General features: G+C 37.1%; 48 protein-coding genes and 4 tRNA genes (1 of these 52 running past the window's edge). 24 read left to right on the plus strand and 28 right to left on the minus strand.

Going from position 1 to position 57,671, the window contains the following annotated elements; all coding sequences use genetic code 11:
• Positions 1-434 precede the first annotated feature (434 nt).
• Both VL047_RS08545 and VL047_RS08550 read left to right on the plus strand, forming a co-directional pair.
• Positions 435-1,370 carry a manganese catalase family protein gene (locus tag VL047_RS08545; RefSeq protein WP_325359705.1) on the plus strand — a complete coding sequence of 312 codons (936 nt, stop codon included), beginning with the start codon at positions 435-437 and terminating at the stop codon, positions 1,368-1,370.
• Positions 1,371-1,376: 6 nt separating this feature from the next.
• Positions 1,377-2,069 carry a DsbA family protein gene (locus tag VL047_RS08550; protein ID WP_325359706.1) on the plus strand — a complete coding sequence of 231 codons (693 nt, stop codon included), beginning with the start codon at positions 1,377-1,379 and terminating at the stop codon, positions 2,067-2,069.
• Between the two features lie 40 nt (positions 2,070-2,109).
• Here VL047_RS08550 and VL047_RS08555 read toward each other — a convergent pair whose 3' ends face one another.
• The 4 genes from VL047_RS08555 to VL047_RS08570 form a co-directional block, all read right to left on the minus strand.
• Complete coding sequence (locus tag VL047_RS08555; protein WP_325359707.1) at positions 2,110-2,946, minus strand: endonuclease/exonuclease/phosphatase family protein; 837 nt, start codon at positions 2,944-2,946, stop codon at positions 2,110-2,112.
• Between the two features lie 145 nt (positions 2,947-3,091).
• Positions 3,092-3,165, minus strand: a tRNA-Ala gene (locus VL047_RS08560).
• Positions 3,166-3,211: 46 nt separating this feature from the next.
• Positions 3,212-4,732 (minus strand): malate:quinone oxidoreductase, encoded by a 1,521-nt coding sequence (locus VL047_RS08565; RefSeq protein WP_325359708.1) that lies wholly within the window; start codon positions 4,730-4,732, stop codon positions 3,212-3,214.
• 92 nt (positions 4,733-4,824) lie between these two features.
• Positions 4,825-5,607 carry a TerC family protein gene (locus VL047_RS08570; protein ID WP_325359709.1) on the minus strand — a complete coding sequence of 261 codons (783 nt, stop codon included), beginning with the start codon at positions 5,605-5,607 and terminating at the stop codon, positions 4,825-4,827.
• A gap of 190 nt (positions 5,608-5,797) precedes the next feature.
• Between VL047_RS08570 and VL047_RS08575 the strand changes: the two genes are divergently transcribed.
• Positions 5,798-6,706, plus strand: a complete 909-nt coding sequence (locus tag VL047_RS08575) for a DUF6263 family protein (RefSeq protein WP_325359710.1) — start codon at positions 5,798-5,800, stop codon at positions 6,704-6,706.
• A 16-nt stretch (positions 6,707-6,722) separates the two neighbouring features.
• Here VL047_RS08575 and VL047_RS08580 read toward each other — a convergent pair whose 3' ends face one another.
• From VL047_RS08580 to VL047_RS08595, 4 genes are all read right to left on the minus strand, one after another.
• Positions 6,723-7,253 carry an adenine phosphoribosyltransferase gene (locus tag VL047_RS08580; protein WP_325359711.1) on the minus strand — a complete coding sequence of 177 codons (531 nt, stop codon included), beginning with the start codon at positions 7,251-7,253 and terminating at the stop codon, positions 6,723-6,725.
• Positions 7,246-8,127: a helix-hairpin-helix domain-containing protein gene (locus tag VL047_RS08585; protein WP_325359712.1), complete on the minus strand. Its 882-nt coding sequence runs from the start codon at positions 8,125-8,127 to the stop codon at positions 7,246-7,248. Before VL047_RS08585 ends, VL047_RS08580 begins: the two co-directional genes overlap by 8 nt.
• A 155-nt stretch (positions 8,128-8,282) precedes the next feature.
• Positions 8,283-9,605, minus strand: a complete 1,323-nt coding sequence (locus tag VL047_RS08590; protein WP_325359713.1) for a hypothetical protein — start codon at positions 9,603-9,605, stop codon at positions 8,283-8,285.
• 124 nt (positions 9,606-9,729) lie between these two features.
• A complete protein-coding gene (locus VL047_RS08595; RefSeq protein ID WP_325359714.1) occupies positions 9,730-12,522 on the minus strand; it encodes a TonB-dependent receptor in 2,793 nt (930 codons plus the stop codon).
• Positions 12,523-12,785: 263 nt separating this feature from the next.
• Between VL047_RS08595 and VL047_RS08600 the strand changes: the two genes are divergently transcribed.
• The 3 genes from VL047_RS08600 to VL047_RS08610 all read left to right on the plus strand — a co-directional run bounded on the left by VL047_RS08600 (position 12,786) and on the right by VL047_RS08610 (position 15,856).
• Positions 12,786-15,053 carry an aconitate hydratase gene (locus VL047_RS08600; protein ID WP_325359715.1) on the plus strand — a complete coding sequence of 756 codons (2,268 nt, stop codon included), beginning with the start codon at positions 12,786-12,788 and terminating at the stop codon, positions 15,051-15,053.
• A 134-nt stretch (positions 15,054-15,187) separates the two neighbouring features.
• Entirely contained in the window at positions 15,188-15,400 is a 213-nt protein-coding gene (locus tag VL047_RS08605; RefSeq protein WP_325359716.1) for a hypothetical protein, read from the plus strand.
• Positions 15,401-15,529: 129 nt separating this feature from the next.
• Complete coding sequence (locus tag VL047_RS08610; protein WP_325359717.1) at positions 15,530-15,856, plus strand: DUF3276 family protein; 327 nt, start codon at positions 15,530-15,532, stop codon at positions 15,854-15,856.
• 63 nt (positions 15,857-15,919) lie between these two features.
• On the opposite strand, the gene VL047_RS08615 is transcribed toward VL047_RS08610, so the two are convergent.
• Positions 15,920-16,099: a DUF5670 family protein gene (locus VL047_RS08615; RefSeq protein ID WP_325359718.1), complete on the minus strand. Its 180-nt coding sequence runs from the start codon at positions 16,097-16,099 to the stop codon at positions 15,920-15,922.
• 110 nt (positions 16,100-16,209) lie between these two features.
• Here VL047_RS08615 and pyrR point away from each other — a divergent pair, with 110 nt between their 5' ends.
• The 9 genes from pyrR (at position 16,210) to VL047_RS08660 (ending at position 27,034) form a co-directional block, all read left to right on the plus strand.
• Positions 16,210-16,761, plus strand: coding sequence for a bifunctional pyr operon transcriptional regulator/uracil phosphoribosyltransferase PyrR (pyrR, locus tag VL047_RS08620; protein WP_325359719.1), 552 nt, complete (start codon positions 16,210-16,212; stop codon positions 16,759-16,761).
• Positions 16,762-16,790: 29 nt separating this feature from the next.
• Positions 16,791-17,729, plus strand: coding sequence for an aspartate carbamoyltransferase catalytic subunit (locus VL047_RS08625; RefSeq protein WP_325359720.1), 939 nt, complete (start codon positions 16,791-16,793; stop codon positions 17,727-17,729).
• A gap of 136 nt (positions 17,730-17,865) precedes the next feature.
• Complete coding sequence (locus tag VL047_RS08630; protein ID WP_325359721.1) at positions 17,866-20,895, plus strand: tetratricopeptide repeat protein; 3,030 nt, start codon at positions 17,866-17,868, stop codon at positions 20,893-20,895.
• A gap of 9 nt (positions 20,896-20,904) precedes the next feature.
• On the plus strand, positions 20,905-22,617 hold the full coding sequence (locus tag VL047_RS08635) for a TonB-dependent receptor (RefSeq protein ID WP_325359722.1): 1,713 nt from the start codon (positions 20,905-20,907) through the stop codon (positions 22,615-22,617).
• A gap of 24 nt (positions 22,618-22,641) precedes the next feature.
• On the plus strand, positions 22,642-23,691 hold the full coding sequence (locus VL047_RS08640; protein ID WP_325359723.1) for an SPOR domain-containing protein: 1,050 nt from the start codon (positions 22,642-22,644) through the stop codon (positions 23,689-23,691).
• 14 nt (positions 23,692-23,705) lie between these two features.
• The gene (locus tag VL047_RS08645) at positions 23,706-24,401 is read left to right on the plus strand and encodes a MotA/TolQ/ExbB proton channel family protein (RefSeq protein WP_325359724.1); all 696 of its coding nucleotides are present in this window, start codon (positions 23,706-23,708) and stop codon (positions 24,399-24,401) included.
• A 46-nt stretch (positions 24,402-24,447) separates the two neighbouring features.
• On the plus strand, positions 24,448-24,852 hold the full coding sequence (locus VL047_RS08650) for a biopolymer transporter ExbD (RefSeq protein WP_325359725.1): 405 nt from the start codon (positions 24,448-24,450) through the stop codon (positions 24,850-24,852).
• Positions 24,853-24,863: 11 nt separating this feature from the next.
• Positions 24,864-25,682, plus strand: coding sequence for an energy transducer TonB (locus tag VL047_RS08655; protein ID WP_325359726.1), 819 nt, complete (start codon positions 24,864-24,866; stop codon positions 25,680-25,682).
• A 17-nt stretch (positions 25,683-25,699) separates the two neighbouring features.
• Positions 25,700-27,034, plus strand: a complete 1,335-nt coding sequence (locus tag VL047_RS08660; RefSeq protein WP_325359727.1) for a folylpolyglutamate synthase/dihydrofolate synthase family protein — start codon at positions 25,700-25,702, stop codon at positions 27,032-27,034.
• Positions 27,035-27,042: 8 nt separating this feature from the next.
• Here VL047_RS08660 and VL047_RS08665 read toward each other — a convergent pair whose 3' ends face one another.
• The 7 genes from VL047_RS08665 to VL047_RS08695 form a co-directional block, all read right to left on the minus strand.
• Entirely contained in the window at positions 27,043-27,756 is a 714-nt protein-coding gene (locus VL047_RS08665; RefSeq protein WP_325359728.1) for a hypothetical protein, read from the minus strand.
• 58 nt (positions 27,757-27,814) lie between these two features.
• Entirely contained in the window at positions 27,815-29,752 is a 1,938-nt protein-coding gene (locus VL047_RS08670) for a M1 family metallopeptidase (protein ID WP_325359729.1), read from the minus strand.
• A gap of 1 nt (position 29,753) precedes the next feature.
• Entirely contained in the window at positions 29,754-30,101 is a 348-nt protein-coding gene (locus VL047_RS08675) for an ArsC family reductase (RefSeq protein ID WP_325359730.1), read from the minus strand.
• An 8-nt stretch (positions 30,102-30,109) separates the two neighbouring features.
• Entirely contained in the window at positions 30,110-30,670 is a 561-nt protein-coding gene (gene pth, locus VL047_RS08680; protein WP_325359731.1) for an aminoacyl-tRNA hydrolase, read from the minus strand.
• Positions 30,671-30,777: 107 nt separating this feature from the next.
• Positions 30,778-31,362 carry a 50S ribosomal protein L25/general stress protein Ctc gene (locus VL047_RS08685; RefSeq protein WP_325359732.1) on the minus strand — a complete coding sequence of 195 codons (585 nt, stop codon included), beginning with the start codon at positions 31,360-31,362 and terminating at the stop codon, positions 30,778-30,780.
• Positions 31,363-31,387: 25 nt separating this feature from the next.
• On the minus strand, positions 31,388-32,332 hold the full coding sequence (locus VL047_RS08690) for a ribose-phosphate pyrophosphokinase (RefSeq protein ID WP_325359864.1): 945 nt from the start codon (positions 32,330-32,332) through the stop codon (positions 31,388-31,390).
• 69 nt (positions 32,333-32,401) lie between these two features.
• Positions 32,402-32,472 (minus strand) — tRNA-Gln (locus VL047_RS08695).
• 183 nt (positions 32,473-32,655) lie between these two features.
• Here VL047_RS08695 and VL047_RS08700 point away from each other — a divergent pair.
• Entirely contained in the window at positions 32,656-35,685 is a 3,030-nt protein-coding gene (locus tag VL047_RS08700; RefSeq protein ID WP_325359733.1) for a DUF2723 domain-containing protein, read from the plus strand.
• Between the two features lie 176 nt (positions 35,686-35,861).
• On the opposite strand, the gene VL047_RS08705 is transcribed toward VL047_RS08700, so the two are convergent.
• Positions 35,862-36,272, minus strand: coding sequence for a GNAT family N-acetyltransferase (locus VL047_RS08705; RefSeq protein ID WP_325359734.1), 411 nt, complete (start codon positions 36,270-36,272; stop codon positions 35,862-35,864).
• A 330-nt stretch (positions 36,273-36,602) separates the two neighbouring features.
• The gene (locus VL047_RS08710; RefSeq protein ID WP_325359735.1) at positions 36,603-37,559 is read right to left on the minus strand and encodes an acetyl-CoA carboxylase carboxyltransferase subunit alpha; all 957 of its coding nucleotides are present in this window, start codon (positions 37,557-37,559) and stop codon (positions 36,603-36,605) included.
• Between the two features lie 170 nt (positions 37,560-37,729).
• Between VL047_RS08710 and VL047_RS08715 the strand changes: the two genes are divergently transcribed.
• The 4 genes from VL047_RS08715 to VL047_RS08730 all read left to right on the plus strand — a co-directional run bounded on the left by VL047_RS08715 (position 37,730) and on the right by VL047_RS08730 (position 39,593).
• On the plus strand, positions 37,730-38,221 hold the full coding sequence (locus VL047_RS08715) for a hypothetical protein (RefSeq protein ID WP_325359736.1): 492 nt from the start codon (positions 37,730-37,732) through the stop codon (positions 38,219-38,221).
• A gap of 187 nt (positions 38,222-38,408) precedes the next feature.
• Positions 38,409-38,482, plus strand: a tRNA-Asn gene (locus VL047_RS08720).
• 66 nt (positions 38,483-38,548) lie between these two features.
• Positions 38,549-38,622, plus strand: a tRNA-Asn gene (locus tag VL047_RS08725).
• Positions 38,623-38,666: 44 nt separating this feature from the next.
• A complete protein-coding gene (locus VL047_RS08730; protein ID WP_325359737.1) occupies positions 38,667-39,593 on the plus strand; it encodes a PfkB family carbohydrate kinase in 927 nt (308 codons plus the stop codon).
• Positions 39,594-39,631: 38 nt separating this feature from the next.
• On the opposite strand, the gene VL047_RS08735 is transcribed toward VL047_RS08730, so the two are convergent.
• Together VL047_RS08735 and murB are read right to left on the minus strand one after the other, a co-directional pair.
• Positions 39,632-40,174, minus strand: coding sequence for an RNA polymerase sigma factor (locus VL047_RS08735; protein WP_325359738.1), 543 nt, complete (start codon positions 40,172-40,174; stop codon positions 39,632-39,634).
• 164 nt (positions 40,175-40,338) lie between these two features.
• Complete coding sequence (gene murB, locus VL047_RS08740) at positions 40,339-41,358, minus strand: UDP-N-acetylmuramate dehydrogenase (protein WP_325359739.1); 1,020 nt, start codon at positions 41,356-41,358, stop codon at positions 40,339-40,341.
• A gap of 200 nt (positions 41,359-41,558) precedes the next feature.
• On the opposite strand from murB, the gene VL047_RS08745 reads away from it, so the two are divergent.
• From VL047_RS08745 to VL047_RS08760, 4 genes are read left to right on the plus strand one after another with little or no spacing between them, the layout of a single operon-like run.
• Complete coding sequence (locus VL047_RS08745) at positions 41,559-42,917, plus strand: TolC family protein (RefSeq protein WP_325359740.1); 1,359 nt, start codon at positions 41,559-41,561, stop codon at positions 42,915-42,917.
• Entirely contained in the window at positions 42,917-43,978 is a 1,062-nt protein-coding gene (locus VL047_RS08750) for an efflux RND transporter periplasmic adaptor subunit (protein WP_325359741.1), read from the plus strand. The genes VL047_RS08745 and VL047_RS08750 overlap by 1 nt, the downstream gene beginning before the upstream one ends.
• Before the next feature lie 34 nt (positions 43,979-44,012).
• Positions 44,013-47,171: an efflux RND transporter permease subunit gene (locus VL047_RS08755; RefSeq protein WP_325359742.1), complete on the plus strand. Its 3,159-nt coding sequence runs from the start codon at positions 44,013-44,015 to the stop codon at positions 47,169-47,171.
• A gap of 18 nt (positions 47,172-47,189) precedes the next feature.
• Positions 47,190-47,504 carry a DUF3817 domain-containing protein gene (locus VL047_RS08760; RefSeq protein ID WP_325359743.1) on the plus strand — a complete coding sequence of 105 codons (315 nt, stop codon included), beginning with the start codon at positions 47,190-47,192 and terminating at the stop codon, positions 47,502-47,504.
• A gap of 4 nt (positions 47,505-47,508) precedes the next feature.
• Here the strand turns inward: VL047_RS08760 and VL047_RS08765 are convergent, their stop codons facing one another.
• The 8 genes from VL047_RS08765 to VL047_RS08800 all read right to left on the minus strand — a co-directional run.
• The gene (locus VL047_RS08765) at positions 47,509-49,437 is read right to left on the minus strand and encodes an LTA synthase family protein (protein WP_325359744.1); all 1,929 of its coding nucleotides are present in this window, start codon (positions 49,435-49,437) and stop codon (positions 47,509-47,511) included.
• Positions 49,438-49,498: 61 nt separating this feature from the next.
• The gene (locus tag VL047_RS08770; RefSeq protein ID WP_325359745.1) at positions 49,499-49,876 is read right to left on the minus strand and encodes an acyl-CoA thioesterase; all 378 of its coding nucleotides are present in this window, start codon (positions 49,874-49,876) and stop codon (positions 49,499-49,501) included.
• A gap of 46 nt (positions 49,877-49,922) precedes the next feature.
• Positions 49,923-51,326 carry a dihydrolipoyl dehydrogenase gene (lpdA, locus tag VL047_RS08775; RefSeq protein WP_325359746.1) on the minus strand — a complete coding sequence of 468 codons (1,404 nt, stop codon included), beginning with the start codon at positions 51,324-51,326 and terminating at the stop codon, positions 49,923-49,925.
• 103 nt (positions 51,327-51,429) lie between these two features.
• A complete protein-coding gene (locus VL047_RS08780; protein WP_325359747.1) occupies positions 51,430-51,948 on the minus strand; it encodes an azurin in 519 nt (172 codons plus the stop codon).
• A gap of 108 nt (positions 51,949-52,056) precedes the next feature.
• Complete coding sequence (locus tag VL047_RS08785) at positions 52,057-53,220, minus strand: hypothetical protein (protein WP_325359749.1); 1,164 nt, start codon at positions 53,218-53,220, stop codon at positions 52,057-52,059.
• Positions 53,221-53,242: 22 nt separating this feature from the next.
• Positions 53,243-54,253, minus strand: coding sequence for a hypothetical protein (locus VL047_RS08790; RefSeq protein WP_325359751.1), 1,011 nt, complete (start codon positions 54,251-54,253; stop codon positions 53,243-53,245).
• 75 nt (positions 54,254-54,328) lie between these two features.
• A complete protein-coding gene (gene odhB, locus VL047_RS08795) occupies positions 54,329-55,573 on the minus strand; it encodes a 2-oxoglutarate dehydrogenase complex dihydrolipoyllysine-residue succinyltransferase (protein WP_325359753.1) in 1,245 nt (414 codons plus the stop codon).
• 13 nt (positions 55,574-55,586) lie between these two features.
• On the minus strand, positions 55,587-57,671 hold the 3' portion of the coding sequence (locus VL047_RS08800) for a 2-oxoglutarate dehydrogenase E1 component (RefSeq protein WP_325359755.1). The gene runs 705 nt beyond the window's last position; the window shows 2,085 of its 2,790 coding nt (coding positions 706-2,790); its start codon lies beyond the right edge, outside the window; it ends in the stop codon at positions 55,587-55,589.

Here is a 57,671-nt window from a genome sequence, read left to right on the forward strand (position 1 = left end):
GGAAGCCCCTCTTCGATTTCTTTTACGATTTGCTTTGCAAATCGAGCACCAAATTTACGATGCGGTTTCTTGCCTTGCGGCGTTTCATTCCTTTCCATACTACTCGGTTAGAGTGTATAGCTTTTTTAGGAACGAGACAAATAATTGTTCGATTCCTATTCAATTCACAAGCAAGACCATTAGAAATGAACGAGCGCCTACACATTAAATCGTGTAGGCGCTCGTTCATTTCTAATTAAATTTTTGAGTTTATTTTTCTGGTTTACCTCTAAGGAATAGAATAATAAAAAGCAATCCGTATAAGACTATTGTTTTATGTAAAAACCCCATAGTGGTACGTACTTTTACGGCTTTTTTTTATTTCTGATAACTAAATCAATTATACATTGTAGTAAAAGGTAAACAATATATTCTATTTATTTAATCACTATAATATGTTTCATCATGTAAAAGAATTGCAATTTAACGCAAGAGTATCAAAACCAGATCCACGTTTTGCCCGACTTCTCTTAGAACAGTTTGGTGGCGGAAATGGAGAACTTAAAGCTGCAATGCAGTATTTCGTTCAGGCATTTAGCTGCAAAACGCCATATCCAGACAAGTATGATCTTTTGATGGATATCGCGACCGAAGAATTTAGTCATTTAGAAATCGTAGGTTCTACTATTCAAATGCTATTGACAGGAGTTAATGGTGAATTAAAAGATGCGGCAGATCAAGAAGAAATCATGAGTTTATTGGATGGACAATCTGCAAAAGAAGGATTTATCCATGAAGCCATGGTGAACCCTCAATTTGGGGTTCTATCAGGAGGTGGACCAACATTAACGGATAGTAACGGAGTGCCTTGGACAGGTTCTTATGTAAATGCAAATGGAGATTTAAGTGTGGATTTACGTTCAAATATCGCTGCGGAATCTCGAGCAAAGATTGTTTATGAATATCTGATGAAATTTACCGACGATCCCTATGTAAAGGAAACATTGGGCTTTCTTATGACAAGAGAAGTTGCACATTATCAGATGTTTGAAGCAGCATTGAATTCAATTCAACCTAATTTTCCTCCCGGAGTTTTACAAAGTGACCCAAGATATAGTAATCGCTATTATAATATGTCTTCAGGAGCAGATTTCCGAGGTCCTTGGAACGAAGGAGCCAGCACTCAAATGGGTGAGGCATGGCAATACTGTGAAGATCCTTTAGCAGAAGTAGAAAAAACAAATGGCCTTATCGATTTAGAGCCTGAGGGAACTGAACGAACTGCTAAAAGTGTGGAAAAAGCGGATAAAGAGTTAAGTAAAATTCGCAGTACTGAAATTAATTCAGCAACACCAATGGAAGATATTCAATGGAGTCTCTATAAAAAATAGGTAGAAATGGACAACAAAAAAGACACAGGAGATTCGATAGAAGTAATAATATATACGGATCCCCTGTGTTGTTGGAGTGTAGCCTTACAACCCCATATTAATAGTTTAAGAGAGAATTTAGACGCGGCAATCAACATTAGATATTGCTTGGCAGGGATGATTCCTGATTGGAATTCATTTACCGACCCTCTTAATTCTGTTATAAAGCCCGCACAGATGGGCCCGGTGTGGATGGAAGCAAAATATATAACCAATACAGAAATCGATGACAGCATTTGGATCACAGATCCTCCATCTTCTTCATTTCCCCCTTGTATAGCAATAAAAACTGCCGGACTTCAATCCAAAGAAGCCGAAGTATCAATGTTGCTTGCTTTAAGAGAAGCTGTAACGAAAAGAGGACTGAATATTTCTAAAGAAGAAGTGCTTTCTAAAGTCGCACACGAATTAGCAGTTGAGTTTCCAACTTTATTTGATGTGAATCAATTCAGAAAAGAATATAATCAACCCGCAAGTCGAGATGCACTTCGTAAAGATATGAATGAAATTAAATTACACCGGATAACCCGATTCCCTACCTTAATCATAAAGAAAAAGGGATATCAAAGTACCATGATAACTGGCTATAGGCCATATGATGTCTTACTATCTGCCTTTTCCTATCTCAATTCTAAACAAAAAGTAAGTAGCGCAACCTAAATATAAATAGGTTAGAATTGTGAAAAACAAAAGCTGTAACTTAATATTTAAGTATAAACTCAAAATAAATAGGCACATGATCGGAGATCAACCTTGCTTCACCTAAATCAAAAAATGCTTTATAAAAAGGGATTATACCGGCGGCAACAAACCTAACTTTTGCTTGATTATAAAAGAAATTATCAAACTCAGAAGCCATGCAATCGCCATTATTACATTTCTGCTTTAAGGAAGTTTTGACATCCTCTAATGAAGGGAGATAGCCCATTTTCTTTAATGGATTAAATACAGTATGTGATTGAGGCAAATTAAAATCACCACAAAAGATAAGATTATCTCCTGGGTAGAACTTAGGGAAAAACTTAAAGTACTTCACTTCCGTTTCTGGTTTCATTGATTTTGTGATGGCATGAAAATTCACAAGTGTAAAGACCTTTCCATCTGCTGATAACCTAATAAAGAAAGGCTCTCTGTCTATTTTTTGGCTATATTTCTTTTCAAGCCATGCATCACCAACTTTTTGCAATTTATTAGTCTTCCAGATATAGGCATATCTTTCAGTTTTATACGCCGAGCCGGACGTCGGTTCACTAATAGAATAATCCCAGTTTGTACCTTTTTTATTTAAAACAGCGTGTAAGCGGGCAACAGCCTGAGCTCCCCCATAACCGGCAACAATCTCTTGAATAGCTATTACATCGAAATCTTTAATCGTATTAGCAATGAATTCTATCTCCTGATCATTTTTACTTTGTCCAAAGTCTTTTAAATTCCAAGAGCCAATAGTTATTGTTGACTGTCCATAAACAGAAAGGGATACAACAAAGAGAAGGGCAATAAGAAAGAGTTTCTTTGAAAGGTATTCTAATATATTCATTTCACTTTGATGTAAATAAAATCATATCAAACATACTTGTTAATCATTTTCCAAGTATTCCGATGCACTGCTAGGTTTAATGTAAATAAATTAATATCAATAAAAAAGCACCTATCCGATTTAATGGATAAGTGCTTTTTTTAAGTGGAGATTACCGGAGTCGAACCGGTGACCTCTTGCCTGCCAGGCAAGCGCTCTAGCCAGCTGAGCTAAACCCCCATTGCGACCGCAAATCTAATTAAAGATTTAAGATATGCAAAACCTATTATATACTGATTTCCTCTTTTTCGTTTAGCTCTAAAATAGCAGCACTGCGTGCACGCATTTTAGCAGTTAATTCAGCATCTTTTGCCAACGAGTGGCCATATGAAGGGATTAAAGCCTGTAACTTAGTCTTCCATTCCTTTTGTTTCATCTGTTTCGGGAAACATTTTGAGAGAACATCCAACATAATGGAAACTGCGGTTGACGCTCCAGGAGAAGCCCCTAATAAAGCTGACAATGACCCTTCGGCATTGGTAACTACTTCGGTTCCAAACTCTAGCTTACCACCGTGTTCTTCATCTTTTTTAATTACCTGTACACGCTGACCTGCATATTCTAATTCCCAATCCTCCATTTTCGCAGTTGGAACGTAGTATTGTAATGTTTTAATACGGTCTTCTGGCGACTGTCTTACTTCATTAATTAAATAGCGAGTAAGAGCAATATTATCCAATCCGGCTGCTATCATCGGCCTGATATTTCCAATTTTAATAGAAGTTGCCAAATCAAGGTACGAGCCATTCTTCAGAAACTTTGTTGAGAAACCTGCATAAGGTCCAAACAACAATGCTTTCTTACCATCAATAAAGCGGGTATCTAAATGGGGAACCGACATGGGTGGTGCTCCAATTGCAGCTTTACCGTAAACTTTAGCGTGGTGCTCTTTTATTACTTCCGGATTAACGCATTTCAACCATTGTCCGCTAACCGGGAAACCGCCAAAGCCCTTTGCTTCAGGGATTCCTGATTTTTCAAGAAGCAATAATGATCCGCCACCAGCACCAATAAATACGAAATTCGCTGTTATTACTTTCTTTCTGCGGGTTGTTAGGTTTTTCACTTCTATTTCCCAACGTCCGTCTTCATCCTTTTGAATATCTTGCACTTCATGAGCTAAACGCATCTCAACGCCGTCCTGAGAACTTAAATAATGCAACATGGCACGAGTTAAAGCACCAAAGTTGACATCTGTTCCTATATCAATACGGGTTGCAGCAATCTTCTCCTCTTTATTTCTGCCATCCATGATTAAAGGAACCCATTCTTTAATTTTATCAAAGTTTTCAGAATAAACCATTCCTTGAAACAAGTGGCTCTGTTGCATGGCATCGTAACGTTTCTTTAAGAAGGAAACATTATTTTCTCCTACCACCAAACTCATATGTGGAATAGAATGAATAAACTTATCTGGCATAGAAATAAGTCCCATTTCAACTAAAGATGCCCAAAATTGCTTGGATACTTCGAAAGATTCAGCAATATGAAGTGCTTTATCAATTGAAATAGAACCGTTAGAATTTTGTGGAGTATAATTCAATTCACATAGAGCAGAGTGTCCTGTTCCTGCATTATTCCATGCTGCAGAACTTTCAGCTGCAACTTCATCTAAACGTTCTAGTATTTGTATTTTAGCTTCCGGCATTAATTGTTTTAACAGAACGCCGAGAGTTGCGCTCATAATGCCCGCTCCTATTAATACAATATCTGCATTAACAGCAGTTTTTCTTTGTTTTTTAGTCATTTCTTTATAGAAAAATCGTGCAAAAGTACGATGTTTATATTAATTCTAAAACTATGCCAAAGAAAAAACTGACAGAAAGTACAATAGTTTACTTATTGGTCTTTTGTTTTAGATCGCGTATTTGGAGCAATTGTACGCGTTTTTTTAGATTTCAGATTCAGAACTTCCACTAAAACAGAGAATGCCATCGCAAAGTAAATATATCCTTTAGGAATATGCTGTTCAAATGCCTCGGCAGTTAATGAAACACCTATCAGTAGGAGAAATGCCAGGGCTAACATTTTAACAGATGGATGCTTATTTACAAAATCACTGATTGAACCTGCCGATACCATCATTACTATTACGGCTATGATTACAGCAGCAATCATTACTGCAATTTCATCTGCCATACCAACCGCGGTTATAACCGAGTCTAATGAGAAAACAACGTCTAATACTAAGATTTGAAAGATTACGTTACCGAATGTCACCTTATTTTTCGGCACCAAATCGTCATGTTCCTCTCCTTCCATCCTACCATGTATTTCAACTGTGCTTTTATAAATCAGGAACAATCCACCCAAAAGAAGAATAATATCCCTACCGGAGAAATCGAGTTTATCAAACCAAAAACCTGTATCCTGCCCGAAGATTTCGGCAACATTAAACCAAGGTTTTGTTAATGACATAATCCAGCTAATGGAAAGCAACAGCAATACCCGGGTAATCATTGCCAGTGCCAAACCTATTTGGCGGGCTTTTTTTTGTTGATCATCAGGAAGTTTATTGCTGAGAATAGATATGAAAACAATGTTATCAATACCTAGTACAATTTCTAATACTGTTAATGTTGTAAGCGATACCCAAATTTCCGGATTAGAAATCCACTCCATAATGCTATATTTTTCACAAAACTATTAAAATAACTTTTTCTAAATTGAATTGTTTTTACCTTATTATATACATCCACTAAAATATTACAATATGACATTCTCGAACCTTCGTTCATTTCTTTTTAAATGAGTGGCATTGTTTTGGCTTAACCAAGATAAAGATATATTTTTACAGAAATTTAGTCACTTTATGAAATTCCTTCTCGCTGTTGCTTTATTGCTTTCCTTTAGCTTTAACAACTTATCAGCTCAAGATATTGACAGTTTATCCGCTCAGGATGTTGATAGCCCCAAATTAGATTTACACCTCAATCTGCTGGCGGGTGATTCCTATTTATATTCAATTTCTACTGACCAAAAGATGACTCAAGAGATTACAGGAAACCAAATAGAGATGAATCAGAAGTCGAATATCGACTATAAATATACGGTAGAAAGCAACGATGGGGAGTCGATAAAGATTAAAGCAACCTGCGAAAAAATGCAATTATCTATTGATTATCCTGGAAATCAAATTGAATATGACTCAGAATTGAAAGGCAGTGATAGTCGTTTAGCCGGTCTTGATAACATCACCAGAAAATCATTCTATCTTTTCCTGGACACTAAGGGGAATATTTACAAAACAGAAGGTTTTAAAGAACTTGGAGATGAATTTAAGTCGAACGAATTTGGAGATGAATTTCGGTCAAATGAACTTATAAAGAATCTATTTACAGATTCAGCTTTAATCACCTCATTACATATGGACATTTATCCTGATAATCCTATTTCTATAGGTACGAGCTGGAAAAAATTATCTCACCTTAACTTGATGAGTGGTAAACTGCAAAACGATATTAATTATACACTGGAAGGCACAAGTGAGGATATAGCGTGGATTAATGTGAAGGGCGATATTTCTGGACTAGTTGATAACTCCTCTTTTAAAATAGATTTAAAAGGTACTCAAACCGGAACTCTTGAAACTGATCTGCAAAGCGGATTAATTTCAGATGGGACCATACAAATGGAGATTGAAGCGAATATCCAATCACTTGACTTGGTTAGCCCTATGAAACTATCTTCTGAAACCAGAATATCCAGTAGGAAGCTGTAATAATTAATTCTTTTATTTAGTAATAAGATACTGACGAAAAGATATTATCACAAAAAGGCCTAATCTTTTCAGCACCTTTTAGAAAATCTAAATTGATTACAAAGGCAAAAGCAGCAATTTCACCACCCATCATCTGAATAAGCTTACTTGTAGCGACAACTGTTCCCCCCGTTGCCAGTAAATCATCGTGAACCAATAAACGGGCTCCGGGTTTGAATGCATCCTTGTGAATTTCTATAGATGCAGAACCATATTCAAGATCGTAGCGTTGTTGATAAGTATCAGCAGGCAATCTCCCTTGTTTACGAATGGGAATAAAGGGTAATCCTAACTTATTCGCTAGTAGGAAACCAAATAAGAAGCCGCGACTTTCAATACCCACAACGGCATCCAGTTTTAAATCTTTACATTGATCTGCAAATTTGTCGACAATATCAGAACATAGCTGATAGTCTTTTAAAATGGGTGTAATATCTTTAAAAACAATGCCGGGCTTTGGGAAATCATGTATATCCCGTATGGTCTCTTTGAGTCTCTCTTCAATCATCTGTAAAACTTAAATACGGGACAATTTTACGCAAAAATTCTTCATTTATGATTTCAATATTCAATAATTCCGAATCTTGAAGATAATTTCCATGCTGATTGCGGTACTGAACAATTGCATTGGCTTTTTTGGCACTGACATAAGGATGCTTGGAAAGTTCTTGGTAACTTACTGTATTAATATTAATCTTATTAACCTTGGTTGAATCTGCATAAATATTGTCCTGTATATTTCTAAATCTTTCTTCATCCATTCCATATACTTCTAATAGCTGCGAGTTTGTGTAAAACCCTCCGATCAGATCTCTGAAACGAATAATACGCGATGCAAATACAGGCCCAATACCCCGAAGCTCCTGTAGCTCTAAAGAGTCTGTTGCATTAAGTTCAATTAAAAATTGAGCTACAGGTTGAATATAGTTTGATTCACCTGTTGTTGGTTTGAAAGCACTCTCTTTCCGATCATTCCTTTCCTTAAGATTAATATAAGGTGATAGACGTATAAAATCTTGTTCGTTTATAGCATAGATCTTTGTAAAATCGTCTTTAGTATAAAACCTTCCGCCTTTTGCAACGTAGTTATGAATCATTCGTATTTGATAATCTGATAAGCCTAACCGTCGTGCTTCGTCTACGGTTAGCTCATTAGGATTAAAAGGAAAATACTCTGGTTCGAGCTTAGAGTTTACACTTGAAGAATTAATATTTGTTACCTGAGACTGTCTTGCCAAAAAACGATGAATCTCTTCTTCTCGTAAAGCGAAATCAGGATCAGGCTTTACAGGTCGGACTATTCGATAAATATCGGGTAAGAACCAGAGGAAGACAACAACAACAGTTAAAAGCGAAAGTCCTTGCAACTCCTTTCTATTCATAGAAAAGTGTTTATCAAACCATTTTCCCATAATATCAGGTTAATTACGAATATATATAAGAAAAAGAGTGAAAGCAAAAAAGTCTGCGCAAGCGCAGACTTTATATTCCCCGAATCTAAAGGATGAATTTTAAAAAGGGAGGCCTTTATACATATTTAGTCAACTTTTGCCCAACTTCCAACTGAAACCCAGTTGTCGTTTGCTGGAACTGCCCCTTGGTATTTAGCAGAAGTAAACCAAGCATCAAGAGTTTTAGGATCCAATGCGTTTGCTTCTGTTGTTCCAAGATATTTACCACTAATGAAAGCTGGCTTAACAAGCAGGTCTGCCACATTGCTAACTTCGGCACTAAATAATTTATCTCCTGTAAATGCTGCACCTGCAGTATTTTTGAAGCTCCATGATTTTGGTCCGTACACTGAAGAGTTTGCAAAGATCAATGAACCAGCTTCCATGTTAGCCAAAGTTTCATCGTGCTCAACCTCTACTCCGCTTGAGAAACCATAAGTTACGAAATTATGTAATTTACCTTTTGTTCCTTCACGTAATTTGATTGCTCTTGTTTTTCCAGATTCAGGATTGCTTTCTAAATCATCACCTGTTTGAGCGATTAATGAACCTACAAGTGTAACGTTAGATAAAGTTGGCTCCGAAAAAGGTGTTGCACTCCTATTGCTACCATTATTATCTGCTTCAATACCACGATCAGCTAAGATATCGCCTTGTACAGCAACCCAGAACTGTCCTTTACCTCTCCATCCGTAAGTCCAGTCAAAAGAATCATCTTGTGCACCATAAACTACAGCATATTTAACATTCACTGTTCCACCGAAGAATTCAATACCGTCATCTCCACCGTGATAAACTGCGATATGCTCAACAGTTGTACCTGATCCTACACCTTCAAAAGTAAAACCATTATGCTCTTTTTCTGAAGTAGATTTCTTACCGGTATATTCCGCACGTACATATTTCAATGTCCCTGAACTATGATTTTCTTCTGTTCCTCCATAAGAAATACCTTGTCCCATTTCAGAAAGTGCGGTACCTCCTGTAACGTTGATAGGCGCTTTACCAGTTAAGATAATACCGCCCCAATCCTGTGCTTGCGGACTAGCTTTTCCAGAAGTAAACACAATAGGTGCTTCTGCAGTACCAACAGCTTCGATCTTAGAATTCGGATCGATTAATAAATAAGCTGCTGATCCATCATTAGGATCAGATTTTACAGTTACACCTTCTTGAATGGTTAAAACTGCACCATCCACAACGTGAACTCCTCCTTTTAGAAAGTACGTATTTCCTTTTGTTAAAGTAGTATTTGTACTGATATCACCAGTAAGAGTTGCATTGTTTTCTAATTCACCACCATTACCCGGATTTGGAGTAATCGGATTATCATCTTTTGAACAAGAAGCAAATAACACACATGCGCTAAGCGCTATTGCCACTGATTTTGTAATTCTAACTCTTTTCATTTTCTTTTATTTTATTTAACTTAATTTGCTTTGCTTTTTATTTCTATCACAAAGGAACTATTCAACTATTAACTAATTATTAAGAAATCTTAAACCTTTAAATCTGGTTAAAGATTGTTTGTTTTTAAAAATTGTAACTCAATGAAGCACCTAGGGTTAAGCCTTTTTTAAACTCTGAAAAACTTAGATTCTGACTGTCGAATTCTTGCTCAAACTTGACAGCAGGATTTAGGATATTTGAGATTGAAATATCAAAACCAAAGTGATTATTAAATGAAGTATTGATTTGCATATCCAATGAATTGAACGGCATCTCAAAAATATCACCGGCACCTTGTGAGCCTGCAACGAATAAGCGTTTACCAAATGTGCTGTAAGCCACGGTGAACATCGTATTGGTTGTTTTAGTCCAATCTGCCTTATAAGATAGATCTAGATTAACAAGATAAGGAGAAGCACCGTACAGTGACCTTGCCCTATTGGTAGGTGCAACAGGACTACCCTGTTTGCTTAGTTCAAGGATACGCTCATCTTCAAATTGAATTTTGTTATACATATACGAGCCGTTAAAGCCGATAGATGCATTTGCTAAAACTTTGGATTCAGTTTGGAACAGGCTTCCTAAATTTCTGTTAAACTCTAACTCTACTCCTGCAATTATTGCTTGATTGGAGTTTACATAGGAGAATATCGCTTCTGATGAAGCTAGTTGCATCATCTCGATTGGGTCTTTAATATATTTACCGAATAAAGAAACTGCCATTAACTCACCGCGTGAAGGATAGAATTCATACTTTAAATCCAGGTTGTAATTTGAACTATTTTTTAAATATGGATTACCCTGCTGCTCTGCTGTAGCAGTAGCGTTATTTAGACGAAAAGGAGCAACTTCAACAAACAGAGGTCTTGACATGGTACGACTACCTGCTAGTAGAATATTTGACTTTTCATTTAGCAAATATTTCAAAGTAGCACCTGGTAAGATATCTACTTGTGAAATAGTATTGTTTCTAAATGGAGCATCTTCTGCATCTCTTCCTGTTTTATAATCAAGGGACTGATTAGATATTTCTGCACGAATACCGGCTACTAAATTCCACTTATCATTCCAGTTAAAGTTAAAATTAACGTAAGGTGCTGCAATTCCTAAGTTTGCGTTGTACTTGTTGGCAGCATAATACGTTTCTTTATATTCCCAGTCTCCTGATTCTAAATTAGACTCACTTAGTTCTGCATCAACATCATTTAAGTCAACCACATTGCGATTCATAATACGTGTGTCGATTTGTCGGGCTGCAAAATCACGGAATTTGTATTTTGCATTCACTCCTAACTGATAGTTCTTTAGGGCAGATGTTTCATTTTTAGGCTTGACATCTAATTCTACTTTTCCTGAAGCCTCATCATCATTGAGTTCAGAAAAGAAACGATGATTATCAGCATTATTGCGATTTGATAAAATATAGCCTTGTGAACCTTCTTCAAAAGTATTTTGAACGCGATCCGGAATTGAACCGATGGTTTTTGTATAACCAACTGCCCATGTTAATTTCAATCTATCTGAAAAGTCATAATTACTATTTAACTGTCCGGCGAATAAATCATTCTGAACCAAGGTATTGCGTCTACCCATAATACTATTATCAATATCGGCATGTGTACCAACATTCTCAAAAACATTATCGTTTGATTGGTTAACTACCAAACCTGTAAACGTATAGTTTGAATGGTTATTAGGTCCATACGTCAAAGACATTAAAGCTGTTGAGTTAGTTCTGTATCCATAATTATGTGTATCATAATGATAGCTTGGTGAGGCCTGAGCATTATACAGAGCACTTGTTCCATCCTCATACGAATAACCAACTTTATGTCCTAGATTAAATAAATATCCAATCCGCTTATCGTTCTTTAAAAAGAATCTATTACCTCCTGCGATAGAAATCCCTCTATTTATTGGTGCTGTAGTTGAATAGGGAGTCCAATCTGTATTAAAGCCCGGATTCATTAAAGCACCTCCTTCAGAAGAATTGTAACTATTAGTCTGCGCAACAATCGCCGGCATTTCTCTTCTGCTTTTATCAAAGCCAAAGAATCCGCGGGTTGCTCTTGGAGACATTAGAAAATCGCTTTTGCCTGTAACGATTGAATTGTATCCAGATGATAGGGATACTTTAAAGTAAGGTTTGGAAGGATATCCCTTAGTTACGATATCTACTGTTCCTCCGGAGAAGTCACCATAAAATGGAGTGGTATATGATTTTACTACAGCAATGTTCTCAACAATAGAACTCGGGAAAATATCCAGCGGAATAAGTTTCATATCCGGATTCGTTGAAGGAATTGGCAAACCATTTAATGTTGCATTGTTATAACGATCGCCCAAACCTCGTACAAACAATGCTTTATTATTACCCATTGAAACTCCAGAAACCTGAGCTATACCTTCGCTTACATCGCCGAGCCCTTTTCTGTCCATTTCCTGTGCACCAATTTTCTGTACAACAGTGGTAGCATTTTTACGCTCTGCTATTAAAGCTGTAGCATTTTGCATATTAGCACGAGCAGTAATTGTTACACTTTCCATTTGAGTAGATTCAGACCTCAATGTAACAGCTACTTCAAGTGTTTTTCCATTTTCGATAACGATCGGCAATGTTTGCGGTTGATAACCTATGTAGGTAACAATTAAATTATAGGGTCCGGGAGTTACATCGGCAAGTTGGAATTTTCCATTCAGATCAGTTGCCGCTCGGGAAAGCGTTCCTTGTAAACTGATATTCCCTCCAATAATTGTTTCTTTAGTTGTGGCATCGGTTACTATTCCGTTAACCGAACCCTTCTGCGCATAAACACTATGAGTTGCGAGAAGAAAAATTGCAAGAGCTGCAATTCTGTTAAAAATTTGTACGTTCATCCTTTGTTTAAATTCTGCTACAAAGAAATGGTTGTACTATGAACTAAACATTACCAAAGAATTAAGTTACCTTAACGCTTAGGTTAACTTAATGTTAAAGCCCTCACCGTGCTTAGTTATAATATTGTAATTATACTCAAAGGAAACTCTATATTATGAGATTTTTTGTAAATTCGCAACAATTTTGGCTGGTTTAGTGCCTTATATGTACCAATTTCAGCCATAATCACCCAACAATATACATTTTAAACAATAATAATATTATGGCATTTGATATCGAAATGATAAAAAGTGTTTACCAACGATTTGAAGGTCGCATTGATGCAGCTCGTAGATCTGTTGGCAAACCGCTCACTCTTACTGAAAAAATATTGTATGCTCACCTTTGGACGGGTGAAACAAATACTGCTTATGAAAGAGGTCAGGATTATGTAGATTTTGCACCAGACCGCGTAGCCATGCAAGATGCAACGGCTCAAATGGCTTTATTGCAATTTATGCAGGCAGGCCGCCCTCAAGTAGCTGTTCCTTCAACCGTTCACTGTGACCATTTAATACAGGCAAAAGTTGGTGCGGATGCCGATTTAGCAATCGCAAATGAGCAGAATCGGGAGGTTTATGATTTTTTAGCTTCGGTTTCAAATAAATATGGCATTGGTTTCTGGAAACCAGGTGCTGGAATTATTCATCAGGTTGTTCTAGAAAACTATGCATTTCCGGGTGGAATGATGATCGGTACAGATTCACATACTCCAAACGCCGGCGGATTAGGAATGATCGCTATTGGAGTTGGTGGCGCAGATGCTTGTGATGTAATGGCAGGCTTACCTTGGGAGCTGAAGTTTCCGAAATTAATTGGAGTTAAACTAACCGGAAGACTTTCGGGATGGACTTCTGCTAAAGACGTTATCCTTAAAGTTGCAGGTATCCTGACTGTAAAAGGTGGAACAGGTGCTATTGTAGAATACTTCGGCGAAGGAGCTCGTACACTTTCTGCAACAGGAAAAGGAACCATCTGTAATATGGGTGCTGAAATTGGTGCTACCACTTCTATCTTTGGTTATGATGAAAAATCAGAAGCTTATTTAAGAGGAACTGAACGTGGCGATGTAGCTGATTTAGCAAATCAAATTAAGCAACACTTGACAGGCGATGATGAAGTATATCAAAGTCCTGAACTATATTTTGATCAGGTTATTGAAATTAACCTTTCTGAATTAGAGCCTCACGTTAACGGACCATTTACTCCCGATTTAGCTTGGCCTATCTCTCAATTTGCAGCAGCAGTTAAAGAAAACAACTGGCCAGATAAATTAGAAGTTGGTTTAATCGGTTCATGTACTAACTCATCTTACGAAGATATCAGCAGAGCTGCTTCATTGGCACAACAAGCATTAGAAAAGGATTTAGTAGTTCAATCTGAATATACAGTTACACCAGGATCTGAGCTTGTACGCTATACAATTGAACGCGATGGCTTCTTAGATACTTTTGAAAAGATTGGCGGATCTGTACTTGCTAATGCTTGTGGACCTTGTATTGGTCAATGGGCACGTCACGGTGCTGATAAAAAGGAAAGAAACTCAATCGTTACTTCTTTCAATAGAAATTTTGCAAAACGTAATGATGGCAACCCAAATACACACGCGTTTGTAGCTTCTCCGGAAATAACAACTGCTTTAGCAATTGCTGGTAGACTATCTTTTAACCCATTAACAGACACTTTAACAAATTCTAAAGGAGAACAAGTTAAACTTGACGAACCTTCTGGATTAGAAATGCCAACCAAAGGTTTTGCAGTTGAAGATGCTGGATACCAGGCACCGGCAGAGAATGGTGAAGGTGTACAAGTAATTGTAAATCCTACTTCGGATCGCTTACAACTTTTAGATCCTTTTAAACCTTGGAACGGACAAGATTTAATTGGCTTGAGATTGTTAATTAAAGCTGAAGGTAAATGTACTACGGATCATATTTCAATGGCTGGACCTTGGTTAAAATACCGTGGTCACATTGATAATATTTCTAATAACATGCTTATCGGAGCCATTAACTTTGTAAATGGAAAGGCAGATAGCGTTAAGAACCAACTTACAGGTGAATATGGAGCTGTGCCGGCAACTCAACGTGCTTATAAAGCAGCTGGCATTGATACCATTGTAGTAGGTGATGAAAATTATGGTGAAGGTTCATCTCGTGAACATGCAGCCATGGAACCTCGCCATTTAGGTGTTCGTGTAATATTGGTGAAATCTTTTGCCCGTATCCACGAAACGAACCTTAAGAAACAAGGTATGCTGGGTATCACGTTTGATAATCCAAACGATTATGACTTAGTTCAAGAGGATGACCGCATTGATATTATCGGATTAACAGAATTTGCTGTTGGAAAACCTTTAACAGTGGTACTTCACCATGCCGACGGCACCATGGATTCTTTCAGCGTAAATCATACGTATAACGAACCTCAAATTGAATGGTTTAAAGCAGGAGGTGCCCTAAACATCATCCGCCAAAATCAACTTACATAATCCATTCTATTTTATATTACAAAAAAAGGCCTTCTTATTTGAGAAGGCCTTTTTTGTAATACCTTAATTTAACAATAGGATAATATATGCTTCATAATGCAGCGTTATCTTTGGTATAATAAATTAAATAAATTATGAGTGGTTTAAATTTAGAAATTTCTGAAAGAGAGTATATAATTAAGCTTGATAGAGGAAGTTATTCCTTATCAACTTTAGATCGAGTGATAAAAAGAATCCAAAACGACTGCAATAACATCGTTTTTATAGATCAAGACCTTAGTAGTGATGTTCGAAGCCATATAAACGACCATTATTTTGATGATTATGACCATCTATCCGAAAAGTAGATTTAGGAAAAGCAAAATATAATCTCTATTTGATGAAATTATCCTTATTTCATCAAGTATTATTTGCATCTTTTCAAATTAATCATTTATATTTATAGCAAAAATTATAACTTATATAAATATTTTCAAATGGGAGATTTTGACAAGAGAGATCGGGAAGAGGTTTTTTCTAAAAAAGTGAGAGCAGGGAAACGCACCTATTTTTTCGATGTAAAGGCTACACGAGCTAACGATTATTACTTAACAATTACGGAAAGTAAAAAAAGACTAGAAGATGGTGTATTTATTAAACATAAAATATTTCTATATAAAGAAGATTTCGAAAAGTTTGTTGAAGGATTGAACGAAACAGTAGAATATATTAAAGAGAATCAAGAAGTTGTTGAAAAACGTTATGAATTCTCTGAGAATGGATTTTCAAGTTCTGAAGATAAGGCAGACGATTTTAGTTATTAAAAAAACTAATATATATAAAAAGAGAGCCTGATATGTATATACATATCAGGCTCTCTTTTTATATTATAAATCTCTTCCCTGGTCAATTCTCTTATTCTTTCCTTTGATCAGGCTCAATACAATTAAGAATAAACCTATAATAAGTAAAGCATTAATAGCTACTCCAATTACTTTAAAGATTAATCCAATTCCCCAAAAAATCAACAAGATTATTCCAATTACAATTAAGGTATTTCTCATCATTTCAATTTTTAAATTGTTTTAAATCATTTATAGCAAATAGACGTCCAAACATTGCTAAATCTATGATTATTCTAAAAATAATTACTATTTTTGACCAAATAACACCTCTGATGCAAAATTCAATTCTGTTAAGCGGCACCAAATTCCAAATCACCATACAACGTCTTTGTCACCAATTGATTGAGAACCATCAAGACTTCTCAAATTCAGTAATCGTAGGCATCCAGCCACGTGGGGGCTATTTAGCCAATCGCATTGTTCAGGAATTAAAAAAGATACTTTCTGTAGGCGACATCCCGTCAGGAGATTTGGATATTACTTTCTTTCGTGATGATTTCCGAATGAAAGGAAGCTTACCTTTGTCTCCCAGCAGCACCAACATGAACTTTATAGTAGAAAATAAAAAGGTTATTTTGGTAGATGATGTACTATGGACAGGTAGAACGATTAGATCTGCCTTAGACGCTATACAGTCTTTTGGAAGGCCTCAGAAAGTTGAACTTCTAGTCTTGGTTGATCGTCGTTTTGCAAGACACTTACCGATCGAACCAGATTATGTAGGCTTACCTATTGATTCTATCAATTCTCAAAAAGTAATCGTTAGCTGGGAAGAAACGGATAAAATAGATCAGGTATTATTATTGAATGAGGAAAACAATTAATATAAATAATCTTAATTCAAACACAAGGCATGAAAGAAGCAATAGAGCAACTTAGCACCCGCCATTTATTGGGAATTAAGGATCTGAATGCAAACGACATCCAACTTATCTTAGAAACTGCTCAAACATTTAAAGATGTTTTGAACAGGCCCATTAAGAAGGTGCCGTCTCTACGCGATATTACCATTGCCAATATTTTCTTTGAAAACTCTACCCGGACCCGCCTTTCATTTGAACTTGCAGAAAAAAGGCTTTCTGCAGATATTGTTAACTTCTCAGCTTCTTCTTCTTCAGTAAGTAAAGGAGAAACGCTTATAGATACCGTAAATAATATCCTAGCCATGAAGGTGGATATGGTAGTGCTTCGTCACCCCTACCCGGGCGCAGGCGTATTCTTGAAAAATCATATTGGAGCACAAATTGTCAATGCTGGTGATGGGGCACATGAGCATCCTACTCAGGCATTGCTTGATTCTTTCTCAATCATTGAAAAACTAGGAGAAATAAGAGGCAAGAAGATTGCTATTATTGGCGATATTCTTCATTCTCGGGTAGCATTATCTAATATTCTATGCCTAAAAAAACTGGGTGCAGAAATAATGGTATGCGGTCCCACCACTTTAATTCCGAAGTATATTAAATCATTGGGGGTAAAAGTGGAACACAATTTATTAAATGCATTAAACTGGTGCGATGTAGCGAATATGCTGCGCATACAATTAGAAAGACAGGATATTTCTTATTTTCCTTCATTAAGAGAATACTCAATGTTATATGGGCTAAATAAGCAAATTTTGGATTCATTGAATAAGGAAATTATCATCATGCACCCAGGGCCAATAAATAGAGGAGTAGAAATTACAAGTGATGTGGCAGATAGTAAACATTCAATTATATTGGATCAAGTTGAAAATGGTGTGGCGGTAAGGATGGCGGTATTATACCTGCTGGCAGCACAACGTGGTTAATCAGCCATATCTCAAAAATTAAAATACAATTATATTTTTTAAGAGTTATTACCGTTATCTTAATGGTCTTTCTTTATTAAATATTAAACAAACATTAATAATCATCTTATCTTAGCACAAAGCAATATTGAATAACATGTTTAAAAAGTTTACTCAAATTACTCTCGCACTTAGCTTAATTGCAGGAGGAGTTTATGCTCAACAAAGTGCCTGGCAAGAAATTGACAAGGCATACAAAAGTGGGATGGAACTCTACGAACGAGGAAAATACGTAGCTGCAGCAAAGCAATTTGATAAAGTTGAAACCACTAGAATAAGGTCAGTTATTCAGGAAGATGAGCAAGCACAGGTTAGCCTACTAAAAGAGAAAGCCCGTTTCTACCAAGCGGTATGTGCTCTTGAAGTTGGAAACAAGGATGCTGAAGACCTATTCATGAAATACATAAAAGACTATCCTACAAGCTCCAATACAAAAGCAGCTTATTATCAGGTAGGTCGATCTTATTTTGCGCAGACAAACTATGACAAAGCCATTGAATGGTTTGAGAAACTAGATGGAACTGCGTTAACAGGTTCAGAAAGTTCGGAATATCGCTTTAAACTAGCTTACTCCTATTTTAAAAAAGACAGAAATAGTGAGGCGAAACCAATGTTTGAACGTTTAAAAAACGAACGTTCTGCTTATAATGAATCAGCTATCTACTATTATGCATATTTAGCTTATTTAGATGGTGAATATAAAACGGCATTATCTGAATTTGAAAGACTAAAAGGATCCAAACAATTTGAAAATAGCTATCCCTATTACATTGCATCGCTATACTATTTAGATGGTCGTTATGATGATGTATTGGCCTATGCTATTCCAATCCTTGAAACAACTAACCAAGAAAGTGAAACAGATTTGTTTAGAATAGTTGGAGCAACCTACTTTTCTAAAGGCGATCTGGCAAACTCAAAGATTTACTACGATAAATATCAGGCTGCCGACCAAGGTAAAACCCAAAGCAATCAAGACACCTATAATATCGGATATATTGCTTTTAAAAATGGCAATAACGAAAAGGCAATTGCAGAACTAGAAAAACTTGATCAGCCTGAAGCTTATTATCAGGCAGGTATGATCACGTTAGGAGATGCATTTCTTAAAGCTAAGAATAAAGAAAGTGCTCGTAATGCTTTCTTTAGAGCTTCTAAGTTAGATTTCGATCCTCAATTAAAGGAAGAAGGTGCATTAAATTATGCTAAATTATCTTACGAGCTTGAATTCCACCAGGTAGCTTTAGAGGCTACTCAGGAATACTTGAGAACTTATCCAACTTCCACCAAAATAAATGAAGCGAAAACCTTATTAGCAGAGATCCTACTAAGTACAAAAAACTACAATGACGCTGTTGATATCTTAGAAACCATCGCCAATAGAAGCCCAGAGGCAAATGCTGCTTATCAAAAGGTAACCTATTTCCGCGGATTAGAGCATTATAATGAACGTGCTTTTGAGAATGCCATTTCTCTATTTATGCGTTCAGAAAGTCATCCTATAGATCCGGAAATACAGGCTTTAGCCACTTACTGGAAAGCAGAAGCAATGTATGAGGTTCGTAAATATGGAGAAGCAGTAGTAAACTTCGACCGTTTCTTACGCTATCCGGCAGCTAAATCAACTTCTGTTTATAACTATGCAAACTATGCTCTGGCTTATGCAGCCTACAGGAATTCATCTTTTAGCACAGCAGCTAATTATTTCGAGAGATTCCTTGCTTCAGGAGATGCTGATGTAAATACCCGCAATGATGCGATTGCACGATTAGGCGACTCATACTTCTCCTTAAGAAGCTATGACCGGGCATTGGCACAATACAATAAACTTATTACAAGTAAAGCAAGTAGTGAGGATTATGCTCTTTATCAACGTGGTATTATTCAAGGTTTACAAGGCCAGGTTGATACGAAGATTGCGACACTTCTAGATCTACAACAAAAATTTCCAAATTCAAACTATTCAGACGATGCTGCATTTGAGATTCCTTATTCACATTTTTTAAGAGGAGATTACGATGTAGCAATAACCGGTTTGCAACAGATGGTTGAAGATTATCCACGAAGCAGCTATGTTCCACGAGCTCTCGTAACCATTGGTTTAGTACATTACAATAATAAAGAGAATGATGAAGCAATAGGCATATTCAAACGCGTAGTAGATGAGTATTCTACAACAGATGAAGCAAAACTTGCTTTGAAATCTATTCAGAATATTTACATAGATAATGGAGATGCGCAGGGATATCTAAGTTATGCGCTTAGCACAAACATTGGTGATTTAACAACCGCAGAACAAGATAATATTACTTTTCAAGCTGCGAATGGCCTGTTTGTTCGTGGAGAATTCGCAGCAGCCGTAGAAGCTATCAATGCTTACTTCGATAAGTTTCCTAAACCAATCCAAGAGAAATTTGCTCGGTTCATTAGAGCGGAAAGTTTATGGAGAACCGGTAAACCTACCGAAGCTCTTCACGATTACAACATCATTCTAAACGACTGGACAAGCCCTTATACAGAACGGACATTATTAAGTGTATCTGAATTACACCTTCAGCTTAAACAATATAATGAAGCTGTTGCTACACTGAAGAAGCTTGAATTAACCGCAGATTATAAAGCTAATTACGGCTTCGCTATAAACAACCTGATGCTTTGTTATTTCATGATGGGCGACATGGACGAAGCGTTAAAATATGCCAACTTCGTAATAGGCTATGAAAAATCTTCTCAAGAAGAGGTTGCAAAAGCACACCTATTCGCAGGAAAAGCTTACTTAGCAAAAGATGATAAAGCATCGGCTAAGAAAGAGTTCGATTTGGCAGCGAAAGGCAGTCAGACCATCGTCGGAGCTGAAGCTAAATACAATTACGGTCAGCTTCAATTTGACGAAAAAGGTATTCTTGCAGCTCAGAAAACGGCTTTCGATTTAATTAAAAATATGCCTTCATACGATTACTGGGTAGCAAAAAGCTTTATTCTATTAGCAGATACCTATGTTGCTTTAAAAGATGATTTCCAAGCAAAAAGCACATTAGAAAGTATCATCGAAAATTATGAGAAAAAAGACGATGATATTATTCCGGAGGCAACAAAACGTTTAGATCAAATTAACAATAAGAAATAAGCCATGATATTGAAAAGTTCAATACTTAAACATACATTCATTATAGGCTTTTGTGCTTTTTCATTCAATGCATATTCGCAAATTGATACTACAAAAACACAAGAAGCAGCAACCATTGAAGAAGTTGAGGTAGTTCGAGATTATCGTCCTGTTTTGGCTGATGCAGTAAAAATAAGACGCAGTCCGGATTTGAATAATGCCAGAACTAAGCAGCCTGCCTTGCGGTATAACGTATTAGACAAGAGGCTGAATTTCCCTAGCGGAATGGGTCAATTAACACTTCAGGACATGCCTTCTACCCGACCGGGAATCATGACCAACAACTATGCTAAACTAGGAATTGGAAACTTTGGTTCAATCCTGGGTGAAATTTACATCAACTCAGGAACAGACGAAAATTATCAGAGAGGATTTTATGCCAAGCATCTTAACCAAAAAGGTGATCTTGAAAACCAAAAGTTCTCAGAACAAAGAATCGGAGTATTTGGACGTAGTATATTAGAAAAAATCACGCTGAGCGGAGAGCTTGGATACAATCGTTATGGAACTGCTTTCTATGGTGTTGTTCCTTATGCACAAGACAATGCAACTATTAATTCAGAAGGCCAGGATCAGCATTTTAATGATATATTCTTTACCGGAGAACTACTAAAGAATTTCGACCCGCAGGATACAGATGTAAGCTACTCCTTAAAAATGGATGCTTACTTATTTAGCGACGCCTTCAATGCAAAAGAGAATTCTGTTGCAATCAGTGGCTATTTTAATAAGGCAATCAATGTTTTCAATGTTGGTGCAAATGTTTCAGCAGATATGGGTAGTGTAAAAGCAACCGATTATTCCATATCGAATAACCTTATTCGTCTAAACCCCTATGTTCGCTTTCAGGGAAACAACTATAGAGTTACTCTAGGAGCTAACTTCGTATCTGAATCAGGAGAAAACAGCCGGTCTAACTTATTCCCATTGGCTAACATCGAACTCGATGTTGTTCCTGAATTCGTAAGTGTTTTTGGAAGTGTAAAGGGAGATGTAAACAAAACATCATTACGTTCTTTAGCACAAAGCAATCCGTATCTTAATGAAAATATTGCCATTCGTAATACAATAGATCGCTTAAATATTAGTGGAGGAGTAAAAGGAAATGTTGGAGCCACTTTCGGTTATAAAGCAAGCGTTTTCTATCGTAAGGTTGAAGACTTAGCATTATTTGTTAATAGTCCGAATGAACCAACTAAATTTGACCTGATTTACGATGCAGGTATCGAAAAGGCCACCACTATCACAGGTTTGCAAGGCGAAATCAATGTGAGGGTTTCTGAAACCGTAAACATCGGTGGAAAACTGAACTTAACTGACTATAAGCTATCAACTGAAAAAGAAGCCTGGATGATGCCTAAAGTTCAAATCTCTTCTAATGCAAGAATAAACATCAGCGAAAAGGTATTCTTAAATGCAGAAGTACTATTTGCAGGAGAAAACTATGCAAAAACATATAACTATGAACCTACTGCGGTTCCCTTCGATTACATAACAACAGATCCCATTATTAAAAAAGTACCGGCATTCGCAGACTTTAGTGCTGGTGCAGAATATAGGGTAAATCGTCAGTTTGGCGTTTTTATTCAAGCTAATAACTTACTAAATTCCAACTATGAAAAATACCTATATTACCCTCGTTTAGGGTTCAATGTTTTCGGAGGTCTTAATTATTCATTTTAATTAAATAACTTTGTCAAAGCAGCAATGGATACACTGGGATTATACTTAAAAGAAGCAGTACAGGATAAAGGGCAAATCTTTCTTCCTGGAATTGGTACGTTCAAAAAAGAGCGTATTCCTGCTTTTTTCGATGATGTTAAACAACGCTTCATGCCACCTTTGCAAAGCATCATTCTTACAGATCAACAAGTAACTGACGAGACACTCATTCAATTTATTGCGGATAAAGAAGACATTGATCTAGAAGAAAGTCGCTTAATTCTTGAGTCATTTCTTTCCGAAATTGAAACCAAACTGCAAGAGAAAAAGGAAATTACATTAGGAGGTTTTGGAATATTAAAAAAAGTGAAAGACCGTTATGAGTTTTCGCATTTCCAATCAAAACTTGAAGGCGTTTTTAATAATTATGAGCCTATTGCCGAATCTCAAAATATAATTCCGGTTGAAGGACAGGCAAGCATTGCAGATCCGGTTGTTAACTCAAATCAGGCTGAAGCCACCCTCCCTATTGAGGAGTCTGTAATTATCGAAGATGATATTGAGGAGGGAAATACTTCCAGAAGATGGTTGTGGGCTGTATTGGCGATTGTTGTTCTCGGATCCATCGCAGGTTTCTGGTTATTAAACCCCAATTTTAATTCCGAGAATCTTACAAAAACACCTGAAACCATACCAGACAAGCAAGCTATTGAACAAACGCTTACTGAAACATCTGCGCAGTCTACCGACTTAAGCACACAAGCACAACCTTCAGATTCTCTAGAGCAAGCTGTACAAAATCCTGTTAGTGAGCCTTCAGAAAGTATTATTAAAGAGGCCCAAGGTCCCTTTGAAATAATCATAGCTGCATTCCATACAATGGAAGAAGCCGAAGCTTATGTAAACAGGACCAATGCAAAAGGGCATAACGTATATATCATAAAGAACAACAATGCGGGCAATCTTAATAAGATTAGCTACGGTTCTTTTCAAACTGCTGCAGAAGCCGATCAAACCCTAGCTAAAGTTAGAGAAGAGCTAACAAAAGAAGCCTGGATATTTAAAAGTAAAAACAAGAATCAAGAACTAAATTAAAAGATAAAAACCTCATGCTATTACAAATCGACAGCACACTACCGTTAGACACCATGATGACGGCCGCACAACAAACCATTCCACCAGCAGAAGATTTACGATTTATTGATATACTCATAAAGGGTGGCTGGGTAATGATACCCTTAGCATTTCTACTTTTAGCAGGTTTAGTAATCTTTATAGAACGTTATTTAACCATTCGCAAAGCAAACAGACACGAAAAAAATCTAACGGCACAAGTCAAACAAAGTATTCTATCAGGCAAATTGGAATCAGCAATTGCTGTTTGTCGCAGTAACAACAGCCCGCTAAGCCGTATGTTACAAAAAGGACTATTAAGAATAGGAAGACCAATCAAAGACATCGAAGGTGCTATTGAGAATGTCGGCAAGCTCGAAGTTGCAAAACTTGAAAAGAACATTAATATCCTTGGTATCATTGCTGGTATCGCTCCGATGCTCGGTTTCGTTGGAACAATTATAGGTGTAATCTCTATCTTCCATGAAGTTGAGCTTGAGGGTGTTATTAACATCGGTACAGTATCAGGAGGTCTTTATGTTAAAATGGTATCTTCAGCAACTGGTCTAATCATTGGTATTATTGCTTATATTGGTTATCATATTCTAAATGAAATGGTAGATCGCATCATTCTGCGTATGGAAACAGATGCCATTGAGTTTATTGATTTGCTGGAAGAGCCGATCTCTTAGGTTAAGATGATTTAAACAGAAGGAATAAATTGACATACATATTTAAATGAATTTTAAAAGAAGACGTGAACGCCCAAAGGCAGAAGTAAACACGACAGCACTCAATGATATCATGTTTTTCTTGATGTTGTTCTTTCTTCTGGCATCTGCGGTAGCCAATCCACAAGTTGTTAAATTGTTATTGCCAAGATCTAGTTCAGGAGAACAATCTTTAGCAAAAAAGACAATAACAGTTTCAGTAACTCAGAACTTGGAGTACTTTATAGACGATGTACAGGTTCCCGTAGAAAACCTATTACCTGCTTTACAAGCCTATCAACAACCCGGGCAAGAAATAACAATCATGCTTTACGTTGATAGAAGTGTTGCTATAAAAGACGTTATTGAAGTAATGGATGTCGCAAATCAATTACGATTAAAACTGGTTTTAGCCACAGAGCCAAAACCATAATAAATATTGCTATGAGCCTTTATCAGGAAGAGGAAAATAATTATCCAAAAGCGGTGCTAATATCAACAGCAATCATGCTGGTTTTATTTGCATTAAGCTATTTTATTATCCTTGGAAATCCAATGCCACAATTTGGTACAGGAGGTATTATTGTAAATTATGGAACGTCACCGGAAGGTATGGGCGACAACTATATGAGTGTTGATGAGCCTTCTATGGACCCAAATGCCAATAATGCATTACCTGATCGAGTTGTTCCAAATGAAACTCCACAACAGGTTGCCTCTCAGCAATCAAGTGATAAAGCCATTGTAACGCAAGACATGGAAGATGCACCGGCTGTTGTTACGAAAACTGAAAAAACCAGCTCTACACCTACCGCAACACCAGAAAAACCAGTAAGCAAGCCAACGGTTAATCCCAATGCTTTATATACTGGTAAGAAGAACAACGCTTCAGGTACTGGTGATGGGACGGGAGCAACCGCAGGCAATCAAGGATCAGTTAATGGAGATCCCTTAGCAGCTAACTACGGTGAAGGAGGATCAGGTTTTGGTGATGCAAGCTTAAGCCTGGAAAATAGACGCTTCGTTAGGTCACCACAAATTGAAGACAACGGACAACAATCTGGAAAAGTTGCTGTAGAAGTTCGTGTAGACAGAGATGGAAATATTATTTCTGCACGAGCAGGAGTACGAGGGACGACCATCTCGAATGATGCCCTCTGGGATAAATGTGAACGGGCAGCATTAGGCGCACAATTAAATCGTCTTGAGAAAGCTCCTCCTTCTCAAACAGGAGTGATCATTTTCAATTTCAAACTTCGATAGTTTATTCCTCGGTAACCATGTCTTATTCTGAAACCCTTGCTTATCTCTATAGCAGACTTCCTATGTTCAGTAAATTAGGAGACTCAGCTATTAAAAAAGATCTAACAAACACCTTAAAGCTCTGCGAATTTCTTGGGAATCCCCAAGAACAGTTTAAGTCTGTTCACATTGCAGGAACCAATGGGAAAGGTTCAACCTCCAATATGTTGGCTGCTATATTACAGACATCCGGCTACAAAACAGGCTTATACACCTCCCCTCACCTATTAGATTTTCGCGAACGTATCCGTATCAATGGTGATATGATTCCAGAAAACGAGGTAGTCGAATTTGTAAAGCAAAATAAAGATTTTATTGAAGAGCTAAAACCTTCCTTTTTTGAGGTAACTGTGGCCTTAGCTTTCTTACACTTTGCAGAGCGAAATGTAGATATTGCAGTCATAGAAACAGGCTTAGGCGGTCGTCTGGATTCAACCAATATCATCCATCCTATTCTTTCAATGATCACTAATATCAGCCTTGATCATACTTATATACTAGGCGATACGTTGGAAGCAATTGCGTATGAAAAAGCGGGTATCATAAAAAAAGATACGCCGGTAGTAATCAGCGAAAAGGCAGAAGCCACCAGTTCTGTCTTTTTAGATAAAGCAAATTCAACTCAAAGTAAAATTGTATTTGCCAGCGACCGATGGGAAATAAAAACAATAGGTAAGGTAGAAGAAAACTTACTTCTGCAAGCCGACAGGATATCAATCGAAGACAAACTAGAAAGTCCAATAATAAAGAGTTCTGCTTCTTCCCTAAATATAGAACTTGATTTACCAGGAACATACCAAACAAAGAATATTAAAGGAGTGCTTTCAAGTGTCGACGAATTACGTCTACAGGGTTTCAAAATACCAGAGCATGATTTATTATATGCATTAAATCATGTAAAAGAACTGACTGGATTAAGAGCTCGTTGGCAAACATTATCTCATAAACCTTTAATTATTTGCGATACAGGCCACAATGAAGCAGGCTGGTCTGAAGTTTTATTAAACATCAAGCAAACTCCCTACAAAAATCTTCACATGGTCATTGGTATCATGCGAGATAAAAATAGCGATAAGCTACTAAGCATCTTTCCAAACAACGCAACTTACTATTTCTGCAATGCAGATTTTGAAAGAGCCCTTCCGGCTAAAGAATTGCATGAAGAGGCAAAACTTAGAGATCTTTCCGGTGAATACTATGATAACGTACTTTCAGCACTAGATGCTGCAGTAGAAAATGCTCAGGCAGAAGATCTGATCTTTATTGGAGGCAGTACTTTTATTGTTGCCGAAGCTCTTAAGCGCTTTGTTTAACTGAAGCTCTATTCACCAGTTGTTGCCTCAAGAGCTATTGCATCCCTCTCTTCAGGAGTCAATCCTTTATATTTCTTATAAGAATCCATGATATACAAACGAATCTGCTCTTCGTCAGACTTAGTAATAAAAGCATAAGTCGGCTTATACTTAACGATAAATCGATCTAAATCCTCACCCTGCAAAGGAGTAAGCGATGTGATTAGGGCAGGTGTAAATTTAGCCATAATAACACGGCTTTCACGTTCAGCAATCAACAAAGGATACCGGGCACGAGCTGTACGAGCCTTGCTGCCAAATAAGCGAGAAGGAGAAATAGAAATATTATTATTAAACTGTACACTTTCACCTTCTTGTTGCGCTATTTGAATCTGCTGATCCAACTGTAAATCTGACAATTCAGTAATTTCAACATCTTCCAATATATTAAAACCAGGAATTGGAGTCAGATAAACCCTCTTAAACTCATAATCAGTTATCAACAAGGTGTCTACCCTAAAGCCTGGGTAGCTAAAAGAAATCAACCCGTTTAATGCTACATCAATTGAAAACTCTCCCGAGGAATTAGTTTCCACACGTTGATGCGTAGTTAAATTACTAATTTCCACCTGTGCAATTGGCTTAGAGCTATCTAGCTCCATAACAACACCTTTATAAGTTTGAGCTTGTGCAAAAAACACTGAAACAAGTACTAAAGAAATTAAAAGAAAGAGCTTTTTCATATTGATGTATATAGCAAATATTATACCTCCAAAAGGTGCAATCAATTAAATTTCGGAATTATTTTGTCCAGCGATTGTTCCGAGGATTAAAATCAGGAAGTACCCTATCAGGATCTAACTGAACTTTTACAACCTCTTCATCCGCAGGAAACTGGAAAGTCCAGCTCTTATTTCTTTCCCAAATTTCAACCGGTAAAGTCTTTCTGTCAGTCTTTCCGCTTCTCGTTGTAACTTCTACGATAACAGGCATAGGCATCTGTTCTAAATTATCAATAGTAATTACAGCACCTTTTCCATTATTAACAACCCTCGTTACAGCCTGGTCCAAACGCCAATTATTTTGAAACCACCCTCTCCAAAACCACGATAAATTATCTCCCGAGACATTTTCAATGGTACGAAAAAAGTCATCCGGAGTAGGGTGTTTATATGCCCAATTCTTAATATATGTTTTTAATGCAAGATCAAAACGTTCTGGTCCTAATATCACATCTCTTAATAATTTCAAACCAAATGCAGGCTTATAATAAGCCAGTACACCAATATTACGTTCATTCATGCCACTAGGAGCAGTCATAACAGGTTCTAACATAGGATCAGTTAAAGTCAATGCTAGATTATTTGCATCCGGCTCACCTTCAAAATATTCACCATTATTAAAATCTTCAGTCGATAACCCATTAAGAAACATATTGAAACCTTCATCCATCCAAGCATGTAAACGCTCATTACTTCCTACGATCATCGGAAACCAGATATGTCCAAATTCATGATCTGTTACATCCCAAAGTGATTGGCCTTTCGACTTGGCACTACAAAAAACAATCGCAGGATATTCCATTCCACCAACATTTGAAGCTACATTCACAGCAATTGGATAAGGATAATTAAACCATCTCTTTGAGTAATTCTCGATGGAGGCTTTTACGTATTCAGTTGAACGCTCCCAAGCATTCCCACCACTACTTTCTTGCGGATAAGCAGACATAGCCAGAGATGTATGGCCACCCTGCAAATTAATTCGAGCAGCATCAATAATAAAAGAAGAAGACGTTGCCCAAGCAACATCACGCGTATTCTCCAACCTATATTTCCAGGTTACGTATTTTCCATCTTTATTGGAATAAGCCTGATTAGCATCCTGTGCAGACCGAATAGTAATCGTTTGGTCACTTGTTTTTGCTTCTTCCCAACGTTGTTGCTGAGCGGGGCTCAGCACCTCTTCAGGATTTAATAATTTACCTCCAAGAACAACAAAGTGATTACTAGGTACAGTAATATTAACATCAATATTACCATATTCCAGGTAAAATTCACCCGGTCCTGTATAAGGTACCGTATTCCAGCCAGCAACATCATCATAAACAGCCACACGAGGATACCACTGTGCAATTGCAAAAATCTTTCCGTTCCGGGCATCTAGAATACCAGTACGATCAGAGCCATACTGCGGAATAATATAACTATATTCAATTGTCATCTGTAATTTACCCCCCTTTGGATACAATGTTTCAGGTAAATCTACATGCATACGTGTATCAGCTATGAAATACTTCACATCAACACCGGCTACTTTTACAGACTTTATCTTATAACCGCCGTCAAATTCTTCACCTTTTGCACCATAACGACTATTTGTTAATGGAATAATTGCATTACCTATCGAATTATCCTTAAACATATTCTGATCCAATTGAAGCCACATATAAGTAAGTTCCTTCGGACTATTATTGGTATAATCCATTTTTACAGTGGCCGTAATCTCCCTGGTTTCTTCATTTAGCCGAGCAGAAATATGATAGTCAACTTTATTCTGCCAGTAAGCCGGCCCCGGCTCTCCACTTGCTGAACGATATTCGGTACCATTTTTTTGATAAAAAGCAGGATCAAAAGCTTTCACATAATCGTAGTTACTCTTATCCTGTCCAAATACAGATCCGGAAAAGCCCAATAGTAGAAATAAAGCATTCGCAACTAGTACATTCAGTGTCTTCATATTATAAATTTTTATCGTATTCCTCTTCATTAAAACCAAGCAAATATTTTCCATCGCCTTCAATTATCGGTCGTTTTATTAAACTTGTATGTTCCTGCATCAACTTACTGGCAGAACTCGGATCAATAATCGCTACTTGTACTTCACTGTCCAATTTTCTCCAGGTAGTTCCTCTTTTATTAATTAAAGGCTCCCAGCCAAATACCTTTTGCCATTCATCAATTTTATCTTTAGAAATGCCAGACTTTTTATAATCATGGAACGTATAATCGATTCCACGCTCAGTAAGCCAATCAATTGCCTTCTTAACTGTACTACAGTTCTTTATGCCATATACTTTTACCATCATTCAATCTGTTATTTGTTATACCTCGTCATAGTTAGCTCCAGACCGGTCGCTATAAAACTTTGTGCCATTTCTACTGATTGTTCAATAAGGGCGGGAACCTCCATCAATTCATCCTTATCAAAACCACTAAGTACATAATCAACCTGACGACCTTTTGGAAAATTATCCCCTACTCCAAAACGCAAACGCGGATAATTTTGTCCACCACATAAAGCTTCAATACTTTTCAATCCATTATGTCCGGCACTACTTCCTTTCGGCCTTAAGCGTATTTTACCAAATGGAATGGCCAGATCGTCTACAATAACCAAAACATTTTCCAAAGGGATTTTCAGCTCATTCATCCAGTAATTTACTGCTTTTCCGCTTAAGTTCATATAGGTAGTGGGTTTAATAACATGCACTACCCGACTTTTATGCTTAAATTCAGAATAATAGGCATAACGCAAAGTAGAATACGTAGCACCGGCCTTCTTTACCAGTTCATCAGCAACCATAAAACCAACATTGTGACGTGTATCAGCATATTCCGCACCTATATTACCCAAACCAACAACAAGATATTTCATGAACTAAATTTTGTTTCTTTTCAAAAATAAGAAATATTAGACAAGCATATTAAAAAACAAAAAAAGCAGCGATAAATCGCTGCTTTCATTTATAATATTACAATAAATTACTTACCGGCCGCCTTAGCGTCTTGTTCTGCCTGACGAAGTGCGCGAGACATACCAACTGAAACAATGGTGTCATCACCGTTATTCAAAACTTTGGCTTTGCTAAGTTTAATCTCTTCAACACGAACAGATTTACCTACCTCTAAAGCATTTAAGCTCACTTCAATTTCTTGAGGTATATCGTTTGGTAAAGCTTTAACTCGTAGTTTACGAAGCTTTTGAATTAATTTACCACCACTACGTACACCTGGTGATGTTCCTGTCAAAGAAACAGGGATATTCATAACAACCTCTTTCTTGTCATCCAGTTCCAAGAAATCGATATGACGGATAAGGTCATTCAATGGGTGAAACTGCATTTCTTGTATAATAGCTTTAAATTTTTGACCGTCAAGATCTAAATCTACGAAATGAACATCGGGTGTGTAAACCAACGATTTCAAATCAGCTGCGGACACTGCAAAGTGGTACTGTTTTTTTCCACCATAAAGAACTGCAGGCACTTTGCCTTCATAACGCAATTCTTTAGCGTCTCTTTTCCCTACGTTCTCTCTTAGAGAACCGCTAATAGCAATTGATTTCATTTTTATTTATTTATTTAATTGTTAACTATTTATATTGAAACAGATCACTAATAGACCCGTGTTCATTTACATTTGTAATTGCATGTGCAAACAAATTTGCCGTTGATAAAACCTTAATCTTATCACTTTTATGCTTCAGTTGTATGGTATCCGTAACTATTATTTCAGTCAACATCGAATTTTCAATTGTTTCATAAGCATTACCTGATAAAACAGGATGAGTACAGACTGCCCGAACGCTGCTTGCACCATTCTCCATAATCAACTGAGCAGCTTTTGATAAAGTTCCGGCTGTATCGCAAATATCATCAATCAAAACAATATCCTGACCAGTTACATCCCCAATAATTGACATAGACTCAATTTCATTGGCTCGTTTACGTTGTTTATCACAAATTACAACCTCAGCATTAAAGTACTTAGCAAAAGTTCTTGCTCTGTAAGAACCGCCCATATCAGGTGATGCAATGGTTAAATTCGGAAGATTTAACGATTTTATGTGAGGAACAAAAATTACTGAAGCATCCAGATGATCTACCGGAATATCAAAAAAGCCCTGAATCTGCGCGGCATGCAAATCCATGGTCATAATGCGATGAGCACCTGCTGCAGTAATTAAGTTTGCAATCAATTTAGCACCGATAGCTACCCTCGGTTTATCCTTACGATCCTGACGTGCATAACCAAAATAAGGAACTACCGCTGTTATATAATGTGCAGAAGCGCGTTTAGCAGCATCTATCATTAATAACAATTCTAAAATATTATCACCCGGAGTATTGGTGGATTGGATGATAAAAACATCGCTCCCTCTTACAGATTCATTATAAAATGGTTGGATTTCACCATCACTGAAACGTGACAATGTCTTTTTCCCCAGAGCTTTGCCGTAAGATTCAGCAACCTTTTCAGCAAGTGGCAGATTACTGGTTCCTGCGAAAAGCTGTACTTTATTAAACTGTAGAGGCATGGCGTTAAACTGTTGCATAAATACGAACTCGGATTGTAATAAAATAAAACAATCCGAGTTCTTCTTTTGTTGCCCGACCAGGGTTCGAACCTAGACTATCTGAACCAAAATCAGATGTACTACCATTATACTATCGGGCAATCATTTTGCCGTTTTGAGGGCATCTCCGTTATCGGACTGCAAATATAGAGCGATATTCTATATGTTGCAAAAATATTTCACTTTTTTATTTCTTTAATTGTTAAAAAGCTACCTGAATCGTTAAAACTTATCAGTATTCCATTTCAAATACTTAATTTCGGAGCGTAAAATGAATTTGGATTATGAATTACAGCAAAATCAATAACACCTTAGGATGGTTGAGTTTCCTTATAGCAACACTTTCCTATATCTTAACACTTGAACCAACCGCAAGCTTTTGGGATTGCGGCGAATTTATCGCTGCAGCCTATAAAATGCAAGTTGTTCACCAGCCGGGAGCTCCCTTATTCTTAATGCTGCAAAATCTATTCTCAAACTTTGCAATGGGAAGACCAGAGCTAATAGCCTACTGGATGAACGTAGGATCAGCCGTATCAAGCGGATTAACCATCCTCTTCTTGTTCTGGAGCATTACGGCACTTGCCAGAAAAGCTATAACAACCAAAGATGTTGAGATCACCCAAGCCCAATTAATCCAAATCATGGGTGCCGGTCTTGTTGGCACATTAGCTTACGCCTTCTCAGATACTTTCTGGTTCTCTGCTGTAGAATCTGAAGTTTATGCCATGGCTTCATTATGTACTGCAGTGGTTTTCTGGGCTATTTTAAAATGGGATTATCATGCAGACGAACCTTATTCAGAACGCTGGTTAATTCTAATTGCCTATGTAATGGGTTTATCTATTGGTGTCCATTTACTCAACTTATTAACCATTCCGGCATTAGCTTTAGTAGTTTATTTCCGTAAAAATGACAAACCAACAAGCAAAGGAGCTATCAAAGCCCTGTTGATCGGTATTCTTGTATTAGGCTTAATACTATGGGGAATCATTCAATATTCTATCAAATTTGCTGCTTATTTCGACCTTTTCTTTGTCAATACACTTGGTATGGGTTTTGGATCAGGCGTAACCGTTTTTGCAGTATTACTGGTAGGAGGTTTAACTTACGGTATCCTCTACTCTATCAAACATCATAAAAAGACTTTAAATATCATCCTGCTTTGTGTTTCGTTTATCTTTTTCGGGTACAGTTCGTTTACCATGATTACGATTCGTGCAAAAGCGAACCCGACATTAAACAATAATGACCCGGATAATACCTTTGCACTATTAGGTTATCTAAACCGTGAACAATATGGTGATGATCCTTTATTCAATGGACCGTATTTTGATTCAAAACCAATCGAATATGAAGAAGGAGCTGCCATGTACAGAAAAGGAGATGATCAGTATATAAAGACCGGCAACAAACCCGGCTATAAATACGATCGTGAAACATTGCTACCACGTATATACAGCTCTACTCCTGATCATATAAACGTATACCGTAGCTGGCTCAACCTAGGAGAAAATGAACAACCCCAATTCACAGACAACCTGAAATTCTTATTCTCCTATCAAATCGGCCATATGTATGCCCGCTATTTTATGTGGAATTTTGTTGGCCGACAAAACGATCAACAAGGCCATGGCAACTTTACAGATGGAAACTGGATAAGCGGAATTAAGTTTATCGATCAAATGCGCTTAGGTGGACAAAATGCTTTACCAGATTCACAAAAAGACAATCCTTCAAGAAATACCTACTTCTTCTTACCATTAATTTTAGGTCTTTTAGGTGCTTTCTGGCACTTTAAACGAAATCAAAAAGATGCAAGTATTGTAGGTTTATTATTCTTTTTCACCGGCATAGCCATTGTACTCTATCTAAACCAAAGCCCGCTGCAGCCTCGTGAACGAGATTATGCCTTTGCCGGTTCATTCTATGCATTTGCAATATGGGTAGGATTTGGTGTTTTGGCAATTAGCGACTTTATTAAAAAGAAAGCAAATCATAAAACAGCTGCCATAGCAGCCACCGTCATTGGCCTTTTAGCTGCACCAGTTTTAATGGCTTCTCAAAACTGGGATGATCATAACCGCTCGAATAAAAGTACAGCCAGAGATTTAGCTGTGGATTACCTGGAAAGCTGTGCACCTAATGCTATCTTATTTACATACGGCGATAACGATACCTACCCGCTATGGTATGCTCAAGAAGTTGAAAATATCCGCCCCGACGTTCGCGTGGTAAACTTAAGTCTGTTAAGTGCCGATTGGTATGTACGACAAATGAAAGAGAAAGTGAACGAAGCTGACGCACTTCCTATTTCAATGGAAAACAATCAGTTTGTTCAAGGAACCCGTGACTTTATTCGCTATACCGATTATGGTATACCTGGTAATATTGAGCTTGAAAATGTCATGAGTATCCTTCTCTCAGATAACCCGCAAGATCAGCAACAAATGCAAGATGGTTCGCGAGCTAACTTCCTGCCAACAAAGAACTTTAAATTAAGCATCAACAAAGAGAATGTTATAAGTAATAAGGTGGTTCCTAAAGGCTGGCAAGATCAGATTGTAGATTCAATGGTATGGAAATACAATAAAGACTACGTATCAAAAGCAGAATTAGCTATTCTCGACATCCTGGTTCATAACGACTGGAAAAGACCTATCTATTTCGCGCGTACTGTTCCTAGCGACAATTACTTAGGCCTTGATAATTATTTGGTAACCGAAGGTTTTGCCTATCGCCTGATGCCTATTCTTGCATATACACAGGAAGACCCAAGTCAACAAACAGAGAGGATCAATACAGAAGCTATGTATGATAACACCATGAATAAATTTGTCTGGGGGAATCTTAAAACTGAAACGTACTTAGATCCTGAATCTTACGGAATGCTCAACCTGATCATGAATAACTTTAACAGCTTAAGCAATGCGCTAGTTGCAGAAGGCAAGATGGATCAGGCAAAAGATGTAATGAAACGCAGCCTTGAAGTTGTTCCTGATAAGATTTACGCAATGCGTGAAACCTTACAAAAACAATCAATGGCAGAAAGCCTATACAAAGTAGGCGATATTGAAAATGCCAATCGCATTGTAACTAACACAACAGATTACCTTGAACAAAATTTAAACTACTTCTTCACCATTGCAGAAACTAAACCCAACTTGGAGATGAACAACATGCAGTTGGGAATGTATGTTCTACATGCGATGGATCAACTCACTGCAGAATACAAACAAACGAAGGAGAACGAACGTATCAAGAAAATATTTGCAGAATTCGAAAAGCGTTATGAGCTATCCGGCTTAAATTAGAAATTCAAAACTCGTAAAGAATAAAACTCTAAAGTTTTAAAAATGCTTGCAGAACAGGAATAAAAATCTGTTTCATGCAAGCATTTTATGTTATTTATAACAAGAAACGCTTTCATAATTACTATCTATTCATATGAACATTCATGTAAAATCCTAATGAGTGATACAATATTGGTTCAATGCTCTTTTCCATCATATATCCACATCGGTTCTGTTTGTCCAGCCTTCTCAAACCCGATCTTCTTATAGAAATCAATAGCCCTTCCGTCTGCTGTTAGCATTTGCATATGGAAGTTTGCATACTTTTCTTTCATTTTTTTCATTATCATCTGCCCAATTCCTTTTCCTTGATAATCAGGATGAACTAGTAGATGAGGATAATAAACAACTAAATATCCATCTGAAATCGCATTTCCAAGGCCTACTAACTTATCATTATCCCATGCTGATATTAATGAATGTGAATTCACCAAAGCCTTATACAATTCGTTTGGCTTTTTTGCCGAACTCCATTCATTTGCTTTATATAGATCAATGATGCTGGATTGTTCAATATCCCTTCTTTCTGAAACAGCTATATCCATCATTTTTTATATTTCCTAAACACTCAAATATACCAACTGTCCATTATTATCTCGACAAGATCAGTAAGATACTTCGTTTTATCTCGATTTACTCAAACAGGGACCAAACAGGGGTCAAACAGGGACCAAACAGGGGCAAGACCAGCATATTGTGCCTGCTTGGACCCTGTTTGAACCCTCCTTAAATCCTATTTGTCCTTTAATTGAATACAGGAATGTCAATAGCTGGCCTAATCAAATATCAATCATAAAAAAAGCTGATACATTAAATGCATCAGCTTTTCTATTTTAAAAAATTATACTTTATCTAATTAAACTCTGGAGTTTGAATCACTATCCTTCAACCACAACACCCATCTTACAGAATTTGTCAATCCGCTCTGATATCAAGGTTTCAGTGTTTTTCAATCGCAATGCTGCAATATCCTCAAGCAACTGTTTTTTAACTGTATTGGCTGTTTCTTCCGGGTTTTGATGTGCTCCACCCAACGGTTCTTTGATAATTCCGTCAATTAGGCCGTTTGCATACATGTTGTCAGAAGTTAACTTTAAACATTCAGCTGCTTTTTCCTTATAATCCCAGCTTCTCCATAATATAGAAGAGCAAGATTCAGGAGAAATTACAGAATACCAGGTATGTTCCAGCATATAAACCTTATCACCAATACCGATACCCAATGCACCGCCCGAGGCACCTTCACCAATAATAATGCAAATGATAGGAACTTCAAGCACGGACATTTCTAGCAGGTTACGCGCAATGGCTTCTCCTTGCCCACGTTCTTCGGCTTCTATACCAGGGTAAGCACCCATGGTATCTATAAAAGTAACAACAGGTTTGTTGAACTTTTCTGCTAATTTCATTAAGCGTAAGGCCTTGCGGTAACCTTCAGGATTTGCCATTCCAAAGTTTCTGAACTGACGTTCTTTGGTATTTTTCCCTTTCTGATGACCTATTACCATAACAGAAACGCCGCCAATGGTTGCAAAACCTCCAATAATTGCTTTATCATCTTTTACGGTTCTATCTCCATGAAGCTCTATAAAATCTTCACAAATCATAGAAATATAATCTAAGGTTTGCGGGCGGTCAGGATGTCGCGACATTTGTACATTCTGCCAACCGGTTAGGTTCGTATAAACGCTATTACGAGTTTTTTCAAGCTCAGCCTCAAGCTCACGAACGGTGGCTGACATATCGACCTTTGTTTTTTCAGATACTTGTTTAACCTTTTCAAGCTGAACAAGCAGGTCTGCTATGGGTTTCTCAAAATCGAACGTTGTTTCCATTTCTTATAGTTTGTTGTGCTATCTTATCTAAACAATTGAAAAGACAACTGGGCGGCTAAATTAGTCATTTTGAATTCTAATATAAAATATCATTATCAAGAAATACTCAACACTAGGTATTTATTAACCGTATAATTAGATTTATTTTGCCCATAATTAATTCATATAAAATGAACTCCTACTCTTTACGTAACGAAGATTTCATTGATACAATAGATGTAGTATGTCTTAAGTGCAATACCAAAGCTTTGGTTCTGGGCGGACAACCTTATCTTCAAATTAAGGATTACGAAGCTCAAGTACAGTTTTCCTGTACGGCTTGTGGCTACACTATCAAATACAGCAATACACCCGAATCAGCATTTTATACCAATAGCCGTGGCATTAAGAAAAATGGACGCATACTCATCCTCAATGCACCTTGTGATCCTTTTTTCGGATTCGATCTGTGGTATCGTATAGACACCAGGTATGGGTTACTATGGGCTTATAATATAGATCACCTATCCGTAATAGAAAAATATATTGCCGACCCGCATCGAAGTAGAAATGGAATACCAAACCAGAATAATAGCATCGCGAGCAGACTTCCTGAGTGGACGAAAGAAGCCAAAAACAGAGACTATATAGTAAAAATAATAAAACGATATAAAGCTAGATAGAACTAATCCCTTGCGTATCTCTTATTGGTATTTTTAAGCTCGTAAGTAAGCTGAAACGGATCTGCATTTATCAATGAAAATTTATTAATCTTTTTTTTTGCTTATTAAAAACATAATACCGAATATTGCAGTCCCAAAAACAGGGAACAATAATGTGGGAAACCGCCTTACCCAAGGGATTTAATACTCCTGAATAGCTCAGTTGGTTAGAGCATCTGACTGTTAATCAGAGGGTCGCTGGTTCGAGCCCAGCTTCAGGAGCAAAAGTACAAAAAGGACCTAATGAGGTTCACGTTCTTAATGAATATTATTTAACCAAGATTAAATTCCTGAATAGCTCAGTTGGTTAGAGCATCTGACTGTTAATCAGAGGGTCGCTGGTTCGAGCCCAGCTTCAGGAGCAAAAACCGGCACACAGCCGGTTTTTTTGTTTAAAGCAATTGTTATGAGTTTAGTAATTATCGGTTCGGTTGCATTTGATGCGATAGAAACTCCTTTTGGAAAAACAGATAAAATTGTTGGCGGCGCTGCTACTTACGCTTCCATTTCAGCATCCTATTTATATGACGATATAAAGATTGTAGGTGTTATTGGCGAGGATTTCGGGGAAGAGAACCTAAATAAAATCACTTCAAAAGGAATTGATATTGAAGGTTTACAAATTAAGGAAGGTGAGAAATCATTCTTTTGGTCTGGAAAATATCATAACGACATGAACAGTAGAGATACGCTGGCTACTGAATTGAATGTGCTAGCAGAATTCAATCCACTGATTCCTGACTCTTATCAAGACTGTGAATATTTACTACTTGGCAATTTAACTCCACAGGTTCAATTACAAACTTTAGATCGTTTTAAAAAGAAGCCAAAACTGGTTGTGCTTGACACGATGAATTTCTGGATGGATATTGCTTTGGATGATTTATTAAGTGTGCTTAAAAAGGTAGACGTATTAACCATTAATGATGAAGAAGCACGTCAACTTTCTGGAGAGTACTCATTGGTAAAAGCTGCTAATAAAATTCTGACAATGGGACCTAAATACTTAATCATTAAAAAGGGAGAACATGGTGCTCTTTTATTTGGTGAAGACCAAATATTCTCTGCTCCTGCCCTGCCTCTTGCAGATGTTTTCGATCCTACAGGCGCTGGCGACACTTTTGCTGGTGGTTTTATTGGTTACTTAGCAAATGTAGGTAGCATAACCTTTAACAACATGAAGAATGCAGTTGTATTTGGTTCTGCCTTAGCATCTTTTTGCGTAGAGAAATTTGGTACAGAAAGAATTGAAAGCTTAAGCAAGGAAGACATCTCTAAAAGAATCAATAGTTTCGTTTCTCTAAGCCAATTCAATATAAAAAACAAAGGGTAAGTTTAAAACTTACCCTTCAAGATCTTTATTCAATCTCATTAATACTGCATACTAACAAATTCAGATGCCTGAATGCCGTAGGCATATGTTTTCAGTGACTTCTTAAGAGATTTACGAGCTACGTGTATTCTTGTTTTAACCGTTCCGATAGGAATGGATAGGTGTTCAGCAATTTCATGATACTTATATCCTTCAAAATACATGGTGAAAGGGACGTAGTATTCTTCCGATAATTTATCCATTGCTTCGCGAATATCATCCATTACGAATTGGTTTTCACCTTTATTCTTAGTTGAACTGTATACTAAGTTTGAGGATGATATTTCATCTGACTTGGTGACCATGCCGCTAATTTTAACAAATCTGCGGTAATTATTAATGAAGGTGTTTTTCATAATGGTATATAACCATCCTTTTAAATTAGTACCTTCTTTAAATTTCTCATGGTAGGTAATCGCCTTTAACACGGTGTCTTGAACTAAGTCATTTGCATCTTCATCATCGTGAGTAAAATGTAAGGCGTACATTTTAAGTGATTCGGCATGGCTCGAAACCATTGATTTAAATTCATTTTTAGACATCTTTTCAGGGTTTAGGAGAGCATAGGTTACCAACCAGGTCTTCTAGCTCTTAGTTTTCAAAAATTCATACTTATACTAAATGCATTTGATTGAATATTTGCAACAACCGTGCTACAATTTTAAACCTTGACGATTTATGATAGTCAAAGTACACTCCTTTTACCCTAAATAATATTTACTTCGCGTTCTATTTTTACGCCAAATTTTTTATAAACACTGTTAATAATCGTTTCTGAAAATTCATAAACCTCTGTGCCACTAGCATTTCCATAATTAACAAGCACCAACGCCTGATTCTTCCAGGTGCCTGTGTTACCAACTTTTACTCCCTTCCAACCACATTGTTCAATAAGCCAACCTGCAGCTAATTTTACTTTATCAAATTGTATAGGGTAGTGTACGATGTCCTTAAAAATAGACTGTAATTTTTGAAAATCATCACCTTCTATGATTGGATTCTTAAAGAAACTTCCTGAGTTCCCAATAGTTAAAGGATCAGGAAGCTTACTAACCCGAATTTCTGAGACAACTTTTGAAACGTCTTTTATACTTGGATTCTGAATTTTCCTGTTTTCCAGCTCCGATAGAACAGCTCCGTAACCTAATACCATATGGGGTACTGTTGATAGCTTTAAGGTAACAGAGGTTATAATGTACCGATCTTTCCCTTCTCTTTTAAAGAGGCTATCCCGATAGGAGAACTTACAAGCTCTCTTATCAAATTCAACAATCTTTTTATCAATACGGTCATAGGCTCTGCAAGATTCAAACACATCCATCAGCTCCACCCCATAGGCTCCGATGTTTTGCACAGGTGCAGCACCAACTGTTCCTGGTATTAAACTTAAATTTTCAATTCCGGCATAACCATGATTTACACAGTATTGTACCAGGTCATTCCAAACTACCCCTCCCCCTGCTGTTATATACCTATCCGAATCTTGTTTCATTACTTCGATTCCGTCTATTTTAATATGTAAAACAAGACCGTTAAAGTTCTTGGTAAACAAAATATTGCTACCTCCTCCCAATATTAATAAAGGTAGGTTTCTTATCTTCTCATCTTTAAAAATATCAATTAACTCTTGCTCACTATTGACGTCACAGAAATAGTTGGCGAGAGCTTCTACTCCGAAAGTATTTAGTTCTTTTAACGATTTATTTTCTTGAAATACGATACTCATAAGAGATAAATAAGGATATGCATCAAAGATAATGGAAACTAATGAATTCAATAAAATTAAAGAATCAACTGAATGATGTACTTTTGCAATATTTTGAAAACTAATGTATCATTCGCTTGTAACATTAATAATAGTTTAATATCTAACCACTTTGTGATTACGTTTTCCATTTGCAGAAAGGAAAGCATCGTTTAAAAGTTATGAATATAAAAAAACATTTAATTTTTCTTCTTTTATTAGTTTGTTTTAGCTCCCAATTAACTTTCGCCCAAAAAACCTTTAGCTTAGAAGATGCATTATCATATGCATTAAGCAATGGCGAAGCAGTAAGAAAAGCCAAACTTGATATCCTTCAAGGTGCCTTTAAGGTGAAAGAAGTAAGAGCAGGTGCATTGCCACAAATTGATGGTACGGTAACACTCAACAATAACATATTATCGCAACAATTTTTGCTACCAGCTGCCATTATGGGTGGAGAGCCCGGTGAGTTTGTAGCTGTAAAGGCTGGAACAACCTGGAGTTCTTTAGCACAGGTACAGCTTAATCAACAGATTTTTAATCAACAGGTATTTGCCGGATTAAAAGCAGCAAGAGCTTCGGAAGAGTATTATCAATTGGCAGCAAAACTTGCCGAAGAAAATATCATTCAACAGGTTGCTACTAATTATTATCAGGTTATAATAACTCGTCAACAATTGGCTGTCATTGATGCCAATATTGATCGGGTTCTAAAACTAGAAAAGATTGTTAACAGTCAGTTTGAAGTAGGTTTGGCTAAAAAAATTGATCTAGACCGTGTAAAGGTAAATAGCAGCAATCTCAAAACACAGCGACAAGAATTGTTAAACTCGGTGTCACAACAAGAAAACTTACTCAAATATTATATGGGCATGCCTGTTACAGAACAAATAGCAATTCCGGAAGCGAGTTTGAAGGCATTAGAAGAAACGGTTCAGAGACATATTAGTGATGCTAGTTTTAACGTGAATAATTTAAATTCTTATTTAGTGCTGAAGAAACAAGAAGAGCTATTAAACTTACAAAGGAAAGCCTTTCTTGCTGAGTTCTACCCAAAACTTTCTCTAGGAGCAAATTACATGTATAATACCCAAAGTAATAAGTTTAACCTCTATACAAACAATGCACTAAACTACGAGATGTCGGCTATTACACTGACTTTAAAGGTTCCAATTTTTGATGGAGGAGCAAAGAGAGCAAAATTACAACAGGCAAACATCGATATTGAAAAGACTCAGATAGATATTGAAGATTCTTCAAATGCCTTGCAGATGGCTTATGAAAATGCTAAAATGCAAATCAAAAACAGCTTAGCTACAATTGAAACTCAAAATCAAAATAAGGTACTTGCTGAAGAGGTATACCATAGTACAGAAAACAATTATCATAATGGCTTAGCAAGTCTAACAGATCTGTTAGATGCAGAAACGGAACTGGTAAGTGCCCAAAACAGTTATAATCAGGCTTTATTAAATTATAAGGTTGCTGAAATTGAATTAATAAAATCACAAGGAAACATCAAATCTTTAATAAACAAGTAATGAAAAGAGGAATAATAACTGGAATTATTGTCATTGTTGTAATAGCCTTAATTGCATGGGTACTCACTTCTAATAAAAAAGAAAATGAAGCCAAAACAGCTATTGTTGCTGAAGATATCGGTACCGTTCTTGTAAAAACTGTTGTTGCCAAAAAAGAAAGCATTGATTTAGACTTTACTTCTAATGGAAATTTTGCTGCCAAACAGGACTTAGATTTACTTGCGGAAACAAGCGGAAGGGTAACTCAAATCATGGTAAAAGAAGGCTCAAGAGTCTCTAAAGGTCAGGTTTTAGTTAAAATTGATCCGGAGTATGCTTCTTTAGATTTACAAAATGCGGAAGTTGCTTATCAGAAATTAAAGACCGATATGGCTCGTTATCAAAGCTCATTTGAGACTGGCGGAGTTACTCGCGCACAGTTAGACGAAATTACTTTCAATTTAAAGACTGCAGAGAACCGTGTGCAACAAGCTAAACGCAGAGTACAAGATTCATATATCAACGCTCCGATATCAGGTGTTGTAAACCAACGTGCTATCGAGTTAGGTGCTTATGTTTCTCCCGGAACACTTTTATTCAACCTTGTTGATATCTCAACGTTGAAATTACAGGTTTCAGCAAACGAGTCTCAGGTGGTAAATATCCACTTGGGTGATGAGGTTGCTATTTCAACTTCAGTGTTTCCAGATAAAGAATTTTCAGGTAAAGTTACCTTTATTGCTTCTAAAGCTGATAATACCTTAAACTACCCCGTAGAGATTGAAGTTTCTAATCCGGAACCCAATACAATACGCGCAGGTATGTATGCCACAGCTACCTTCAAGTTTCCAAAACAAGAAGCACAAATTACTGTGCCACGTTCTGCTTTTGTAGGAGGTGTAAGCAGCAACCAGCTATTTGTTTTAGAAAACGGCAATACCGCTAAACTTAAAACAGTAGTCTCGGGAAGAGTTGTAGGTGAACAGGTTGAGATAGTAAGTGGCTTAAATGAGGGAGAAGTTGTAATTACAAGTGGCCAGATTAATTTAGTGGACGGTACTCAAGTTTCTCCTCAAAAATAAACATCTGCACCTTTAAAAATTTAATTATCTACAGATGAAAATTTCTGATATTTCTATAAAAAGGCCTTCACTGGTTATTGTTGTATTTACTGCCCTGAGCTTACTGGGTCTTTTGAGTTATTTTTCATTGAACTATGAAATGTTACCCAAATTTACTCCGGCAGTGGTATCTGTTTCTACTATTTACCCTGGTGCATCGCCTAATGAAGTAGAAAATACGGTTACTAAGAAACTTGAAGATGCTGTTTCCTCGCTTGAGAATGTAAAGAAAATAGATGCCGTTTCTTTTGAAAGTCTTTCCTTAATCACCATTACCTTAAATAGCGGTGCGGATGTTGATTTGGCATTAAATGAGGCCCAACGTAAGATAAATGCAATTTTAGCAGACTTACCGGATGATGTTAGAACACCTTCTCTAGCTAAGTTTTCGTTGGATGACTTGCCTATCATCACCCTTGCAGCTACATCCAGCATGACCGAGTCTGAATTCTATGACCTCCTTGACAAAAGGGTACAACCCCTTTTATCACAGATTCCAGGCGTTGCACAAGTTAACTTAGTGGGTGGACAAGAACGTGAAATTCAGGTTAACTTAAATGCTCCCAAACTGGAAGCTTATGGCTTATCACCATTGGATGTACAGCAGGTTATTTTAACCTCAAACTTGGATTTTCCTACAGGTAGTATAAAAACCCAAGAACAGGATATATTGGTCCGCTTGTCGGGAAAATACAAATCTGTAGAAGAGCTACGTAATTTGGTAGTTAAAACGACAGATGATGGGTCGCAGGTTCGCATGCAAGATATTGCTGATGTGCAAGACACGCAGAAAGATGTAGAAAAGCTGTCACGATTTAACAGAAAGAGCTCCGTTGCAATACAGGTTCTTAAAACTTCAGACGCTAATGCTGTTACTATCAGTGAAAGTGTAGCAGAAGCTTTACCTGTAATTGAGGCTGAATATGCAGCAGATAACCTATCGCTGCAAATTGCAAATGATGGTTCTGTATACACGCTGGAATCTGCCAACGCGGTTGTTTTCGATTTAATCCTAGCTATCGTATTGGTTGCTTTTATAATGCTATTATTCTTACATAGTTTTAGAAATGCGGTTATCGTAATGATTGCCATCCCGGTTTCTTTAATTTCAACCTTTATAGGAATGGAGTTGCTGGGCTTTACACTGAACCTGATGTCATTATTAGGTCTTTCACTAGTGGTCGGGATTTTAGTGGATGATGCTATTGTGGTTATCGAGAATATCTACAGGCACATGGAAATGGGTAAAAATAAGGTCAGGGCTTCTGTTGACGGAGCGAAGGAAATAGGCTTTACCGTAGTTTCTATCACCTTTGTTATTGTGGTAGTGTTCTTACCTATATCTTTAAGTACCGGAATGGTATCTGATATTCTACGTGAATTTTGTGTAGTAGTTATTATTGCTACCTTATTGAGTTTACTGGTATCCTTCACCATTGTTCCACTGGTTACATCCAGATTCGGAAAATTAGAAAAGATTACAAAAGATAAGCCATCAGGCCGTTTTATATTATGGTTTGAACAGCAACTTCACCGTTTTACAAGATGGATTACTGGCATTCTTGAATGGGCACTCGATCATAAGGCGATAACCTTAATAAGTGTAACGTTGCTATTGGTATCTTCATGTGGCTTGGTTGGCGGTGGATTTATCGGAACGGAGTTCTTTGCTCAAAGTGACCGTGGAGAATTCTTGGTACAATTAGAACTGCCAAAGGATGTTTCTATTGAACAAACAAATCAGGCTGCTTTTAAAACTGAAGAGTATTTATCTTCTAAACCTGAGATAGTTTCCTTAATAACTATGGTAGGGCAATCGAGTGAAGGTTCAAGCGGAACTTTGGCAACACCTTACAAAGCAGAAATAACTGTTAAATTGATTGATAAAAGTAAGCGGGAATCCTCTGATATCTATGCTGCCAGGATAAGACAAGAACTCTCACAGTTATTGGTGGGCGTAAAAGTTAAAACAGTTCCAGTGAGTATTCTTGGAACAGCTCAGCAAGCACCAATAGAATTGGTGGTTACTGGTTCGGATCTGGATAGCATCATGTCTTATGCAGATAAGGCATTAGAAGCTTTAGCAAGTGTTCCGGGAGCTACTGGCACAAAACTATCAGTTGAAGGTGGAAATCCGGAAGTAGAGGTTGAAGTTGATCGTGATAAAATGGCCGCTTTAGGACTAAGCTTACAGACTGTAGGTGCTACGATGCAAACGGCATTTAACGGAAATACCGATGGTAAGTTCCGACAAGGAGAATACGAATATGATATCAATATTCGATTTGATAATTACGACAGGCGGAATATAAATGATGTTCGGAACCTATACTTTGCCAATAAAGATGGCAAGCTTATTCAACTATCACAGTTTGCTAACGTTAAAGAAGGCTCTGGTCCAAGCCGGTTAGAAAGAAGAGATAAATCGACTTCTGTTAAAGTACAGGGTCAGCCTGTAGGTCGGACAACTGGTAGTATCGTTGATGATTTCCAAGTTAAACTTGATAATATTCCAAAGCCTTTGGGTGTAAATTACATTTGGAGTGGAGATGTGGAAAGCCAGGCTGAAGGTTTCGGTTCCTTGGCTGTTGCATTACTAATTGCCATTGTAATGGTGTATTTCATTATGGTTGCGTTATATGATAGCTTCGTTTATCCTTTTGTGGTTATGTTTTCTATTCCACTATCGGTCATTGGATCTTTACTGGCACTGGCACTAACCAATAACAGTTTGAACATTTTTACCATTCTGGGATTGATTATGTTGATTGGATTGGTTGCAAAAAATGCAATTTTGTTAGTAGACTTTACAAATCAAATGAAAGCCCTGGGGCAATCAACCAGAGAAGCCTTAATTAATGCCAACCATGCTCGTTTAAGACCTATCCTTATGACAACCATTGCCATGGTATTTGGTATGCTCCCTATTGCTTTAGCAGCTGGTGCAGGTTCAGAATGGAAGAATGGATTGGCTTGGGTAATTATTGGTGGTCTATTAAGCTCGCTGTTTCTTACTTTAATTATAGTTCCAGTTGTTTATCAAACATTTGACAGCATTTTACACAGGTTGGGTATGGACAAACCACCTTTACCTGTTGACGAATTGCTTGAAGAGGAGTATGAACACAAGGAAATAAAACCAGAATACGAATAAATTCTTATGTTTGTCTAAATGAAAGATCTTACATTAATCCGCTTTACACAAATAGCGTTTATAGAAGGAGTATCCACCGTGATACTCTTCTTTATTGCAATGCCTTTAAAATATTTAGCAGACTGGCCACTTGGAGTGAAATACGTAGGCTGGGCACATGGTTTACTATTTATTACTTACCTGATTTTGCTGATTAGCTGCTGGTTTATATATAAATGGAGCTTCAAAAGGTTAGTTACATTCTTTATAGCCTCTTTAATTCCTTTCGCTCCCTTCTTTGTTGAAAGAGAGTTAAAAAGAGAAATGAAAGATAATTCATTTACGAATCGATAACAGTTTATTTAACCGTTAATTCGTTATTTATCATGCGATTATTGTACTGCTGGATAAATGCTTTTAAATGATCTTCCATCGGCTGCTGAATTTCCGGCAGGGTGTTTACAATGTTATTCTTCAATAAAATATCAGTCTTTACGTTAAACAAAGCACTGCTTGTGTTTCCATCGCTCAATAACAAATAATCACCTTGATGCAGACTAAAAGAGGTTCCGTTATTATTGACTACAAAATTGTTTGAGTCGGCTGCAAAAGCATCAAATCCAAAAGCAACATAGGGCTCGTCATAGTTTAGGAAATTGAGAACTGTTGGAGCAATATCAATTTGCTGAACCAAATGATCAGACATACCTTTTAGATCTCCTCCCGGGTAATAAAATACAATGGGGATGGAATAAGAGCCAAGCAATGTTTGATATTCGGGATGATAAGAAACTGTTGCATGATCTGCACAGAGTACAAAAAGTGTATTATTAAACCATGGCATTTTAGAAGCCGTTTCAAAGAACTCTCGAATAGCCATATCTGTATAACCCATCGGCTCCTGAACCTCTAGCGGGCCCTTTGGAAACTTTCCTATATATTTCTCGGGCACCTTATAAGGATGATGGGATGATAGAGAAAAGAAGGTGGTAAAGAATGGTTGTTTAAATGTATTAATCTTCTGAGCCATGAATTGCATAAATGGCTCATCCCATATTCCCCAAATACCATCAAAATCGGCATCATTGTTATATTCTGTTTTGCCGTAATAATGCTGAAAACCGGCTAACTTCGTATAAGATGAAAATCCCATGGAACCATTTGGCGCACCATGGAAGAAGGCTGTTTCATAGCCCTTTTGGCCGAGAAGCTTAGCAACACTATTCGTTTCATTACCTGAATAAATTGAAAGAACAAAAGGCTCCTCGATACTTGGAATTCCGGATATTATTGAAGGAAGTGCATCAATCGATTTACGACCATTTGCAAAAGTTTGGGTAAAGGTGTAGCTCTCAGCAATTAAGGAATCAAGAAAAGGAGTATAGCCTTTGTAGCTTCCATTATCGAGATTCTTATTCAATATTCCGACATGCTCTTTTCCTAAGCTCTCAATAATTAAAAATACAACGTTCAAAGGCTTGAAAGTACTATCGGGATGAGGGTTATGGACCGGATTATAAATAGACTTAAGTTCTTCTTCATCAAAGTAATGAACCGGTTTAAGTTTTACAGATCCTAAGGTTCTGAAAATAGAGAACGGTGTATTTAAAACGATATACATTTCTTCTGGTCGCTCTACATACTCACCGGCATTACTTAAAGTAATAGGACGCGTACTATGTCTCCAACCTCCGCGCATACCTACAATAGTTAAGCCTATAATCAATAGAAAAATGAGGCTATGAGTCCCGTAATTAAGAAGTTTAAATGGACGGGCCGATCTGATCTTCACACGATCATACAGCCACCAAAGAAGATAGAGAACCAGAATAAATACTAATAACAAATACCAGTAATCTATAAAAAAATCGAATGTCAGTTTCAACTTATTCTCTTCATTTGAAAACTGCTCAAAGATGGTTCCCGTTGTTCTTTTTAACGTGAACTTATAGTAGCCAAAATCTACAAGGTTTAGAGCGATCCCTATACCGTTGGTAATTATAAAGATCCACTTACATATTTTTTGATAACCGGAATGGTAACGAAAAGGGAAAGGAATACTCTGCAGCAGAATAAACAACGAGTTGATATAAAGCAAAGCTGCAATATCAAATTTAACCCCACCCAGCATGATTACAAACAGGTTCTTAGCTGTAACTGCAGGGAACAAACTGATATTTATAAAATAGAACCCTAAACGGAGCAGAGCATATATGCCCAATAATATTGCTATCCGATAAATTAGGGCAAGATAGATGTCTGGTTTTAAAATACTACGTGCATTCATTTTCACCTTAAAAAAGCACAAACATAATACCGAGTTTACAATTTCTTAATAAACCACAGTTCTAACGATAAGCATAGGTAATTTCAGTTTTACCATGTTCAGTAGGAACTCCGTCCTGATCAACATTTACGAATACCAGCCTATCAATGGTTAATATGCTCTTTCTCGTAATTTTATTTCTTACCTCACAGCAAAGAGTGATTGATGTTTTACCAAAATGAGTTGCTTTTATACCTAGTTCAATGATATCGCCCTTCTTTGCAGAACTAACAAAATTAATCTCAGAAATAAATTTGGTAACTACATGGGGGTTTCCTAGCTGAACAATGGCATAGATTACAGCTTCCTCATCTATCCATCTTAATAATGTACCTCCGAACAAGGTGCCATTGGGGTTTAAATCTTCAGGTTTAACCCATTTACGTGTATGAAAATTCATCTAATAGTATTATAAATAAAAAGAGCGGATGATATCCGCTCGAACTTTAAATATGTATTGCTCTGTTGGCTGTGGCCGCCAGAGCTGCTTCTTTTAATGCTTCAGTATAAGTAGGGTGGGCATGACAAATACGAGCTATATCTTCTGCTGAGGCTCTATATTCCATCGCTACAACAGCTTCAGCAATCATATCCGCCACACGAGGGCCAATCATATGAACACCAAGTATTTCATCTGTGTCCGCATCGGCTAATACTTTAACAAAACCGTCAGTATCCATACTTGCTCTAGCTCTGCCACTTGCTTTAAAAGGGAAAGATCCTGATTTGTATTTTTTACCGGCAGCCTTTAATTCCTCTTCTGTTTTACCTACGCTGGCAACTTCTGGCCATGTATACACAACTCCCGGAATTAAGTTATAATCAATATGAGGTTTTTGTCCTGCAATTAACTCTGCTACAAAGGTTCCTTCATCTTCGGCTTTATGAGCTAACATAGCTCCTTTAATTACATCCCCGATTGCATAAACTCCTTTTACCGGTGTTTCCAGATTTTCATCTACAGGAACTTTTTTGCCACGCTCTTCAAGTGTTATTCCTATATTTTCTAAACCAAGGCTTTCTGTATAGGCAATCCGTCCAATAGCAACCAGACAATAATCTCCTTCAACTTTAACAGCCTCACCTTGCTTATTCTCTGCTGTAATTGTTACTTTCTTACCTTTAGTTGTTGCTCCGGTTACTTTATGATTCAACAGGAATTCGAAACCTAAACGCTTAAGTACTTTTTGCAATTCTTTTCCTAAACCTTTATCCATTGTTGGAACAATGGAATCGGCATATTCTAATACCGTTACTTTGGATCCTAAACGCGCATATACAGAGCCTAATTCCAATCCGATTACTCCTCCGCCGATTAAAACCAAATGCTTAGGAACTTCTTGTAGATTCAAAGCTTCTGTTGAAGTAATAATCCGCTTTTTATCTATTTTAATGGATGGCAATGAAAATGGTTTGGAACCAGTAGCGATCACAACATTCGTCGCCGTAATAGTTTCCGATTTTCCCTCATCCTTTGTTATTTTTATTGTGTTCTTATCAACAAATGAACCCATTCCCTGATAGGAGGCGATTTTATTCTTCTTAAATAGAAAATCAATACCACCAGTTGTTTGCTCTACAACTTCATTTTTCCGCTTAATCATTTGAGCGATATCAACAGAAAGATTATCTAACTTAATACCGTGAGCTGCAAAATGCTTATCAGCATTGTAGAAATGCTCACTAGAATCCAGCAGAGCCTTCGATGGGATACAGCCCACATTTAGACAAGTGCCACCAAAGCTGTTATATTTTTCAATAACTGCTGTTTTTAAGCCTAATTGTGCACAACGAATTGCACTAACATATCCACCAGGACCGCTTCCGATAATTACGACGTCGTATTGCATATTTTATGATATTGGTTCTCAAAGTTAAGGAATAAAAAAATCTATACAAGAAAGAAGGCAGCCAAAATTGACTGCCTTCTTTCTTATTGAACTTGTATGATAATTACTCAACAATAATTTTACCATTCATCGTACCCCAGTGTCCAGGGAAGCTACAAACGAACTCATACTCGCCAGCTTCAGGAATTGTGAAAGTAATAGTATCACTTTCATCTGGTCCTAATAATTTAGTGTGAGCAATGATTGATGAAGCATATGTTGCAGGGATATAGTCGTTATCCTTTGCTTTAAAAGCTTCGCCACCAAAAGCTGCTAAATCAGTTCCTGGAGCTAATACAACGAAATTATGTCCCATTGCTTCTTTAGGCAATGTTCCTACATTATGTAATGTAATTTGAACTTCTTGTCCAGCTTTAACTGTAAAAGATGTTTGGTTGAATTTCATTTGATCATTAGACTCAATCTCAAACACTGCAGGTGCTAGATTAGAGTTGTCAGTTGCCACCTCTGTTGCAGCAACAGAAGTAGTGTCAGAACCTTCAGTTGCATTTTGAGAACTACCTCCGCATGATGCTAAGAATAAAACAGCTGCAGCTGCAGGTGCTAATAATAACTTTTTCATGTTTTTTAATTTTTTTAGATTATTAAGTTTTGTATTACAAACATACGTAATTAGTAAATGTTTGAATATTATTTTTTAATGTTTTATCATTTTTTACACTATTTTGAATTATAGAATAGGATAACGTTCAAATTCCTTGCTCCGGTCAAATAAATAGCGGTAAGTATAGTGAGTTTTATATATTTTTGCCCCTATCTGCTCAGCAACACGCATCATCTTTGGATTAAAATCTCCGATCCAATTCATTTGCAGTTCTTCGTATGGCATGTTCTTATCCTGAACCAGCTTCGCTGATTCAACAATAAGCGCAATCTCTAGACCTCTTTTCTGATGATCGGGAATTACACCAAATATGACACCGAACATCGTTTTACTTTGTTTCGTTACCTTTCTCCAAACAAAAAGCAATTTACCCCACCAAGTGAGTTTACCCGGCAGATATTTTACAATTAATTGATTCAAATCTGGTATTGAAATCCAGAATCCTACAGGTTCATTATTATAAAATGCAAACCAAATAAGCTTAGGATCTATAATCGGACGCATATTACGCAAAAGCTCCTGTGCTTGTATTTCAGACATCTCGCCTATCCCGGCATGTCTTGCCCAAGCTTTATTATATACGGATCGAAAATTTCGTGCTGCTGCTTCAAGATCAGACTTATCAACATGTTCAAAAGTATAGCCGCGATTAGATAGTATGTTCGTTGCACGATCCGCATAACGGGTGTCTAATTTCATCCTGACATCGCGCCAATAGGTATATTGTTTATAATAAAGCTGAAACCCGTATGCTTCAAATAGTGCTTGATAATAGGCAGGATTATAATTACAGGTATAGCATGGTTCATAAAAACCATCAATCAATAATCCCCACCATTTGTGGCGCTCACCAAAATTAATAGGCCCGTCCATCGCTTCTAAACCCTTTGAACTTAACCATGCTTTTGCTGTATCAAATAAAAGGAATGCAGCTTTCTGGTCATCAATGCATTCAAAAAAACCACAGCCGCCAGTAGGAAGTTCATAATTATCAACTGTTTCTTGTTTATAAAATGCCGCAATCCGGCCAATATATTTACCAGATGAATCTTGCAAAAGCCATCTGATGCATTCGCCTTGCTTAAATGAAATGTTTTTCTTCGGATCAAAAACTTCATCAATATCCGCGTCCAACGGACGAATATAATTTGCATCATCCTTATAAAACTGCAAAGCAACATCAATAAAGCTTTTTGCAAGATCGTGATTGTTTACTTCAATAACTTTCATATCCATTGATCAGAATATAACACTAGTACCAATTATCTTTTAGCTTATGCTTTGCTCCAATGTTATAACGTAAATTAAGAGTTTGCTGGTTATCAATTGCACCCGGAGTGAAATGAAAACTCAAGGCCAATTTAGCCGAAAATCTTTTCCGGTTTAATGCCTGCCATCCCAAATCTAGCCGATTATACTTACTCTCAGAGTAGAAGCTATCACCCAAGGCAATTCCCTGTGCTTCTCCAATGTACAATATATCATGGATATAGAACGATTTATAAGCTATATGCCCTTCTGCTATCAATCCCTTGGGGGTATTCCAATAACCAATTCCTCTATCTCGACTAAACGAAAATAACCCTCCTACATTGAATGCCAGTGAATCCAACTTAACATGAGGTGACAGATCCAAACCTACACGAGCTGTAAAAGCCAAATTATCCTGAAGATGAATGTTGTCATCATGTTTCTTCGTAAGTGCATTGTGCCACAAAACACCTTCATGCTTAAAAGAAAAATCTCCTGCTTTGATATTCCCAGATAAGCCTACGAGAAATTGTTCCCGCTGCGTTTCGGTTTGTTTGCTATTCCAATCTATCCAAACTTGTTGAAATATATTACTCTTCTCATAGCGAAAAAGAATTCCACTAAGGTTCGGCCTGAAATATTGAAGGGTATCACTTAATAAAGCCTTTGAGAAACCGTCAACCAATCCGGCTCTGGGAAAGACTCCCATGTAGAAACTAATGTTTTCTTTTATGTAATTATAGTAGATGGTTGGTGTAATCTTGCTGCTAATTTGACTCGAACCAAATTCATGAAGTATGTTGGCTCCAAAACGAATTCTATGAGTACTATCTGCTAATAAACCTACTTCGGGAATAAACTGTAAACCGATTAATGTTGGGGAAACTCTTCCTGATGCAGAATATTCATGATTATCAGCAAAGCCGAAAAATCCAAAATCCCATTCCAACATCTGTGCTTTTGAATCCAGGAAACAAAAGAACAGACTGAGGATAAGTATAAATCGATTCAAACAAGTTTTAGAAGAAGTCAAGTTTAAAAATAAAAAAGGGATTGCTTTTAAGCAATCCCTAATGTTCATATTTTTTTATACATCAAGTAATAAACGAGTCGGATCTTCTAAAAGTTCTTTCACACGTACTAAGAAACTAACTGATTCTCTTCCATCAATTATTCTATGATCATAAGATAGAGCCAAGTACATCATTGGGCGAATGACAACTTCACCATTAATTGCAACCGGACGCTGGATAATATTGTGCATTCCTAATATTGCAGATTGTGGGGCATTAATTATTGGGGTAGACATCATTGAACCAAATACTCCACCATTTGTAATGGTAAAAGTTCCTCCTGTCATTTCCTGGATAGTCAATTTATTACCTCTTGCTTTAGTAGCCAAATCAACAACAGCTTTCTCAATATCTTGCAAAGACAATGACTCTGCATTTCTAATAATAGGAACTACCAGACCCTTCGGACCTGATACAGCAATAGAAACATCTACAAAGTTACTATATACGATCTCTTCTTCTTCAATTCTTGCATTTACTGAAGGCCACTCTTTTAAAGCCATGCATACAGCTTTGGTAAAGAATGACATAAACCCTAAGCCAACACCATGTTTCTCTTTAAACTTGTCTTTATATTTAGTACGTAAATCCATTATCGGCTTCATATCTACTTCATTAAAAGTAGTAAGCATAGCCGTTTCATTTTTTACAACCACTAAGCGTTTAGCAATGGTCTTTCTAAGAGACGACATTTTCTCATGTCTTTCATCTCTACTTCCAGCCACTGAAGGGGAAGCACTGCTAGTTGCAGTTGACGCATCTTTTTCTACCGGTGCAGTAGCTTCGGCTTTAGAAGATGAAGCAGAAGCCTTTACAGCGTCGTCTTTTGTAATGCGACCATCTTTTCCGGTGCCATTTATAGATTTAGTATCGATTCCTTTTTCTTTAAGAATTTTCGCTGCTGCCGGAGATGCAGTACCAGCAGCATAGCTTTCCTGCGATTCTACTTTTTCTTCCTTAGATGCAGGTGCTGCTTCAGCAGGCTTGGCTTGTTCCGATGGAGCAGCACTTCCTTCTGCTTTATCTCCTTCTTCAATTTTGCAAAGAACCGCTCCTATCTCTAAGGTATCGCCTTCAGCTGCAACATGTCTTAATATTCCTGCTTTTTCAGCCGGAAGTTCAAATGTAGCTTTATCAGATTCCAGTTCAGCAACTATTTCATCCATCTCTACATAATCGCCGTCATTTTTTAACCATTGCGCTAAAGTAACTTCTGTAATAGATTCGCCTACGGTAGGCACTTTCATTTCTAAACTCATAAATGCTAATTTATTAATCGACTTTCACAGCCTCTTTCGTTGTTTTCTGTATGTTATTTTTCACCTCTTTTCCTGCTTTTGTTTCAAAAGCCCGTTCAACAATAATTACCTGTTGAGCAATATGCTGTTTTTGATAACCTGTAGCAGGACTGCTGCTTTCTTTACGGCAAACCACTTCTAATTCAATTCTTGAATGACGGAATTTACGACAGATATAAGGCCACGCTCCCATGTTTTCGGGTTCTTCCTGAACCCATAAGAAATCCTCAGCATTTTTATATTTTGCCTTTATTGCCCGCAACTTATCCATTGGTGTAGGATACATCTGCTCAACACGAACAACAGCTACATCTTTTCTTTTATCAACCTGTTGTTTATCTAATAAATCATAATAAACCTTACCTGTACAGAAAAGTACTCGCTTTACATCTGCTGTCTTAACATAGCTATCATCAATAACCTCCTGGAACTTACCATTCGTAAAGTCTTCTAAAGGAGAAACAACTAATGGATGGCGTAATAAACTCTTGGGTGTAAAAACAATCAATGGTTTACGGAATTCACGATGTAATTGGCGGCGTAAGATATGAAAGAAGTTAGCCGGCGTAGTACAATTCGCAACTTGCATATTGTTTTCCGCACATAGCTCTAAAACACGTTCAACCCTGGCTGATGAATGTTCCGGACCTTGCCCTTCATAACCGTGAGGAAGTAACATTACTAATCCATTAGAACGTTTCCATTTAGCCTCAGAACTTGAAAGATATTGATCAGTTATGGTTTGAGCACCATTTACAAAATCCCCAAATTGAGCTTCCCATATGGTAAGTGAATGTGGATTCGCCAATGAATAACCATATTCAAATCCTAACACCCCATATTCTGAAAGTAGAGAATTATAAATATCAAACTTTGCTGTACCATTATTCAATTGTGCCAGCGGAACATATTCTTCCTCTGAATTCTCTAAAGTTATAACAGCGTGTCTATGAGAGAAAGTTCCCCGTTCAACATCCTGCCCTGAAATGCGGACACGTTTACCTTCATCCAGTAAAGTACCATAAGCCATTAACTCAGCCATTGCCCAATCAAAAACTTTGGTTTTTACCATTTTTCTCCGGTCATCAAACAAACGCTCAATTTTCCGGAAAAACTTCTTGTCTTTAGGAAGTTCAGTAATAGCATTTGCTATACGAACAAAATCTTTTTCAGATACAGCAGTATCTGCAGGCACAAAAATATCTTCATACTTAGCCTTACGCAAACCTTGCCATGCACCTGAATACATTGGGTTCACATCAGGAATAACCTCATCATCTTTCGATTCATCCAAACGTTTTTGCAAAAGTGCCCGGAAATCTTTTTCCATCTCTTTCGCCAGGTTCGCATCTACACTTCCTTGTTCCAAAAGCTTTTTATTGTAAACCTCTCTAGGGTTCAGATGCTTCTCAATGGCTTTATATAATAAGGGCTGAGTAAACTTAGGTTCATCAGCTTCATTGTGACCGTAACGACGGTAACATAACATATCAATAAACACATCGGTATGATATTTTTGACGGTATTCAACAGCCATATTAATAGCATATACCAAAGCCTCCACATCATCACCGTTTACATGGAATACAGGAGACAAAGTAACCTTAGCAATATCAGTACAATAAGTAGAGGATCTTGCATCTTTATAATTGGTCGTAAATCCTACCTGATTGTTTATAACAATATGAATGGTGCCACCTGTTTTATATCCATCCAGTTTAGACATTTGGATAACCTCGTAAACAATACCTTGTCCTGCAATCGCGGCATCACCATGAATTATGATCGGAGCAATCTTAGAAGATTTTCCATCGTACTTCATATCAATTTTTGAGCGGACAATTCCCTCTACGACCGGACTTACTGCTTCTAAGTGAGAAGGATTCGGACAAAGGCTCAGGTGAACCTTTTTATTATTTGCAGTTGTCACATCAGAAGAGAATCCTAAATGATATTTAACATCACCACCGAATTCAACATCATCCGTTGTTTTACCTTCAAATTCATTAAAGACTGTTTCATAGGTCTTACCCAGTATATTAACCAGAACATTTAAGCG

Source organism: Albibacterium sp. (assembly GCF_035514885.1).
Taxonomy (GTDB): Bacteria; Bacteroidota; Bacteroidia; order Sphingobacteriales; family Sphingobacteriaceae; genus Albibacterium.

Excerpts from the sequence above, each read along its gene's own strand:
- VL047_RS08545 (WP_325359705.1), top strand. The coding sequence starts at position 435 with ATGTTTCATCATGTAAAAGAATTGCAATTTAACGCAAGAGTATCAAAA.
- VL047_RS08550 (WP_325359706.1), top strand. The coding sequence starts at position 1,377 with ATGGACAACAAAAAAGACACAGGAGATTCGATAGAAGTAATAATATAT.
- VL047_RS08555 (WP_325359707.1), bottom strand. The coding sequence starts at position 2,946 with ATGAATATATTAGAATACCTTTCAAAGAAACTCTTTCTTATTGCCCTT.
- VL047_RS08565 (WP_325359708.1), bottom strand. The coding sequence starts at position 4,732 with ATGACTAAAAAACAAAGAAAAACTGCTGTTAATGCAGATATTGTATTA.
- VL047_RS08570 (WP_325359709.1), bottom strand. The coding sequence starts at position 5,607 with ATGGAGTGGATTTCTAATCCGGAAATTTGGGTATCGCTTACAACATTA.
- VL047_RS08575 (WP_325359710.1), top strand. The coding sequence starts at position 5,798 with ATGAAATTCCTTCTCGCTGTTGCTTTATTGCTTTCCTTTAGCTTTAAC.
- VL047_RS08580 (WP_325359711.1), bottom strand. The coding sequence starts at position 7,253 with ATGATTGAAGAGAGACTCAAAGAGACCATACGGGATATACATGATTTC.
- VL047_RS08585 (WP_325359712.1), bottom strand. The coding sequence starts at position 8,127 with ATGAATAGAAAGGAGTTGCAAGGACTTTCGCTTTTAACTGTTGTTGTT.
- VL047_RS08590 (WP_325359713.1), bottom strand. The coding sequence starts at position 9,605 with ATGAAAAGAGTTAGAATTACAAAATCAGTGGCAATAGCGCTTAGCGCA.
- VL047_RS08595 (WP_325359714.1), bottom strand. The coding sequence starts at position 12,522 with ATGAACGTACAAATTTTTAACAGAATTGCAGCTCTTGCAATTTTTCTT.
- VL047_RS08600 (WP_325359715.1), top strand. The coding sequence starts at position 12,786 with ATGGCATTTGATATCGAAATGATAAAAAGTGTTTACCAACGATTTGAA.
- VL047_RS08605 (WP_325359716.1), top strand. The coding sequence starts at position 15,188 with ATGAGTGGTTTAAATTTAGAAATTTCTGAAAGAGAGTATATAATTAAG.
- VL047_RS08610 (WP_325359717.1), top strand. The coding sequence starts at position 15,530 with ATGGGAGATTTTGACAAGAGAGATCGGGAAGAGGTTTTTTCTAAAAAA.
- VL047_RS08615 (WP_325359718.1), bottom strand. The coding sequence starts at position 16,099 with ATGATGAGAAATACCTTAATTGTAATTGGAATAATCTTGTTGATTTTT.
- pyrR (WP_325359719.1), top strand. The coding sequence starts at position 16,210 with ATGCAAAATTCAATTCTGTTAAGCGGCACCAAATTCCAAATCACCATA.
- VL047_RS08625 (WP_325359720.1), top strand. The coding sequence starts at position 16,791 with ATGAAAGAAGCAATAGAGCAACTTAGCACCCGCCATTTATTGGGAATT.
- VL047_RS08630 (WP_325359721.1), top strand. The coding sequence starts at position 17,866 with ATGTTTAAAAAGTTTACTCAAATTACTCTCGCACTTAGCTTAATTGCA.
- VL047_RS08640 (WP_325359723.1), top strand. The coding sequence starts at position 22,642 with ATGGATACACTGGGATTATACTTAAAAGAAGCAGTACAGGATAAAGGG.
- VL047_RS08645 (WP_325359724.1), top strand. The coding sequence starts at position 23,706 with ATGCTATTACAAATCGACAGCACACTACCGTTAGACACCATGATGACG.
- VL047_RS08650 (WP_325359725.1), top strand. The coding sequence starts at position 24,448 with ATGAATTTTAAAAGAAGACGTGAACGCCCAAAGGCAGAAGTAAACACG.
- VL047_RS08655 (WP_325359726.1), top strand. The coding sequence starts at position 24,864 with ATGAGCCTTTATCAGGAAGAGGAAAATAATTATCCAAAAGCGGTGCTA.
- VL047_RS08660 (WP_325359727.1), top strand. The coding sequence starts at position 25,700 with ATGTCTTATTCTGAAACCCTTGCTTATCTCTATAGCAGACTTCCTATG.
- VL047_RS08665 (WP_325359728.1), bottom strand. The coding sequence starts at position 27,756 with ATGAAAAAGCTCTTTCTTTTAATTTCTTTAGTACTTGTTTCAGTGTTT.
- VL047_RS08670 (WP_325359729.1), bottom strand. The coding sequence starts at position 29,752 with ATGAAGACACTGAATGTACTAGTTGCGAATGCTTTATTTCTACTATTG.
- VL047_RS08675 (WP_325359730.1), bottom strand. The coding sequence starts at position 30,101 with ATGATGGTAAAAGTATATGGCATAAAGAACTGTAGTACAGTTAAGAAG.
- pth (WP_325359731.1), bottom strand. The coding sequence starts at position 30,670 with ATGAAATATCTTGTTGTTGGTTTGGGTAATATAGGTGCGGAATATGCT.
- VL047_RS08685 (WP_325359732.1), bottom strand. The coding sequence starts at position 31,362 with ATGAAATCAATTGCTATTAGCGGTTCTCTAAGAGAGAACGTAGGGAAA.
- VL047_RS08690 (WP_325359864.1), bottom strand. The coding sequence starts at position 32,332 with ATGCCTCTACAGTTTAATAAAGTACAGCTTTTCGCAGGAACCAGTAAT.
- VL047_RS08700 (WP_325359733.1), top strand. The coding sequence starts at position 32,656 with ATGAATTACAGCAAAATCAATAACACCTTAGGATGGTTGAGTTTCCTT.
- VL047_RS08705 (WP_325359734.1), bottom strand. The coding sequence starts at position 36,272 with ATGATGGATATAGCTGTTTCAGAAAGAAGGGATATTGAACAATCCAGC.
- VL047_RS08710 (WP_325359735.1), bottom strand. The coding sequence starts at position 37,559 with ATGGAAACAACGTTCGATTTTGAGAAACCCATAGCAGACCTGCTTGTT.
- VL047_RS08715 (WP_325359736.1), top strand. The coding sequence starts at position 37,730 with ATGAACTCCTACTCTTTACGTAACGAAGATTTCATTGATACAATAGAT.
- VL047_RS08730 (WP_325359737.1), top strand. The coding sequence starts at position 38,667 with ATGAGTTTAGTAATTATCGGTTCGGTTGCATTTGATGCGATAGAAACT.
- VL047_RS08735 (WP_325359738.1), bottom strand. The coding sequence starts at position 40,174 with ATGTCTAAAAATGAATTTAAATCAATGGTTTCGAGCCATGCCGAATCA.
- murB (WP_325359739.1), bottom strand. The coding sequence starts at position 41,358 with ATGAGTATCGTATTTCAAGAAAATAAATCGTTAAAAGAACTAAATACT.
- VL047_RS08745 (WP_325359740.1), top strand. The coding sequence starts at position 41,559 with ATGAATATAAAAAAACATTTAATTTTTCTTCTTTTATTAGTTTGTTTT.
- VL047_RS08750 (WP_325359741.1), top strand. The coding sequence starts at position 42,917 with ATGAAAAGAGGAATAATAACTGGAATTATTGTCATTGTTGTAATAGCC.
- VL047_RS08755 (WP_325359742.1), top strand. The coding sequence starts at position 44,013 with ATGAAAATTTCTGATATTTCTATAAAAAGGCCTTCACTGGTTATTGTT.
- VL047_RS08760 (WP_325359743.1), top strand. The coding sequence starts at position 47,190 with ATGAAAGATCTTACATTAATCCGCTTTACACAAATAGCGTTTATAGAA.
- VL047_RS08765 (WP_325359744.1), bottom strand. The coding sequence starts at position 49,437 with ATGAATGCACGTAGTATTTTAAAACCAGACATCTATCTTGCCCTAATT.
- VL047_RS08770 (WP_325359745.1), bottom strand. The coding sequence starts at position 49,876 with ATGAATTTTCATACACGTAAATGGGTTAAACCTGAAGATTTAAACCCC.
- lpdA (WP_325359746.1), bottom strand. The coding sequence starts at position 51,326 with ATGCAATACGACGTCGTAATTATCGGAAGCGGTCCTGGTGGATATGTT.
- VL047_RS08780 (WP_325359747.1), bottom strand. The coding sequence starts at position 51,948 with ATGAAAAAGTTATTATTAGCACCTGCAGCTGCAGCTGTTTTATTCTTA.
- VL047_RS08785 (WP_325359749.1), bottom strand. The coding sequence starts at position 53,220 with ATGAAAGTTATTGAAGTAAACAATCACGATCTTGCAAAAAGCTTTATT.
- odhB (WP_325359753.1), bottom strand. The coding sequence starts at position 55,573 with ATGAGTTTAGAAATGAAAGTGCCTACCGTAGGCGAATCTATTACAGAA.